Source organism: Streptomyces sp. NPDC039609, assembly GCF_055596705.1.
Genome location: NZ_JBVIUJ010000003.1, coordinates 639,639 through 697,309 on the forward strand (window position 1 = coordinate 639,639; position 57,671 = coordinate 697,309).

General features: G+C 71.0%; 35 protein-coding genes, 1 tRNA gene and 1 riboswitch (2 of these 37 cut by a window edge). Of the genes, 7 read left to right on the forward strand and 29 right to left on the reverse strand.

Annotated features, from left to right (window positions below):
* Positions 1–903: the 3' portion of a LacI family DNA-binding transcriptional regulator gene (locus ACZ561_RS11930; protein WP_470992770.1), read on the forward strand. 174 nt of this gene lie to the left of the window's left edge; 903 of the gene's 1,077 nt are visible here — the last part of the coding sequence; its start codon lies beyond the left edge, outside the window; the stop codon is at positions 901–903.
* A gap of 29 nt (positions 904–932) precedes the next feature.
* On the opposite strand, the gene ACZ561_RS11935 is transcribed toward ACZ561_RS11930, so the two are convergent.
* From ACZ561_RS11935 to ACZ561_RS11960, 6 genes are all read right to left on the reverse strand, one after another.
* Positions 933–2,567, reverse strand: coding sequence for an RICIN domain-containing protein (locus ACZ561_RS11935; protein ID WP_470992773.1), 1,635 nt, complete (start codon positions 2,565–2,567; stop codon positions 933–935).
* 52 nt (positions 2,568–2,619) lie between these two features.
* Positions 2,620–4,506 carry a DUF2264 domain-containing protein gene (locus tag ACZ561_RS11940; protein WP_470992776.1) on the reverse strand — a complete coding sequence of 629 codons (1,887 nt, stop codon included), beginning with the start codon at positions 4,504–4,506 and terminating at the stop codon, positions 2,620–2,622.
* Between the two features lie 37 nt (positions 4,507–4,543).
* A complete protein-coding gene (locus ACZ561_RS11945) occupies positions 4,544–5,872 on the reverse strand; it encodes a S28 family serine protease (RefSeq protein WP_470992779.1) in 1,329 nt (442 codons plus the stop codon).
* Between the two features lie 20 nt (positions 5,873–5,892).
* Complete coding sequence (locus ACZ561_RS11950) at positions 5,893–8,298, reverse strand: polysaccharide lyase 8 family protein (protein WP_470992782.1); 2,406 nt, start codon at positions 8,296–8,298, stop codon at positions 5,893–5,895.
* 23 nt (positions 8,299–8,321) lie between these two features.
* Entirely contained in the window at positions 8,322–9,665 is a 1,344-nt protein-coding gene (locus ACZ561_RS11955; protein WP_470992785.1) for a M60 family metallopeptidase, read from the reverse strand.
* A gap of 195 nt (positions 9,666–9,860) precedes the next feature.
* Positions 9,861–10,985 (reverse strand): LacI family DNA-binding transcriptional regulator, encoded by a 1,125-nt coding sequence (locus ACZ561_RS11960; protein ID WP_470992788.1) that lies wholly within the window; start codon positions 10,983–10,985, stop codon positions 9,861–9,863.
* A gap of 562 nt (positions 10,986–11,547) precedes the next feature.
* Positions 11,548–11,776, forward strand: a riboswitch (cobalamin riboswitch).
* Positions 11,777–11,951: 175 nt separating this feature from the next.
* Here ACZ561_RS11960 and metE point away from each other — a divergent pair.
* Entirely contained in the window at positions 11,952–14,276 is a 2,325-nt protein-coding gene (gene metE / locus ACZ561_RS11965; RefSeq protein ID WP_470992791.1) for a 5-methyltetrahydropteroyltriglutamate--homocysteine S-methyltransferase, read from the forward strand.
* A gap of 4 nt (positions 14,277–14,280) precedes the next feature.
* Positions 14,281–14,709: an acyl-CoA thioesterase gene (locus tag ACZ561_RS11970; RefSeq protein ID WP_470992794.1), complete on the forward strand. Its 429-nt coding sequence runs from the start codon at positions 14,281–14,283 to the stop codon at positions 14,707–14,709.
* 81 nt (positions 14,710–14,790) lie between these two features.
* Here ACZ561_RS11970 and ACZ561_RS11975 read toward each other — a convergent pair whose 3' ends face one another.
* The 3 genes from ACZ561_RS11975 to ACZ561_RS11985 form a co-directional block, all read right to left on the reverse strand.
* The gene (locus tag ACZ561_RS11975; protein ID WP_470992797.1) at positions 14,791–17,124 is read right to left on the reverse strand and encodes a hypothetical protein; all 2,334 of its coding nucleotides are present in this window, start codon (positions 17,122–17,124) and stop codon (positions 14,791–14,793) included.
* Positions 17,125–17,126: 2 nt separating this feature from the next.
* A tRNA-Pro gene (locus ACZ561_RS11980) sits at positions 17,127–17,198 on the reverse strand.
* Positions 17,199–17,897: 699 nt separating this feature from the next.
* Entirely contained in the window at positions 17,898–18,395 is a 498-nt protein-coding gene (locus ACZ561_RS11985) for a pyridoxamine 5'-phosphate oxidase family protein (RefSeq protein ID WP_470992800.1), read from the reverse strand.
* A 447-nt stretch (positions 18,396–18,842) separates the two neighbouring features.
* Here ACZ561_RS11985 and ACZ561_RS11990 point away from each other — a divergent pair, with 447 nt between their 5' ends.
* Entirely contained in the window at positions 18,843–20,360 is a 1,518-nt protein-coding gene (locus tag ACZ561_RS11990; protein WP_470992803.1) for an FAD-binding oxidoreductase, read from the forward strand.
* Positions 20,361–20,423: 63 nt separating this feature from the next.
* Positions 20,424–21,095, forward strand: coding sequence for a hypothetical protein (locus tag ACZ561_RS11995; protein ID WP_470992806.1), 672 nt, complete (start codon positions 20,424–20,426; stop codon positions 21,093–21,095).
* 38 nt (positions 21,096–21,133) lie between these two features.
* Here the strand turns inward: ACZ561_RS11995 and ACZ561_RS12000 are convergent, their stop codons facing one another.
* A complete protein-coding gene (locus ACZ561_RS12000) occupies positions 21,134–21,697 on the reverse strand; it encodes a DUF7010 family protein (protein ID WP_470992809.1) in 564 nt (187 codons plus the stop codon).
* Positions 21,698–21,800: 103 nt separating this feature from the next.
* Between ACZ561_RS12000 and ACZ561_RS12005 the strand changes: the two genes are divergently transcribed.
* Positions 21,801–22,349 carry a hypothetical protein gene (locus ACZ561_RS12005; RefSeq protein WP_470992812.1) on the forward strand — a complete coding sequence of 183 codons (549 nt, stop codon included), beginning with the start codon at positions 21,801–21,803 and terminating at the stop codon, positions 22,347–22,349.
* A 99-nt stretch (positions 22,350–22,448) separates the two neighbouring features.
* On the opposite strand, the gene ACZ561_RS12010 is transcribed toward ACZ561_RS12005, so the two are convergent.
* Both ACZ561_RS12010 and ACZ561_RS12015 read right to left on the reverse strand, forming a co-directional pair.
* The gene (locus ACZ561_RS12010; protein ID WP_470992815.1) at positions 22,449–24,131 is read right to left on the reverse strand and encodes an Ig-like domain-containing protein; all 1,683 of its coding nucleotides are present in this window, start codon (positions 24,129–24,131) and stop codon (positions 22,449–22,451) included.
* A 55-nt stretch (positions 24,132–24,186) separates the two neighbouring features.
* Positions 24,187–25,275 carry a hypothetical protein gene (locus ACZ561_RS12015; protein WP_470992818.1) on the reverse strand — a complete coding sequence of 363 codons (1,089 nt, stop codon included), beginning with the start codon at positions 25,273–25,275 and terminating at the stop codon, positions 24,187–24,189.
* A 259-nt stretch (positions 25,276–25,534) separates the two neighbouring features.
* Between ACZ561_RS12015 and ACZ561_RS12020 the strand changes: the two genes are divergently transcribed.
* The gene (locus ACZ561_RS12020; RefSeq protein WP_470992821.1) at positions 25,535–25,867 is read left to right on the forward strand and encodes a glyoxalase superfamily protein; all 333 of its coding nucleotides are present in this window, start codon (positions 25,535–25,537) and stop codon (positions 25,865–25,867) included.
* Positions 25,868–26,098: 231 nt separating this feature from the next.
* Here ACZ561_RS12020 and ACZ561_RS12025 read toward each other — a convergent pair whose 3' ends face one another.
* The 17 genes from ACZ561_RS12025 to ACZ561_RS12105 form a co-directional block, all read right to left on the reverse strand.
* Positions 26,099–26,737 carry a ScbR family autoregulator-binding transcription factor gene (locus tag ACZ561_RS12025; RefSeq protein ID WP_470992824.1) on the reverse strand — a complete coding sequence of 213 codons (639 nt, stop codon included), beginning with the start codon at positions 26,735–26,737 and terminating at the stop codon, positions 26,099–26,101.
* 198 nt (positions 26,738–26,935) lie between these two features.
* Positions 26,936–27,550: a class I SAM-dependent methyltransferase gene (locus ACZ561_RS12030; RefSeq protein WP_470992827.1), complete on the reverse strand. Its 615-nt coding sequence runs from the start codon at positions 27,548–27,550 to the stop codon at positions 26,936–26,938.
* Between the two features lie 30 nt (positions 27,551–27,580).
* Positions 27,581–29,752, reverse strand: a complete 2,172-nt coding sequence (locus ACZ561_RS12035; RefSeq protein ID WP_470992830.1) for an aminotransferase class III-fold pyridoxal phosphate-dependent enzyme — start codon at positions 29,750–29,752, stop codon at positions 27,581–27,583.
* A 114-nt stretch (positions 29,753–29,866) separates the two neighbouring features.
* On the reverse strand, positions 29,867–31,606 hold the full coding sequence (locus tag ACZ561_RS12040; protein WP_470992833.1) for an ABC transporter ATP-binding protein: 1,740 nt from the start codon (positions 31,604–31,606) through the stop codon (positions 29,867–29,869).
* Positions 31,603–33,420 carry an ABC transporter ATP-binding protein gene (locus ACZ561_RS12045; RefSeq protein ID WP_470992836.1) on the reverse strand — a complete coding sequence of 606 codons (1,818 nt, stop codon included), beginning with the start codon at positions 33,418–33,420 and terminating at the stop codon, positions 31,603–31,605. Before ACZ561_RS12045 ends, ACZ561_RS12040 begins: the two co-directional genes overlap by 4 nt.
* A gap of 165 nt (positions 33,421–33,585) precedes the next feature.
* Positions 33,586–34,359 (reverse strand): SDR family NAD(P)-dependent oxidoreductase, encoded by a 774-nt coding sequence (locus ACZ561_RS12050; protein ID WP_470992839.1) that lies wholly within the window; start codon positions 34,357–34,359, stop codon positions 33,586–33,588.
* The gene (locus ACZ561_RS12055; RefSeq protein ID WP_470992842.1) at positions 34,356–36,008 is read right to left on the reverse strand and encodes a (2,3-dihydroxybenzoyl)adenylate synthase; all 1,653 of its coding nucleotides are present in this window, start codon (positions 36,006–36,008) and stop codon (positions 34,356–34,358) included. Before ACZ561_RS12055 ends, ACZ561_RS12050 begins: the two co-directional genes overlap by 4 nt.
* Before the next feature lie 12 nt (positions 36,009–36,020).
* A complete protein-coding gene (locus ACZ561_RS12060; protein ID WP_470992845.1) occupies positions 36,021–36,821 on the reverse strand; it encodes a thioesterase II family protein in 801 nt (266 codons plus the stop codon).
* On the reverse strand, positions 36,818–37,948 hold the full coding sequence (locus tag ACZ561_RS12065; RefSeq protein WP_470992848.1) for a saccharopine dehydrogenase NADP-binding domain-containing protein: 1,131 nt from the start codon (positions 37,946–37,948) through the stop codon (positions 36,818–36,820). The genes ACZ561_RS12060 and ACZ561_RS12065 overlap by 4 nt, the downstream gene beginning before the upstream one ends.
* Complete coding sequence (locus ACZ561_RS12070; protein ID WP_470992851.1) at positions 37,945–42,087, reverse strand: non-ribosomal peptide synthetase; 4,143 nt, start codon at positions 42,085–42,087, stop codon at positions 37,945–37,947. The genes ACZ561_RS12065 and ACZ561_RS12070 overlap by 4 nt, the downstream gene beginning before the upstream one ends.
* The gene (locus ACZ561_RS12075; RefSeq protein ID WP_470992854.1) at positions 42,084–49,904 is read right to left on the reverse strand and encodes an amino acid adenylation domain-containing protein; all 7,821 of its coding nucleotides are present in this window, start codon (positions 49,902–49,904) and stop codon (positions 42,084–42,086) included. The genes ACZ561_RS12070 and ACZ561_RS12075 overlap by 4 nt, the downstream gene beginning before the upstream one ends.
* Complete coding sequence (locus ACZ561_RS12080) at positions 49,856–51,466, reverse strand: NAD(P)/FAD-dependent oxidoreductase (protein ID WP_470992857.1); 1,611 nt, start codon at positions 51,464–51,466, stop codon at positions 49,856–49,858. The genes ACZ561_RS12075 and ACZ561_RS12080 overlap by 49 nt, the downstream gene beginning before the upstream one ends.
* A gap of 238 nt (positions 51,467–51,704) precedes the next feature.
* Positions 51,705–52,223 (reverse strand): flavin reductase family protein, encoded by a 519-nt coding sequence (locus ACZ561_RS12085; protein WP_470992860.1) that lies wholly within the window; start codon positions 52,221–52,223, stop codon positions 51,705–51,707.
* A 488-nt stretch (positions 52,224–52,711) separates the two neighbouring features.
* Entirely contained in the window at positions 52,712–53,887 is a 1,176-nt protein-coding gene (locus tag ACZ561_RS12090) for a 3-deoxy-7-phosphoheptulonate synthase (protein ID WP_470993009.1), read from the reverse strand.
* A gap of 101 nt (positions 53,888–53,988) precedes the next feature.
* Positions 53,989–55,359 (reverse strand): salicylate synthase, encoded by a 1,371-nt coding sequence (locus ACZ561_RS12095; RefSeq protein WP_470992863.1) that lies wholly within the window; start codon positions 55,357–55,359, stop codon positions 53,989–53,991.
* Positions 55,360–55,928: 569 nt separating this feature from the next.
* Positions 55,929–56,444 (reverse strand): flavin reductase family protein, encoded by a 516-nt coding sequence (locus ACZ561_RS12100; protein ID WP_470992866.1) that lies wholly within the window; start codon positions 56,442–56,444, stop codon positions 55,929–55,931.
* 713 nt (positions 56,445–57,157) lie between these two features.
* Positions 57,158–57,671, reverse strand: the 3' portion of a protein-coding gene (locus ACZ561_RS12105) for an MFS transporter (RefSeq protein WP_376438174.1). It continues 857 nt past the right edge of the window; the window shows 514 of its 1,371 coding nt (coding positions 858–1,371); the start codon falls outside the window, past its right edge — the gene reads right to left on this strand; it ends in the stop codon at positions 57,158–57,160.

The following is a 57,671-nucleotide window of genomic DNA, read 5'->3' on the forward strand; positions in this document are numbered from 1 at the left end:
GTCAACGCCCATGCCCGCGCCCTGGCGGGCACGGACGGCCAGACGGTCGGCATCATCGTCAACGACGTCGTCGACCCCTTCTACGCCTTCATCGCGCGCGGTGTGGAACACGAGGCCTCGGCCGGCAACCGGCTGTGCCTGGTGTGCACCACCCAGGGCGACCCGAAGCGTGAGCTGGGGGCCATCGAGCTGATGCAGGAGCGCCGGGCCGCGGCGGTGATCCTCGTGGGCGGCAGCACCGACGACCGCTCGTACACCCGTGAACTGGCCCGCAAGGCAAGGGAGCTGCACGACGGGGGCATGAAGCTCGTGCTCTGCGGCCGCCCCTCGATCGGCGACGAGGTGCCCACCTCGTCGGTCGAGTACGACAACGAGGGCGGCGCCTTCGCCATCACCGACCATCTGCTGACCAACGGCCACGAGCGGATCCTGTACCTCGGCGGCCCACCGGCCCTCTCCACCACCCGCGACCGGCTGGCCGGACATCGCAGGGCGCTCGCACTGCGCGGCGTCCAGCCCGCTCCAGAGCTCGTCAGGACCGGCGCCTTCAGCCCGGCCTTCGGCTGGCGCGAGCTCTCCCGGATCCTCGCCTCGGGCCTCGAGTTCACGGCCGTCTTCGCCGCGAACGACATGGTGGCCATCGGCGCGCTGCAGGCGCTGGAGGAGGCCGGGAGGCGCGTTCCCGAGGACATCTCCCTCGTCGGGTACGACGACATCCCCGCCGCGCTGACGGTGCGGCCCCGCCTCACGACCGTCCATGTCCCGCTGGAGGAGATGGGCCGTCGGGCCGTCCGCTGCGCGCTCCCTCTCGAGGACGACGACGCCTGGCGCCCACCGACGGGCAGGAGGGTGCGCCTAGGCACCCATGTCGTCGTACGGGACTCGGTGGCCCCCCGCCGCTGAGCCGGGGGCCACCGAGTCCACTCCCCGGATCAGCAGGCAGGCGGTGTCGTGCCACCCACCGCGACCCGGAGGTTCGCGCCCTGAGCCGTGACGGAGCAGACCGTGACCGCCGCGCCGGCGACCTCGTCCACGAGCGTCCTGCCCGCGGCCAGGGCCGCGTCCGCGGTGGTCGTGGTCGCGGGCGTGGCGTCCACGAGCCTGTTGTGCATCGTCGCCCCGCTGGTGACGATGCGTACGATCACGCCGTTCACCAGCGGATCGCTGTCGGTGTAGGCGTCGTACGGCGGCGTGGGACGGCGGAACTCCAGTGACAGGTAGGTGCCGTCACCGCGGGCGATGCGGTACTCCTGGGTGCCGCTCTCCCCCAGCACGCCCAGCGAGTAGCCACCGGTGGACCCGATCCCGACCACCTGCGCGTCCGGGATCCAGCCGGCGAACTGGCGGTAGCTGACGGGGTAGAGGTGCATGCCGCCGCCACCCATGGTGTCCGTCGGGTCGTCGCCGCCGGCCTGGGTGCAGCTGCCGTTCAGCCGCGTCACCGTGCCCGCCGTCGGACAGTTCTTCAGCGTGGCGGAGTGCTGGAAGCCGAGGTTGTGGCCGAACTCATGGGTCCACATCCACGTCTTGTGGCCGACTCCGTTGGAGATGATCCAGTTGCCGGGCTGGGAGGCCAGCCCCTCGAAGGCGCACGCCGAGTGACGGGAGATGTCGACGAGGAGGTAGTCGTACGTGTCGGGGTTCACGCCCCGTGTCAGTGCGGCCGCCCTCGCCGAGCTCCGTATCGCCCCGGAGTCGCAGGCGGCCGGGCGTGCGCCCAGGTCGACGTTCTCCAGCATGTCGCCCGTGAGGTCGAGTGCTCCGCCGGACACCTCCTGGAGGTAGGACCGGAGGGATGCGTAGCCGTCGCCGAGTGTCGCCTGACGGATCGGGGCGGGGTCGGCCGGGGTGGCGTCGTTCCAGTGTGTGGCGATCACCAGGGCCCGCTTCTGGCCGGTGACGGGGCGGGTGGGCCAGCCTTCGGCGGCGAAGGCCGCGGAGTCCCAGAGGCGCATGGAGGTGTAGTCGGTGGCTCCGCCCGTCGCGGCGCAGTCGCCGACCTGCACGGTGTCGTTGCCGTTGAAGGTGCGCAGGCACGTCCCGAGTCCCGCGTCCGCCCGGTACTTGCTCTGGAGCAGGACGTAGCCGTTGCCCTGGTCCACCGTCTTCCACAGGCGCATGGAGGTGTAGTCGGTGGGGGCGCCCGTCCCGGTGCAGGCACCCGCGCGGACGTCGGCGGTGCCGCTGAAGGTGCGCAGACAGCTGCCGAGTCCGGCGTCCGTCCTGTACTTGTTCTGGAGCAGGACGTAGCCGTTGCCCTGGTCCACCGCCTGCCACTGCCGCATGGAGGTGACGTCGGTGGGGGTGCCCGTGGCGGCGCAGTCGCCGACCTGCACGGTGTCGTTGCCGTCGAAGGTGCGCAGACACGTCCCGAGGCCCGCGTCCGCCCGGTACTTGTTCTCCGTCAGGGCGTAGCCCGCCGCCAGGACGGACGCGGAACTCTCACCGTCCCGCTGCTCGGGTGCCGCTGACGCCGGGGCGAACGAGACCACGGAGAGCACGGCCAGCAGAGCGGCCGTCACAGCCGGTGGTCTCGCCGAACGAAGGTGCGCGAGGAAGCGGTTCATCTCTCTCCTCCAAGGGGCTGGGTTGGGGGAAGGACCGGCCAGACCGCCCTGGTCAGGCGCGGAGTTCGGTGCCGTCGGGGAAGCGGACGGTCACGCCGGACCCGTCGTCGACCGTCACCGAGACGGCCTCGCGGAGTTCCGCCGGATGGACGGCGTCGCCGGAGAGGACGACGAGGGTCACATGGACACTGCGTCCGCCCGGCAGCGCGGCGGACCGGACGTACGGGACGGCCGAGTGCGGGCCGAGGGCGTTCGCCTCGATGTCGCGGGCCACGGCGGCGGTCTCGTGCCAGCCGTACAGTCCGACGACCGCGCTGGTCAGTCCGTCGAGGCGACGGGCCGTGGCCCAGTGCGGTCCGGTGTGTGCGGCCGGCTGCCGCGCGTCGGCGAGCGCGTGTCCGCCTTCGCGGACGGTGACTCCGGGCGGTGCTTCGACGCGGTGCACCCGGATCTCCCACGGCCCGTGCAGCAGCGAGGTGGTCTCGATGCGGTACTCGGTGTCGTCGCCGGGGATCCGCGCCGCGTACCAGGAGGCGGCCCTGCGGTCCCCTGTCCCGAGCGGGTGGATGCGGACGCGTCGACCGGCTCTGCCGTCCGCGTCGACGAGGGCGATGTGGTTGTCGATCGTGCGCTCCCAGGCGTGCGGGGCGCTCTGCGGTGCGGTGTGCGTGGAGTAGGCGAACTTGGCGTAGTGCGGATCGTCGGATGCCGGCTCGGGCTCGGGCGGGTTGTGGTCGCTGCCGTGGTTGACCAGCCTGACGATGCCGTCGTGCCGGGTGCCGTGCAGCAGCCAGCCCGGTACCGGAAGGGCGGTGTACAGGTCCGCCTCCTCGACGGGCAGCGGCAGCTCGCGTGCTGTCCACACCTCGTGTTCCGGCGGCAGCAGCAGCCCGAGGAAGCCCTTGCTCGCCCAGTAGGGAGAGGCGGGTCCCGAGTAGGGCTGGGTGCTGGGCAGGAAGGTGTCGTACCAGCCGAGCGGGAGCAGTCCGCGTTCGTCGGGGACCCCGCGCTCGGTGAAGTGGCGTACGGCGCCGGACGCGAGACGGCGGGTCAGACCGGGGGCGTACGGTGTGGCACCGCTGAGCGCGCCCATCCAGACCGGGGCGACGGCGGCGTACCGGTAGGCGAGTGAGCGGCCCTGGTGCACGGGCGCGCCGTCGCCGCCGAAGAAGTGCGCGTATCCGCCGAGGAACGCGGTGAGGCGCTCCTTGTGGACCTTGGCACGGTCGCCGTCCTCCTCGCCGGCGATCCGCGCCCACAGCAGCGGGTACAGATGCAGGGCCCAGCCGTTGTAGTAGTCGAAGTTGCGGCCGTCGCCGTCGGTGTACCAGCCGTCGCCGAGGTACCAGTCGTCGATCCGGTCCAGACCGCTGACGATGTCGTCCTGGGCGTACGGTGCGCCGACGGAGGCGAGGAACTGTTCGGACACGACCTGGAAGAGCCGCCAGTTGTTGTCCCAGGTGCGGTGGCCGACGAAACCGGAGAGCCAGTCGACGACCCGTTCCTGGACCCGGGTGTCCAGCCGGTCCCAGATCCAGGGGCGGGTCTCGTGCAGAGCGATGGCGACGGACGCGGCCTCGACCATCTGCTGCGAGCAGTCCGTCAGCCGGGGCCAGGCCTCGCCGGACGCCGGATCGGTGCCGGCCGCCAGGCCGGTCGCGTACCGCTCGACGAGCCGTGGGTCCACGTCCCCGCCGGCTCCCGCGATCCGGAAGGCCGCGAGCAGGAAGGTCCGCGCGTACCCCTCGAGGCCGTCGCAGACCACGCCCGACCAGCTTGCCCGGCCCGGCAGCCGGTACTGGGCGAAGCCGGGGGTGGCGTACGGAGCCACTCCCGCGAGCAGGGCGTCCGCCACCGCCTCCCAGTGCGCGCGGGTCCACCCGGTGCGCGGCGAGAGTACGCGGTCGGTCGCCGGGAGCTGCACGTACGGTGCGGGCACGGGGCGCCTCACTTCCTGTGGTTCGGGGGTGGCCTGGCTACTCGGCGGCGGCCCAGCGACGGATCGTGGCCTCGGCCGCCGCGCGGTCCTCGGGCGTGAGCTTGGAGACCAGGGCCGAGTGGTTGGTGTTCGGTGCGACGAAGAGGTGGGAGTCGTGCTTGCTCGGCTTGAACCTCTCCGCGCTCCACGGGTCGTTCTGGCCGTAGACGAACATCATCCGCTCGCCGCGGGTGCGGACCCAGTGATCGACGTCCCGCGTGGCGTCGTTGTCGTATCCGCCGCGGAGCTCCGCGGGGAGGAGCGAGTTGGGCTGGTAGAGCCCCGGGTACCGGCGGACGTCGCGCAGGTGCTTGAACTTCAGATCGGCCCAGCCGAGCTGGGTGGCGGCCTGCCGGTAGTACGGGCCGACGCCCGACGGTGAGCCCGATCCGTCGTGGTAGACGCTCAGGCCGTGACCGAGCGACCAGGTCCACAGCTCCTCGTCGCCGGCGGCCCGCGCGTCCGGCACGGTGGCGCAGTTGTCGGCGGTCCCGCTCTGCCAGAAGTTCCACACCTGGTCCAGGACCGAGAACTCGTAGGCGCGGTCGGCGGAGCCGAGGTGGTGGAAGGTGTAGCCCTTCTGGGCCGCGTTGGCCTCGAAGCGGGGCAGCAGGGCGCCGCGGCGCACCAGCATCTCGCGCTGCACGGCGTTCAGGGCGGCCCGGCACTCGGGGGTGCCGACGGAGTCGAAGAACGTCTCGTAGGTCTGGTCGTCCTTGTTGACGGCGTCGTTGGGGGCCACGTACGCGACGACGGCGTCCAGGTCCTGCGGGTAGTGGCGCTCGTGGTAGACCTGCGTCATGCCGCCCTTGCTGGCGCCGGTGCCGATCCACTTGGCGGTGTACAGCGTCTTCAGGGCCTGGACGAGGGCGTGCTCGTCGGTGGCCTCCTGCCGGATGTCGAGGTCGTCCCAGTCGACCTGGTCCGGGCGGGAGGTGCCGAAGAAGCGGTGCTCGACGCTGACCTGGTTGGCGTCCAGCAGGGTGGTGATCTCACGGGTGGAGGTGGCGAGGGTGTAGCCGCCGGTGTAGAGGACCATCGGGGCCGCGGTCGATTTGTGCCAGAGCGTCAGCCGCTGCTCGAAGGTCCCCTTCGCGGGGTTCCGGTGGTCGACGGGCTGGGTGAACGTCAGGGTGTAGTAGGGGTGGCCGCTCTTCTCTCCCACGGAGACCACGGTGAGTCCGGGTATTCCGTCGAGCTGCTGCCGGATGTCGGTGACGGTGTACCCATCGGGCTCCGCGGCGGCGGCCGGGCCGGCCCCGGCCAGTAGGGCGGAGCAGCAGACCAGGGCGGCGGAGATCAGGGCGGCGGTGCGCTTCGCACGCAAGGGAATGTCCTCTCGACGGGTCAGTGGAGCTCGGCGGTGTGGGTGTGGCCCCGGGAGCCGCCGACCTGGACGGTCAGAACGGGCCTGCGGCCCGTGGTGACGGTGACCGTGTCGTCGGCGCTCTTGACGCCCTTGACCGCCCAGGGCAGTTCGAAGGTGAGGGTGGTCTCGGTGCGTCCGGGGTCGGCCACGGCCACCGAGACGCTCCCGCCCCGTCGTTGGATCAGGATCGTGCCGGGCCCGCTCGCGGTGATACCGGCGGCAGCGGACGCGGTCCAGAAGTGGGCGGCGATCAGCCCGAGCCGTGGTACGCGCACCGCCTGCGCCTCGGGGGTGTTGGCGACGATGTCGACGGGGCGGGAGGCCGCCCAGGCTGCCGTGCGCACCACTCCGTGGCCCGGCAGCAGCACATAGGCGTAGCCGGTGTCGGTCGGGGAGACGCCGTGGTCGAGCCAGAGCGTCGCGTAGCGCCGGGTCAGCACGTCGGCCGAACCCCCCGTGTCCGCACCGGTGTTGATGTCACGCCAGGCCCCGGTGCGCTCCTCGCGCAGCACGCTCAGATCGGCACCGCCGGGGAAGACATAGCCGCCGACGCCTTCCAGATGTGCCCATCGGGCTCCCGGGATCATTGCGGAGCGGCCGAGGCCATCGGACCGCGCCCGTCCGTCGACGACGAGCCTGTCGGTCCCGTCTGCGTGCAGATTGCGGTTCTCCACGATCGTCTCGACCGTGCGTCCGTCGGAGGCCGTGATCCCGGCGCCGAGGGCGACCACCGCGTCGTCGAGGCAGAACCACGCCTTGCGGGCCCGCAGGGTGCTCCCGGCCGCGATCAGCTCCATCGCGGCGGCTCCGTGGCGCCCGCGCAGCACGGCTCCGCCCGCGACGGCGTTCGTGGGCTTGTAGGTGCTGGTGCCGGGTGCGCTGCCCGCGTCGGCGCGGGGCCGGGTGTCCACGGTGGTTCCCGGGAGCCGGTACGGGTTCACGGTGGGCCAGAAGCCGTCCGAGAACTGGGCGCGGTCGTCGCCGTAGAGGTACGTCATTCCGTCGCCGGTGTACCAGCCGTGCAGGTTCTCGCCGTTGCCCGCCTCGTAGGCGGCGATCCGCCTGGACGACAGGCTCAGGGCCAGCGTCCAGTCGTCGCGGCGGTGCACGATCCGGTCCATGTCGGCGAAGACGCTGTGGCCGACGGCGGGTGGGGCCGTGGGAACCGCGGGATCGGCGAGGACGGCTGCGGCCCGCCGGAGCGCGGGGACGGTGGCGAGCGGCAGGTACGGGGTGTCGGTGTTGCGGCGGATCCAGCCCTTGGCGATCGCACGCCAACTGGCCGCGTACTCCGGGGGTGCGCCCGTCGCCAGGAGCAGCATGTTGGTGGTCGTTCCGGCGCCGGTGTGGAAGTCCCGTTCCCGGTCGCGGGAGATCGCCCGGCCGCGTACGGCGTCCATCATCAGCCCGTCGAAGGTGACGGCGGCGAAGCTCCGCTCGACGGCTTCGTGGATCACCGCGATGCCGCTGTCGGTGATCCTCCACTCCGAGCCGGCGAGCAGGGCGACGAGGTAGGCGACCCGGCTGAGCAGGACGTTGCCGTACGTGCCGGTGTAGGCGACGTTGGAGTGCTGGACGAACGAGCCGTCGGGGTAGAAGCCGTCGCCGGAGGTGACGTACCTGAACAGGCTGTTCCGGCCCGCGTCGCGTACGTCGGACAGTCCGTCGCGGGCCAGCGCGAGCTTGTCGGCGCTGTGGCCGACGATGCCGCGCAGGGCCACGATCGCCGCCTTGTCGGCCCGGTTGGCCCCGGTCTCGGCGAGGGACGGGCTGTTGGTGCGGCGGTCGGGGTTGGCGCAGAACCGGTCCACGACGGCGCAGTAGGCGGCGATCCGGTCGGCGGGGATGCGGTCGCCGAGCAGGACGCAGACGTCCATGAGGTTGCGGGGCGCGCCGATCTCCCAGAACCACCAGTTGCCGGACTCGGGCTTGGCGGGGTGGTAGGCCGTGTCGTTCAGGAAGGCCAGTGCCTCGACGACCGCGGCGGCGACCTGCTCGTCACCGTGCAGGGTCGCACCGGGAGTCGCCCAGGCTGTCGCCAGGGTGAGCAGTCGCCCGTACGAGAGGCTGAAGTTGGCCGGTGCGGTGACGGGGGCGAGGTCGGTCCACAGTGCGGCGCGGGCGGCGGTGCGGTCCAGGGTGGTCCATGCTGCCGCCGCCGAGGTGTTCAGGGTGGCCAGCGCGGTGGCGTAGACCGGGTCGGTGGGGTCGATGGCGCCGCCTGTGGCCAGCTCTGCGGCGCGGGCTCGGAGGGTGTCGAAGGGGTCGGTCGTCGCACCGCTGGTCTCGGCGTGCGCCTCTCCCGCGCCCGGGGCGAGCGGGAGGAGGAGGGCGCCGATTCCGGCGGCGAGCAGGGTGCGTCTGCGGGGAGTGAGGTCGTGCATGGCGGTCCCTCCCGGACGGGGCGTCAGTCGGTCAGCGTGCTGGGGTCGACGGGGGGCGTGGGCAGGTTCAGCGCGGCGAGTTCGGCCCGGCCCGTGGCGTCGATGGGGAAGGCCCAGCGGTCCAGGAAGAACGCGGTGAGGTCGTGGCCGGCGACGCGGCTGGAGTACGTGGCGAGCGCGCGGTAGCGCTTGGCGGTCTCGGTCCAGTCGGACTGGGGGTTCTCCTCGCGGACCAGCTTGTGCAGTCGGGGCCAGAAGTCCTCGCCGAAGGCGAGCTCCAGCTGACGCAGCGGGACGAGCTTCTCGTACGCGCCGAAGGACCTCTCGTACGCGAGTCCCGCCGTGCCGAACTTCGCCTGGGCCGAGCGGAAGTGGTTCAGGCCCGTGGCCGCGTCGACGGTGAGGAGGTTCGACGGTTGGCCCAGGCTGCGCTGCGCCGCCAGGGAGTAGATGTTCACGGTCACCTCGGTGAGACCCGAGGGCTTGTACGCCATCTGCTGATGCAGGTGTCCGAGCTCGTGGTACAGCCCCCAGCCCCGGGTGCGCAGGCCCTCGACGGTGGTCAGCCGGTCGAGGTAGGCGCGCGGGAAGCCGTTGTAGCCGTGGGTGGCGTAGGCGCCGACGCCGGTGGGGACCTTGGAGACCTCGGTGAAGTGGTACGGGCCGGCCTTGCGGCGGTGTGTCGGGGAGCTCCCGTCGAGACCGCTGACGGCGGCGTGCGAGGCGATGACGGTCTCCAGGAGCCGCAGGAGCGCGTCGTGGTCCTCGTTCCGATGAAGGAGGGCGCCCTCCCGGGTGAGGGTGAGGATCGTGTGCGGCGCCGTCAGCTCCACGTAGGGGACGTCGGTGAGCGCGTCCAACCGGGCCTGGTAGTCGGCCTCGGTGGTGCGGCCCAGTGCGTACGTGGGCATGGGCACCGCCCCGGAGCGGAACCCGACCCCCGCCCGCTCGCCGTCACCGGCCAGCGTCAGGTAGACGGGACCGCCGTGGGGATCGACGACGGTGTTGGCGCCGGGCTTGAGCGCGTGGGCGCGCGGCTCGGTGAGCGTGCCGTAGTAGTCCCAGAGGCCGATCCACAGGGTCGGCACGAGACCGTCGTACGGCAGGACGTTGAGCGTGACCTCGGCGCCGGGCGGCGCGTACAGGCCGGTCGCTTGGAACTCGCTGCCGCGCAGCGCCTGGGCGAGCCGGAGTCGCTCGCTCTCGGCGGCGGGGCGTGCGGTCACCGTGATCGTGCACGCATGGCCGGTGGCGGTGGCGGCCGCGGTGGCCGCGTGCGCCGGGGCGGCGCCCAGCAGGCCGGCGGTGCCGGCACCGGCCAGGCCCGCGAGGACGGAACGACGGTTGAGCGCAGGGAGGTGGGGCATCCGGTCTCCTCGGAGAGGGCAAGGGCCTGGCCTCTGACTGCCCGACAGGATGTAAGCGGTTGCTATGCCGAGGCAAGAGAAGACGCAATGTTTCTACGGGTTTCTATGAACCCGAAAGGAACCAGCGGAGCCAAGGACGGTAAACGTTCTCTCCCGCAACTCCGCCCCGGGCCGTCCCCTGCGCTCATCCCTGCTTCACACGGGGCGGGCCCGCCGGGTGCGCGTCGCCTTCGGCGGGGCCACCGAGTCGCGCACCACGATGTGCGTACCCAGCCGGTGCACCCCCGTCGTGGGCGCCCGCCAGGCGTCGTCACCGTCGTCGCCGTCGTCCCCGGGGGTCGCGAGCCGCACGGCCTGCCGGCCCATCTCCTCCAGCGGGATGTGCACGGTGGTCAGCCGCGGACGCATCTCCTGCGCCACGGGCACATCGTCGTAACCGACGAGGGAGACGTCCTCCGGGATCCGGGCGCCCGCCTCCTCCAGGGCCTGCGCCGCACCGGCCGCCACGATGTCGTTGGCGGCGAAGATCGCGGTGAAGTCGAGGCCCTCGGCGAGGAGTTCGGCCGTCCGGCGATAGCCGAAGCCTCTGCTGAAGGCACCGGTGTGCACCAGACCGTCATCGGGCGTGACGCCGCGCAGTTCGAGGGCTCGACGGTATCCGGCGAGGCGGTCCAGCGTGGTCGAGACGGCGGGCGGACCGCCCAGGTAGAGGATCCGCCGGTGCCCTTGCGTCAGCAGGTGGTCGGTGATGGCGAACGCACCGCCCTCGTTGTCGTACTCCACCGCCGCCGCGGGGACCCGTCCCCCCAGCGAGGGCCGGCCGCAGAGCACCAGGGAGGAGCCCCCGGCGTGGAGCTCCTCCGCGCGGCGGGTGAGTTCCGCGGTGTAGGCGCGGTCCACGACACTCCCTCCGACCAGCACGACCACGTCGGCACGCTGCTCGTGCAGGAGGTCGACGAAGGCGAGTTCGCGTTTGGCGTCGCCCTGCGTGCAGCAGACCAGGCAGAGCCGACCCGTGCGCGCCGCCTCGCGCTCCACGCCGCGCGCGATGTACGCGAAGAAGGGGTCGACGATCTCGCTGACGATGATCCCCACGGTGCGGTTCGAGGTGCCGGCCAGGGCGCGGGCGTGCGCGTTCACGACATAGCCGAGCTCCCGCATCGCGCCCTCGACCCGGTCGCGGGTCGCCTGCGCCACCGGATAGTTGCGGTTCAGCACCCGTGAGACGGTCGCCGTCGACACACCGGCGAGTGCGGCCACCTCCCGGATGGTCGCGCGCCGCGAATCCCCCGCCGCCACCTGCCGAGCACTCCCGTTCATCGGTGCCGCCTCCTCACGTGCGGCTGGAGCCTATACGAACTCCGTCGCCGCTGTTCACGGGACGTGGACGAGCCCCGGGTCGGCTCTCATGCCGTCGGGGCCGCCAGGACCCGCCGAATACGGACCACCGTCCGGAACAGGACCAAAGGTGTCACCACGGCGCCCACGACGGTCACCGGGAGTGTCACGGAAGCCGGGTGGATCCCCAGGACGCACACGGCCGAGTGCAGGGCGGCGTGACGGTGAACGACGGGGTCGACGGCGTCGTTCAGAACGGTGCAGGCGGCGATGTGCAGCCCCGTCCCTCACTTGGGACAACCCTCGGAGCACGTCGTCCGCGTGCCGGCACGCGGGCGCGCCAGGAGCCTACCGGTCACGAACCACGGTGCGTGGCCCAGGACTTCGGTGGTCCCGCCACCTCCGGCACAGGCGGGGAACCGTCGCGCGGGCGGCACCGGACACTCCGTTCCCCCAGGGGTGGCGGCGCGCCGCCACGCAGCGCGTGTGTCTCATTTCACCGTCCGGTATATGAGTCACTCGCACCGTTCCACGCCCGCACGGCTACGCTGCCCGTGCAGCTGGTTCGCCCCGTCAGCCAGGCGGGACGCGTCGTAAGAGGGAACCCGGTGGGAATCCGGGACTGCCCCGCAGCGGTGAGCGAGAACGACCGCCGTCATACGCACTGGGCCCGCGAGGGTCTGGGAAGCGACGGCCAGTAGGTGTCTTGTACGGCTTCCGTACGACGAGACGTGCTCGCGAGTCCGAAGACCTGCCCGTTGCCCGCACGCGACCGTTCGCGTGCGGTGATCCCGGTGACCTCGTGGGCGGGTCGGCGTGCACAGCAGGACGGATCGGCCGCGCGTACCTCGATGTACGCCCGTGCGGTGGTCCTTCCGGTTCGTCACCCCTTCGCTCGCGACTCTTCGGGTCTGTCTCATGACACGCAAGCTCGCGAAGGAGAGTTACGTGACAACCGAGTCCGCGGCCGCGGCAGCACGGGCCACCGTGTACGGATACCCCCGCCAGGGTCGGAACCGAGAACTGAAGAAGGCCGTCGAGGGGTACTGGAAGGGCCGGGTCGGCGCCGAAGCCCTCCGGGAGACCGCCCGGGAGCTGCGCGAGACCAACTGGCGGGAGCTCGCCGACTCCGGCATCCACGAGGTTCCGACCGGTGACTTCTCCCTTTACGACCACGTGCTCGACACCAGTGTCATGGTCGGCGCCGTCCCCGCCCGCCACCGCGCCGCCGTCGAGGCCGACCCGCTCGACGGGTACTTCGCGATGGCCCGCGGCACCGAGGACGTGGCGCCGCTGGAGATGACCAAGTGGTTCGACACCAACTACCACTACCTCGTCCCCGAACTGGGTCCCGACAGCGGCTTCGGCGCCGACAGCGCCAAGCAGGTCGCCGAGCTGAAGGAGGCCCTCGCGCTGGGCCACTCGGCCCGTCCCGTCCTGGTGGGGCCGGTCACCTACCTCCTGCTGGCCAAGCCGGCGCCGGGTGTCGCGGAGGACTTCGAGCCGCTCACCCTGCTCGACCGGCTGCTGCCGGTGTACGCCGAGGTGCTCGCCGACCTGCGCGCGGCGGGCGCCGAGTGGGTGCAGCTCGACGAGCCCGCCCTCGTCCAGGACCGCACCCCCGCCGAGCTGAACGCCGCCGCCCGCGCCTACCGTGAACTCGGCGGCCTGGCCGACCGGCCGAAGCTGCTGATCGCCTCCTACTTCGACCGGCTGGGCGAGGCGCTGCCCGTGCTGGCGAAGGCCCCCGTGGAGGGACTCGCGCTCGACTTCACCGATGCCGCCGCCGGGAACCTCGCGGATCTCGCGGCGGTGGGCGGTCTGCCGGGCAAGCGGCTGGTCGCCGGAGTCGTCAACGGCCGCAACATCTGGATCAACGACCACCAGAAGTCCCTGACCACCCTCGGCACCCTGCTCGGCCTCGCCGATCAGGTCGACGTCGCGGCGTCCTGCTCGCTGCTGCACGTCCCGCTGGACGCCGCGGCGGAGCGGGACATCGACCCGCAGATCCGCCGCTGGCTCGCCTTCGCGCGCCAGAAGACCGCGGAGATCGCCACGCTCGCGCGCGGCCTGTCCCAGGGCACCGGTGCGATCGCCGCCGAACTCTCCGCCAACCGTGCCGATCTGGCCTCGCGGGCGAGCTCGGCGATCACCAACGACCCCGCCGTACAGGCCCGCACGGCCGCCGTCACCGAGTCCGACACCCGCCGTGCCCAGCCCTACGCCGAGCGCGCGGCCGCCCAGCGGGCCCACCTGAACCTGCCGCTGCTGCCCACGACGACCATCGGCTCCTTCCCGCAGACCGCCGAGCTGCGCACCGCCCGCGCCGATCTGCGCGCCGGATGGCTCGACACGGCGGGCTACGAGGAGCGGATCAAGGCCGAGATCCGCGAGGTGATCGCCTTCCAGGAGAAGACCGGCCTCGATGTCCTCGTGCACGGCGAGCCCGAACGCAACGACATGGTCCAGTACTTCGCCGAGCAGCTGACCGGCTACCTCGCCACCCAGCACGGCTGGGTCCAGTCGTACGGCACCCGGTACGTCCGGCCGCCGGTCCTGGCCGGCGACATCTCCCGCCCCGCGCCGATGACGGTGCGCTGGACGACGTACGCACAACAGCAGACGTCCCGCCCCGTCAAGGGAATGCTGACCGGCCCGGTCACGATGCTGGCCTGGTCCTTCGTCCGTGACGACCAGCCGCTCGGCGACACCGCCCGCCAGGTCGCGCTCGCCCTGCGCGACGAGGTCGCCGATCTGGAGGCGGCGGGCACGTCGGTGATCCAGGTCGACGAGCCGGCCCTGCGCGAGACGCTGCCGCTGCGCGCCGACGCCCACGCCCCGTACCTCGCCTGGGCCACCGAGGCCTTCCGCCTCACCACGGCCGGCGTCCGTCCGGACACCCAGGTCCACACCCACATGTGCTACGCCGAGTTCGGGGACATCCTCCGGGCCATCGACGACCTCGACGCGGACGTCATCAGCCTGGAGGCCGCCCGCTCCCACATGCAGGTCGCGGACGAGCTCGCGGGGGCCGGGTACCCCCGGGAGGTCGGCCCCGGCATGTACGACATCCACTCACCGCGCGTCCCGGAGGAGGCGGAGGCCGTCTCTCTCATCGAGCGCGCACTGCTCTCCGTCCCCGCCGACCGGCTCTGGATCAATCCCGACTGCGGCCTGAAGACGCGCGGCTGGCGAGAGGTCCGGCCCGCCCTGGAACACATGGCCGCGGCGGCCCGCCAGGTCCGCGGTCGTCTGCCCCGCACCGAGGGATGAGCACATGAACACCCGTACCACCGTCGGCGATCGGGCCCACAAGGCACCGGCCGATTCCCAGGTGACCCTCGCCCACATCATGAGCGAGCACGAAACCAACCTGTACGGGACCATCCACGGCGGCGTCGTCATGAAACTCATCGACGACGCGGCCGCGGCAGCGGCGGGCCGCCACGCGGACGGCCCCGCCGTGACGGTCTCCGTCGACCGGATGACGTTCCTCTCCCCCGCTCGCGCCGGGGACCTGCTCACCGTCCACGCCGAGCTGTGTCACGCGGGCCGGACCTCGATGGCCGTCGCCGTCGGCGTCACCGCGGAACGCTGGAACGCGACCTCCGGTCCCACGACCGAAGTGGCCACCGCCCGGCTGACCTTCGTCGCGATCGATGCCGAAGGCCGTCCGCGCCCGGTCCCCGGGCTGAAGGAGGAGTAGCGGCGGACGGCCCCGGCGGGGGTGGCGGGTGGAACGACCCACCGGCCCCTCGTCGCCGGGGCCGTCTCCGAGGAGCGGCAGTCACCGGGGCAGGGTCGCCGGCGCGAGGAGCCAGTGCCCGCCGGTGGTCCAGCCGAGGAGCCGGCGCCCCCGGCCGTCGTCGAGCCGGCCGCCCGCGTCGAACTCGCGGCCGTCCGCGACGAGGCGAAGGCCGACGACGGCCGGGGCGAGCCGGTCGGCTACGTGCGTCGGGTAGCGCGAGGCCTGGTCGTGCAAGCGGGCGAGTACGCCTGCCTGCGCCGACGGTTCGCACAGCGACAGGTGGAAGAGCATCTGTCGCCAGGCGTAGGCCGCGTCCTTCACGGTGGCGAGCGGTCGCGGATGGCCGTGCAGCCGTGATGTCAGGCGACAGACCGCGTGGAAGCACCGCAGGGCGAGCACGTCCCAGCCGTCCTCGGGGCGGATGCCGGCGGCGTGGACGAGGGTGGCCAGGTTGTGGGTGGTGAGGATCTGCGCCTGCTCGATCACCTTGCCGTTCTCGGCCACCGACCATGAGCCCGGACCTCCGGCCCGTTCCACGCACAGCGCCGCGAACCCGGGCGAGGTGCGTGCCTCGTACGGCCGGAGCGTGTTCTCGCTCGCTTCCACGAGGGCCAGGTCGCGGACCGCCGTGTAGTCGATGCCGTAGTACCGCTCGTACAGCGATCCGCCGAGAAGTTCGGCCGCGACACGCGCGGCCTTGAGGAACTTGGGGCTGAACGAGCCCATGAAGATGTCCGCGGCCAGCTCCTCCACCAGCGGCGCATCGAGATCCGCCTGCCGGGCGAGGACGGACAGTTCACGCACGAGCGGGTTGGGCAGGATCGTTCCCGGGAAGCCCCGCACCGCGGTCTCCCCCAGCTCGCGGAGCGCGTCGTGCGCGGCCTGCCGGCCACCCTGGTCGTCCTGGGCGTCGGCCCGGCGGCCGGCCACGGCTCGTACCCACGGCAGCTCCTCGACGCGGACCTGCCGCTCCAGGTTGAGCAGGAGCAGGGAGCGACGGTTGCGGAAGGCCCGGTAGTTGGCCGTCATCAACGTCCGCAGCGCCCCGTCCGGGTACATCCGGGCCCTCGTCGCGGCCACCAGCTGGGGCACCAGCTCGGCCAGTACCTCGGCGGACGGCACGACCCCCCGCTCCACGAGCGTGGCGAGCGGCGCGCTGAGCGTTCCCTCGACCACCCGGCGGATCGAGGTCGGAAGCTCGGCGCCGACCGGCACCCCGGACTCCCTGGCCTCCCGCGCGGTCACGTCGGCGACCAGCGGGGCGATGTCCTCCGCGCCGGTCTCCTGCGGGAGGTCGGCGAGCCTCCGCCCCACCAGCTGTGCGACCGCGTGATGCGAGGGGAGTGCGGCGTGCTCGGCCTGCTCGCGGCGCAGGGCGGTGTGCCGCTCGGAGCCGGGCAGGCCCCGACGGCGCACCATCGCCTCGACGGCGGTGCGCAGCAGACCGAGGCGGCGTGCGTCGAGCGGGCGCCGGGCGACGCTCTCCTCGAGGGCTCCGACCAGGATGCCCATGTTGCCCTTGGGGTCGCGGTGCTTGCGGCAGCGGGTGTGCTCCGCGGCGAGGGTCCGGTAGCGGGCGAGCAGGGCGGCGCCGCGCTCGTACCAGTGCTCATCGGGTACGCGGTCGGCACCGACGGTCTCCAGCCAGTGGCCGAGCAGTTCGTCGGAGAACGGGTTCCAGACGGTGAGCGCCTCGCGCTGGGTCTCCACCGGCTCGTTGGGGAGCCTGCGCTCCAGGGTCGCGCGGGCGTCGGCGACCGTGCGCCGGTGCACGGTCCCGGTACCGATGGCGCGTACATCGGAGGGGCGCGGAAGGAAGCGCAGCGTGTCGGCGTGCGGTGCGAGCTCGCCGACCAGCTCGACCGCGGCGGTCACCTCGTCGGCGCGTGCCAGCCACGCCACGGCGAGCAGCGCGGCCTCCTCCGGCAGCGTCACCTCGTAACGGCCGTTGTCCAGCAGATCCATGAGCCGGTCGAGACCGGGTTCGGTGAGGCAGTGCGCGAACAGGGACCCACGCGTCGCCGGAACGCCGAACCGCTGAGCGGCCTCCTTCTCGTACGGCTGGAGCGGTCCCGCGGCGCTCGCGGCGCCGGTGGCGAACCCGCCGTGCACGACTTCGGGTGTCACCCACGCGGGCAGGCCGGCCACCGGCGTCCGTGATCCGATCGTCAGACGGCCTTCGGCGATGCCCGCCAGTACGGCGCGCCAGCGCCGGCCCCGCTCGGTCGCCCGGTCACGCGTGGCGTCGTCCTGGTGGGTGACGGCGGTCGTGAGGGCCTTCGCCAACCGACCGGCCGCGTAGGCGGAACCCCCGGCCACCATGGAGGCCCGGTCCGGGATCTTCGTATGCTGCTGCTCAGCGTCGTCGTCCATAGCCGACATGGCGGGTTCCGCCCCCGCGCCCTCCAGGTCCCGAGCCTGGCGCTCTGCTGCTGAGCTACATGTCGATGACCGGACCCTACGACCACCGCGGTCGCTCACTCAATCGGAATTCGCACAAGGTCAGACACCTCACGTTGCTGTGCCGTCAAGTTCTCGGGCCGCGCTCTCGAACAGCGACGGGCTCGCGGATAGCCTTGCCGCATGATCGAATCGTCTTCTGTCCAGCGCTCTTTGCCGACGTGGGACCAGGTGGTCGCGTTGCGGGACTTCATCAGCGGACGGACATACGACGCCGCGGTCCCCACGATCCGACTCAACGGAGAGCCGCCCCACGCCCCTGGGTCCTCTCTTGCGCGGGTGGCAGAGGTGAACGGGGCTCTCTACCAAGTCACCTCCCACCTGTGCAGTCGGCTGTATACCGAACTGGCGTCGGATCGTCCTGGACCCATCGCTGAGGCGTCGTGGGATGCCCTCATGTCGATGGCCGAGGCGTGGCGAGAGGACCCGGAGCTGCCGGAAGGCGTGAGGGAGCTGCTGCCCGTCAGGCCGCAGTGACTGCGAGCCAGGTGCGCCAGGTATGTGGTGTGCTCGGTGTTTCGGGGTGATCGTGGGTTCGCACTTCTGGAGGCAGTGGTAGAGCCGCCCCACGACCGCGCGCCGAACTACGTTGAGGCCTCGACGGCCCGGCTGCACCTGGATGTCACGGTCTGGTACTCGAACGCTCCGAGGAGCCCATGCTCCTGCGGAACGCTCATGACTACGGATTAGGCGCCCTCGCGTTCCTCTCGCCGCCGGACCAGTTCCTCGACCGCGCTGGGGAGGGTCGTCTCGAAGTCGATCAGCTTCGCCCAGGTCGGGGTGACGACGATCCGGACCATGCCGTCGTAGAGCGAACGGACCTCGGCCTCCCAATCGACCCGCTGCTCGGGCGTCATCGTGTAGATGCCGTTGGACTGGAGGAACTCGTCCGGGATGCCTTCGACCACGTCCAGCTCGGCCCGACCGCGGATCAGCAGGATCTTCGGCGGGTGCACCTCGGTGTCGATCGTCAGCGCGACCGCCGGATTGTCGCGGAGGGCCGTGAGCTTAGGAGCGTTCGTCGGAGTGCACATGACGATCTCGGAGCCGTTCCAGGTGAAGCCGATCGGGACGGCCCGCGGCGTGCCGTCCTTGGCGACGTATGCGAGGCGAACCAGATCGCGGGCCAGGAGCTGCTGGCTCATCGGACGGTTCAGGACCTCGGTGATCTCGCTCTGCTGCACGGTCGGACCCACCTGCTCGTCGTCGTGACTCTCACGGAAAGGTGTCTGCCCGGTCGACGTGCGAAGGCTCCCGGGCAGACACCATGGTCCCAAGCTGCCCTGCCGACGGCCGGTACACCGTGAGCGTGGCCGCGGCCTGGTCCGAACGGGACCGATCCCGGCGTTGTCCCGCTCGCGCTGGGGTCAGGTCGGACTGGTTCTCGTCCTGCGTCGAAGCCGGCGCCACGGGTGGGGCGGAGCTCCGTGTGTCGTCCGCTCGCCACCTTTGCACCCATACGCGCGAGCCCTGGTGTGATCCGGCCACGACCCGGTGCGCCGAGTCACCGTTCTTCGGTGGGCTCCGCCACCATGGCCCACGCCGGAGGCCGTGCTCGCCACGAGAGCCGCTGCCTCGGGCCTACGACCATGCCCTGCCGAAGGTAGCGGGGCTGCCGAGGAGGAAGCACCGTGAGCGTCAGCCGTCGGACCGTACTGCGAAGGGGAGCTCAGGCGACAGCGATCGGCCTGACCACGGCGTGGGCGGGAGGGCATGCCGTCGCCGCGGCCGAAGGAATCGGACCGCCGCTCGGCGACGCTCCCGGTGCCGCGGCCTGGCGCGCCCTCGCGCGCAGCCTGAGCCCGGGCGCGACGCTGTACCGCCCGACGAGCGAGGACTACCGCCGGCAGGCTCTGCCGGACAATCTCCGGTACGCGGGCGTGCTGCCCGCCGGCATCGTCGCCTGTGCGACGGAGAGCGATGTGCGGGTCTCCGTGCGCTGGTCGGCGGCGCACGGCCTGCCCTTCGCCGCGCGCTCCGGCGGTCACAACTACGCCGGCTACTCCACCACCCGCGGGCTGCTCATCAGCCTGCGCCGGATGAACGGTGTGGCGGTCGACGGCACCCGGCTCCGGCTCGGCGGCGGAGCCACCAACTCGGATGTGTACGCCGCCAGGGCCGCGAACCTCTACTTCCCCGGCGGACGCTGCCCCGGAGTGGGGGTCGCCGGGCTCACCCTCGGCGGCGGTCTGGGCTTCAACGACCGTAAGTGGGGCCTGACGTGCGACCGGCTCGCCGAGACACGGGTGGTCCTCGCGGACGGCTCACTCGTCCGGGCGTCGGACACGGAGAACCGCGATCTGTTCTGGGCCTGCCGGGGCGGCGCGGGTGGCAACTTCGGCATCAACACCGGCTTCGTCTTCGATGCCACGTCCGTCGCCGACCAGGTGGCAACGGTCTTCGAGCTGTCCTTCGACCCGCGAACCGCGGTCCGGCTGATGGACCTGCTCCAGGAGATTCTGCGTGCCGACCGCGGCAACGACTTCGACATCCGGATCGGGTTCAGGAACGCCGGCGACGGAACGCCCGCCACCATCGGCCTGCTGGGCCAGCGGCTGGGTCCGGAGGACGAGCTGCGGCGGCTGCTGGCCCCGGTGCTCGAACTCGGACCGACCAGGCAGTTCATCGAGCAGCGCCACTTCTGGGCAGCCCAGGACCATCTTCTGGAACAGCCCGGCCCGGGAAGCGCCACCGCCTCCAAGTCCCTGGTGCCGCATCGGTGGTTGGACCCGGGGACCGTCGAGTCGGTCGTCGAATGGGTCCGTGCCTGGCGCCCCGGCGCGCCCGGGAACGCCGGCTACGTCACGCTCTTCGCGATGGGCGGCAGCAGCGGCGAGCCGACCGTCACGGACACGGCCTACCCGCACCGCGACGCCACGTTCGTCATCGACATCGGAACCCACTGGGCCCCCACCACGCCGCCCGATATCGTCCAGGACCTGCTGGCCCAGACCCGCGCGATGCACCGTGTCCTGCGCCGCGACCTGAGGACCTCGGCGGCGTACGTCAACTTTCCGGACCCCGACCTGCGCCAGTGGCAGACCGCGTACTACGGCCCCAACTACGCCCGTCTGCTGGAGGTCAAGCACCGGTACGACCCCACCGGCCTGTTCCGCTACGACCAGGCGATCGGTGTCGGGCGCTCCTGACCCCATGACCTGTTGAGTACGTGTACTCATGTGCGGCGGGACGATTGATCGGAAGCTGTGCGCATGAGATCAACTCCCGCCATCGCCGACATGGTTGCCCGCTCCACGCGTCGCCCGGGGATCACCCTCGCGGTAACAGCCGTCGTGGTCCTGACACTTGCGTCCTGCGGCACCCAGAAGTCGGGCACCACGGATTCGCCGAGCGGGCCCGCCGACACCGTCGGCGCCCAGCGCACCGAGGCGACGGCCGGGTCCCGGCAACAGGCTGCCTTCGCCGCGATGTTGGACGAGATGGCGGAGTCGTGCCCCACGGGAGCCCGGTCGGGACCGCCGGTGCCCTCGGAGGGCCCGGGGGGTGAGCCGCTGCCTTCCGACGATCCCGCCACCGACGTTCTGGAGGGACCCATCGTCCCCACGGCGGGCCCGGAGGTGGAGTTGAGCGCACGTGACTGGTGCGCGAGCAACCGCCATGAAGAGCGCATCGCCCAGGGGCTGTGGGAGCTTGAGGACCCCACGCCCACCAAGGTCAGGAAGATCCTGAACGACCTCGGCTACCTCGACGAGCGCATCCACGACCTCAAGCAGTCCGGTGCGATCACCCGGTTCTTCATCGATCTGCGCTCCAAGGACGGCCGGCTCTGCGTGGAGGGCTCAGCGGCCGGCGAGGAGACCGTCGTCGACAAGTGCGTGGCCCCCGAGACAGGACCGTTCGCTCCGCCCGAGCGGACCCACTGACGACCCGGCGCCGATCTGCCACGCGATCCCGGCGCCGGTCAACCACGCAGGGCGACGTGGAAGGACGAGGCCCACAACACGAGCGCCGCACCCAGGCCCACCACGGTACGAATGGTCTCCGCCGTGGTGCCGGCCGCCAGGACGGCGAGCCCCACGAGCGACACCGCCGTCAGGAAGATCGCGGTCCACTTGTACTGACCCTGGTCGAAGAGGCGGGCCAGCGGGAAGAAGTGCAGTCCTACGACGAGGCAGATCCCGACCGGGATGAACTCCGGGTGGCCCGACGCGTTCGACGCGGCGATCACGACGAAGATCGCCACCAACTCGGCGACGTTGACCAGGCCCACCCCCCGGTTCCACTTCTCCGGCAGCCGCACCGTACGAGTCACCGGACCCGCGGTGCCTCGGAAGGCGAGCACCACCGCGCCGATCGTCACGGCGGCCGCGATGACGCCGACCGCGACCGACACCGGCACCGCCGCGATCCCGGAGCCGCCGGCGAAGGCCCAGACGAGAGCGAAGACGGCGAGGACGATCGCGCCTCGGCGGCGCAGATTGCGCGTGAGGGCGAGGCACTCCGCGTCGGTGGTTTCCGTAGTCATGGCGCGGACACTACAACGGTGATCCAACCGGGTGGGTCGCTTTGATGTCAGGAAGTCGCGTACCACGAGAGCGATTTGAGTATGTGTCGGGTACGTTCGGAACATGATCTACCTGATCGGTGGGCCCCCGAGAGCGGGCAAGAGCACCCTCGCTCACATGCTCCTCGAGCGCGCCGGTATCCCTGGCTGCCCGACCGACACGCTGGTGTCGATGCTGCAGAACGCGGCGCCGCACCATGGTGTGCGGCACGGTACTCATCCGGACAAGGCCGTGCCGGCACAGCCGTTCCTCGTCGAGTTCCTCCGCGCCGTGGCGGACGGCCTCGACGCGTCCGACCCGCTGGACGGCTATGTCGTCGAGGGCGACATCGTGACACCGGCCGCGGCCACGGCCGCCGCCGCTCACGGGTTGCCGCTGGCCACGGTCTTCCTCGGGAACACCGTGCTTACCGCGGACGACCTGCGGTTCGCACCGGACTGGCTCGATGGGGCCGATGAGGCCACCTACGAGCAGGTCGCGGCGTGGGTCACGGAGCAGAGCCGCACCCTACGGGACGCGTGCACAGCCGGAGGCCACGTCTACATCGAGATGGGTGCGGGCTACGAGCAAGGCCTTGAGCAGGCCTACTCGGTGCTCATGGAGCACGCCTGACCGTCGGCCGGCACGGACACGGTGTCGTCGGCCCTGGCGCGGGCCGGGGCCGTACGCCCCCGGCCCGCGCCGGCGTTCACCTCGGCCGGTCGGCCGATGTCAGCGGCATTGTCCGAAGCGCGGACCGCGCACGGTGATGCTCGTCAGTGCGGGGGCAGGGGTGTTGCCCTCGCATCTCAAGGGGCCCGTGACGGTGGTACCGGACAACCTGGTGCCGCCCGCGTTGGACTCGAAGGTGACCGGACCGGTGATCGATCCGCCGTCGCACAGGGAGACCGGGCCGGTGGTCCCGCGCACGGTCAGCGGGCCGATGACGCGCACGCCGCACAGCGACAGGGCGCGAGCGCCGTCGGCGGAGAACGATCCGGTGACGGCGGCGTTCGAGGCCGCCAGTGCGCCGCCGGACTCGATCCGCACCGGGCCGGACTGCCGGGCTCCCGCAGCGAGGCAGAGCGACTCCCCCGCGAGAACCGTCAGCGGGCCGGTGTGGTGACCCGTCAGGCAGGGGCGGCTGAACCCGACGGTGACGGCGGCCGGTTGTGGACTGCTGCTCGGGGAGTGCAGCGGGTCGCCCTCGTACCGCGCGGTGATCGCATGGCTGCCCGGCCGCAGGACCTGCGAGCGCAGCACGGCCCGTCCGTCCGTGAGCGGCGCGGTGCCGAGCGGTGCGTCGCCGTCGAGGAAGACGACGCTGCCGGTCGGGGTGCCGCCGGCTGAGGCGGTGACCTCGGCGGTGACGATGGTGGCGTGCCCGTACAGCGGGGTGGTGGTGTCCGCGGTGAGGGCGAGGGCGGTGTCGTGGCGCCAGGTGACGACGGCCCGGCCGTCGCCCTGGTTGACGCCGGGGGTCAGGCCGGCTCCGGTGGTGATCGGGTCGGCGTAGCCGCTGCCGCCGCCGCCTCCGGCGCCCGGCAGGTTGTCGGGGTTGCCGCCGCCGGAGCCTCCGCCGCCGCCGAACCAGCCGCCGCCTCCGCCCCCGCCGCCGTTGCCGCCACGCCCGCCGTTGCCTCCCGCGCCGCCGCTGCCCGGGTTGGGCAGGCCGGTGTTGGGGTCGGTGGCGCCGCCGGGGGAACCGGGGCCGCCCAGCCGTGAGTTGGGGCTTCCCGTGCCGTGGGCGGCTTGGGTGGCTCCCCCGCCGGCGATCCCGGAGCCCTCGGGTCCGGCGGCCTGGCCGCCGGGCTCGCCCGCCGGGCCACCGCCGTCGCCGCCGTGCAGCTCGGGCCCGCCGTTTCCGGCGCCGCCGCCCCCTCCGGCGACCAGGATCCGCTCGGCCGGGCCGAAGGCTCCGACCCGGAGGTCGGAGGCCCCGCCGCCGGAGCCCCCTCCCCCGTGGGCGCCGCCTCCGCCCGCGCCGTGGCCGTACCCTCCGGGTCGGGCGTACTCCCCTCGCCTGGAGCTGCCGGGGATGCCGGCGGCGCCCACGGTGAGCTGGAGGACCTGGCCGGGGGTGACGGCCACCGTGGCACGGGTGTGGCCCCCGCGGCCGCCGGGAGCACCGGTGTTGGGCGGGTTGGGGGTGACGTATCCGGCGGCGCTACCGCCCTCTGCACCGAACAGGTCCACGGTCACGGAGCTGACCCCGGCCGGGACGGTGAAGGTGTCGGTGCCGGGCGCGGTCCAGGCGCATCCGGCTCCGGGGTCCGTGGTGACGACACCCGTCGCCCCACAGACGGGTTCGGCCGCGGCGGCCGTCGCGGCGGGTGGGTGAACGGCGGCTGCAATGAGCACGGCGGCGCCGGCCAGGACGAGGGCAGGGGTCCGCACGGGGCGGGTTGTTTTCATGTGTCAGTTCTTCTGCCGAGTCGGGGAAGGGGAAGCGGGAGGGCGACGTACGGGTTCAGATGCCGTCGTCCGCGCACAGCGCCCAGGAGTCGGTGTACGTGTTCGGGGAGCTGCCGCCGCCGGTGTGGGCGTCGGCGGTCCAGTACGCGGCCGTGGTCGTTCCGTCGCCGACGGGGACGCCGCCGGAGGTGCTGGGGAAGCTGCCGTTGAGGTGGTCGCCGACGGAGCCCGGTCCCGTGAAGTTGGTGGTGGTGAGGCTGCCGCCGCTGATCGCGGCACCACCGCTGACCAGCGTGCCGTCCCCCTCGCCGCAGCCGACGACGGCCGTCTGCCCGCTCGTGGCGGCGGTGGGACCGCTGACGGAGGTGTGCCGGACGGTGACCGTGGCGCCGCCGACGTCGATGCCGTTGCCGCTGCAGATGGCGTACGCGTAGGTGGTGTTGTTGCTGTTGCCTCCGCCGCCGTTCCAGCCGACCGCGGTCCAGGAGTCGGGGTCGGTCTCGCCGTTGGCGGCGGCCTTCTGGCCGAAGCCGTGGGCGGAGTCGTTGAAGGTCGGGAAGGACGCGATCGGCTTGAGGCTGCCGACGCTCGCGGGGGTGATGCGGGCGCCGCCGCCGAGCAGGCGGGTGTTGGCGGGGCAGATGGCGGTGACGAGGCCGACGGTTCCGCTGCTGGTGGGTCCGGCGAGCTTGTTCATCACCACCTGGGTGTGGTTGACCAGGCTGCTGGTGAAGCACAGGGCGTACGGGGTGCTGGAGAAGGAGGCGTTGACCGCTCCCCCGCTGCCGCCGATGCCGAGCCAGTGGGTGACGTCGGTGCCGACGACTCCGGTGGAGCCGAGGTACTCGGTGCTTCCGTCGGGGCTGGGCACGGTGCCGTTGATCTTGTTGCCGTTGGAGGAGGTGCCGGTGCCGATGGTCTGGCTGATACCGCCGCCGGAGATCAGGCCGCTCGAGCAGGCGGCGTCGGTCGTGATCTCGGCGAACGTGGACGCCGGGCCGGCGGTGGCCCCGGGCGTACGGACGGTGACGCCGACGGAGTTGGCGTACGCGACGAACGGGACGGTCACGGCGAGGGCCGCTCCCGCCACGAGGGCGAGAGCGCGGCCCATCGGGCGAGGACGGCGGTCGAAGACAGGGTGCATGGGATCCATCTCCTCGGATCTCCGCAGGGGGTGCTGCCCAGTGCGGTGGGCGGCAGCTGCGTACCGTAGCAGCGGAATCCATTCGTATCTATGAGGTGTTTACGGACTGAGACCTGTCATATGCGAGCTACAGTGCTCGTCTGGGGCATCGGGCGCGAGGTGCCGCCGGTCGCCCAGCGGTACGGACTGGTGGAGCCGGCTCTCGGGATGCCCGGCTGATGTCCGGCCGATGTCGGTGGCGTCTGCGACGATGCATCGCATGGACGAGGCAGTGATCCCGGTCCTCCGGGTCAGCGACGCTGGGGCAGCCGCCGCGTGGTACGAGCGGCTCGACTTCGCCCAGCAGTGGGTGCACCGGTTCGAGCCGGGGTTTCCCGCCTTCGTGGAAGTGGCCCGGGGCGACGTCCGCTTGTTCCTGTCGGAGCACGAGGGCGACGCCCGCCCCGACACCCTGGTCTACCTGCGCGTGCGTGATGTCGACGCCGTGGCCGCCGAGTTCGGGGTGCGGGTGGAGGAGGCTCCCTGGGCGCGCGAGATCGAGCTGCGGGACCCGGACGGGAACCGGCTCCGGATCGGAACGCCCAAGGCATGACCCGCGGCTCCCGAGGAGCCGCCGAGCGGGCCGTCGCCGGGCTCGACCAGGGCACGGCCGGCCCGAGCGGTCGAGCCGCTGTCGACGGCCGAATCCCGGCAGATCGTGCCCAGCCGGTCGGTCAGGGAGGCCCGAGCCGGACGGCGTCCACCCACCGGGACGACACCGGCGTCCTGAAGCAGGCCGTGGGGCCGCCCGGCCCGCGCGCGGGCACCGGGCGGCTTCGCGAGGTCACGTCCTCGGAACGGAGCTCAGCAGGCCGGCCACCTTCCACCGGCGGTCGGCCGGAACAAGACCGAGGAGCAGCACTTCCCACATCTCGTCGACACGCTGGTCCAGGTCACTGCGGCCGGACAGCACCGAAGAGACCATCTGGATTCCGGCCAGGCTGGAGATCACGAGATATGCCACGGTCTCCGGTGAGATCGTCGGCACGATGTCACCGTCCTCGATGGCCTTGCGGACCATGTTCTCGCACGCGTCGATCCACATCCGGTACGCGACGGGCAGATCGCCGGTGTAGGTGAGCTCCATCAGCAGCCGTGTCCCGGCCCGCACGAGGACGTCCTTGTCGATCATCCGCGCCGTGGTCTTGGAGATCACGACGATCTTCTCCAGCGCGCTCCCGTCGCTTCGGATGACCTCCTCCACGACGGCGCTCATCCGGCTGTTGTGCTCGTTGAGCACCGCGGTGGCGAGAGCTTCCTTGGCCGGGAAGTGGAAGTGGAGCGCACCCCTGGTGGTCCCGGCCTGCTCGATGATCCGGCCGAGGCTCGCGCCGGCGAAGCCTGCGGCGTCGAACACCGCCGCGGCGCTCTCGATGATGTGCTGCCGGGTCGCGAACGCCCGTTCCTGCTGAACTTCTCTCATCCGTTGGACCCTCCCAACGGGGCAACTGTTGCTGACATCGCTCAAACCTATCCGGACCGTTGTCATCGGCCCATGCCATGGGTGCGCCACACGTCCTGCCGGCCCGTGCCGACGGCACCCGTGCCCGCACCGTACGTCGCCCCGTCCCGTCCGTTCGCACTCCGTGTCCGCCACCTGCGGCGTGCTCGCCGCCCACCACTACTTGATGGCGACCAGACGCTCCACGTGCCCGCCCTTGAGGCGGTCCGACTCCTTGATGTCGAAGCCCGTCGAGCGGACGTTCTCGATCGGACGGCGGCGCAGATGTTCACCCGCCGAAGGGACGCTGAACCGCTCAATGATTCCCTGGATGCCTCGGAGCAGCCAGTTGGGACTCACCACGTGGTCGATGCAGACGAATCGGCCGCCGGGGCGCAACACCCGGTGGATCTCGCGCATCGCCCGGTCCACGTCGGGAATGGCGCACATGCTCAGCGTGCAGACTACCGTGTCGAAAGTGGCGTCCTCGAAGGGCAGTTGATGTGCGTCGCCCTTGCGCAGCTCGACCTCGCGCCCCAGTTCGTCGGCGCGTGCTCGCGCGGCCTCCAGCATCTTGTCGCTGATGTCGATGCCGGTCAGCGTGATACCGGACGGGTAGTAGGGAAGGTTGAGACCGGTCCCGATGGCGACCTCCAGGACCTCTCCGTCCGCCCGGCTGCACACCCATTCCCGCTGCCCCTCGTACAGCAGCCGATCCCAGAACTTCATGTCCTTGTCATAGCCCGCTGCCATCTTGTCCCAGTACGCGCGCCACTTCTCCTGCTTGCTGACCATCGGCTCCGCCCTCTCTCGGTGTCTGCGTTCTCACTTGCCGGTGATGTAGCGGGGCCGGGCGAGCCGTCCGGCCACCACGCCGGAGAGCTTCTGCGCCGACATCGCGAAGAGCATCCTGCTCGCCATGAAGCGGTACAGGTGCCGGGGCCGGACTCCACGCATTCCCGCTTCCAGTCGGCGCACCACCTCGCGGGCGTCCTCCTCGGTCGTCATGGTCCGGTGCAGGAAGCGCAGCATGAACACGAAGATCCCGCTCCGTTCGAAGACCATCTGCGCCGCCGCCATTTCGAGCAGTACGCCGAACTTGGACCTGCCGAAGGGGAAGTACGTGTCGTTGAGCCTGAGCCGCAGCATCGCTCCCCGGCCCTCGACCTTCCCGAAGAGCGGTGATTCCTCGGCGAGGCGCCGGATCCCGGCCTCGAGGATGCGCTGGGCCGCCACCGCCCGCTCGTGCGAGGCCGGGTCGGTCATCTGCCGCAGTGCGTGGTGCGCGATGTGTGCGCCCAGCCCGTTGCGAAAGTACCTTCTGCGCATGGCGACCTGGCCAGGGTCTGTCGCCATGGCCCGGTCGAAGACCTCCTGGGTGCACAGCACCGACGAGATCGGGAAGAGCATGTCCGTCATGGCCTTGCCGATCGCCACCAGGTCGACGTGGGTCAGCATCTGTCGATGGGCGAGGTAGTCGTTCCCCGTGCGCCATCCGCCGGACAGCACCTCGTCGACACCGATCAGGTAGCCGCCCGTCTCGCGCAGGCGCTCGACCGTACTCAGGACGCGCTCCGGCAGACGCTGGCACATGCCGCCGCGGATGGCCTCGAACCACACCAGTGCGACGTCTCCGGAGGAGAGCACCTGCTGGAGCCGGTGGACCGCGTCGTCGGCGAACGGGTCGATGTAGACGAGGTCGTGGTAGTAGGGGCGGAAGGCGTCCTGGTCGGATTCGGTGACCTGCGGGCCCTCCTTGCTCAGGTTGATGGCGAACAAGGACTTGCCGGCGAAGTTGCCGGTGAAGGTGACCACCTTGGTACGCGTCGGATCGGCCAGCATCGCGAGGGCGGCGGCCTGGTCGACCGCGGTCGCCCCGCTCACCGCGGGGAAGGCCTTGTCGAAGCCGGTCAGCCCGGTCAGGAACTCTTCGAGGTCCGCGTAGTAGTCGTGCTCCGGCTCGTGGACCGCCAGCACCTCGGCGGGGACGTCCGGCGGGTTGTGCCCGCGGAAATTGCTGCCGAAGCCGCCGCAGCAGTCCAGGATCTCGCGTCCGTCGTCGAGGCGCAGCCGGGCGCCGCTCGCGCGCTCGACCTCCAGGTGCATACCGACGATCATTTCCATCTTGGCCATGGAGGGGTTGACGTACCGCGCCCAGTGCTCGCGCATCGTGTCCCGGTCGGCGTCGATCTCCGCCAGTGTCCTGCGCTGCTCGGGGCTGATCAGCCCGTACTCGTCGAGCGCCGCCAACACGACCTCGGCACAGAAGGTGTTGCCACCGAAGGTGGAGGTCTGCGCATAGCAGTCGATGTCGTTGTTCCAGATCTCGTACGCCTGCTCGGTCATGGTGAAGCAGCCGAACGGCACCTGGTTTCCGCCGATGTTCTCCCCGTAGACGAGCACGTCGGCGCTCAGCGGTCCGGTGAAGAGGCTGGTGTCACCGAGTTCCAGTTCGCTGTCGCAGAGCACCACCATCCCGCCCTGCGACCGGACGGCCCTGAGCAGCGGCTCCAGTTCGGCCGTCGACCCGTCGGCCGATCCGTCGCGTACGACCACGACGGCCGACCAGGAGTGCTCGGGTAACGCCTCCATCGCCTCCAAGGCGCTGGGCACCACCACGACGTGCGGTGTCATCGCTCTCTCGACCCCCTGGGAGGTCGGATCGACGAAGGGTGCGAAGACGCCCTTCGCGTCGATCAGCAGGATCCATCCGCCGTCGTGCCGCTTGTTGCGTACCGAGGTCTGCCGGGCCAGCTTCATCGCGCCGGAGAGCGCCTCGACCGTCGAATTGATGAGGAAGCTTCGGTAAAGGGGCGCACCACCGCGCGCTGTGAGCGACGAGCTGAGGAGGTAGGCCAGCTTGGTGCTCGCCTCGTTCATGTAGTTGCTGGACGTCAGAAAGGTGCATTTCTGATCGGTGATGCGGCGCTCTATTCGGTCCAGCAGACCGGTGGTCGCCGGTCTGAACACTGAGCCCTCGGTCGACTGTCGCTCCACGGAAACTCCTCGGATTCAGCTGATCACAACAGGAAAGTGGGATGGGGAACGTGCGAGGGGGACACGGGCGGCGCCGGCGTGGGCGCCGCCCGTGTCGGGGCGGGGAGCCGCCGTTCAGCGAACCCCCGCGGACTTGGCCAGGTGCCAGCCCTGCGCACGGCGGCGTTCCCGCCAGAAGTGCGCGTACCGGCCGTCGCGTGCGACGAGGTCGTCGTGGACGCCCTCCTCCACGACCCTGCCCTCGCCGAGCACGACGATGTGGTCCGCCTCGCGCAAGGTGTGCAGCCGGTGCGCGATCACCAGGACGGTGCGGTCCCGCGCCAGTGCCGACATCGCCTCTTGCAGGGCGTGCTCGTTCTCGGCGTCCAGCGCCGCGGTCGCCTCGTCGAACAGCACGATCGGGGTGTCCTTGAGCAGTGCGCGCGCCATCGAGATGCGCTGCCGCTCACCGCCGGAGAGCCGGCTGCCGCCCTCTCCGACAGGTGCTTCCCAGCCGCCCGGCAGCCGGTCGGCGATCTGGTCGACGCGCGCCGTGCGGGCCGCCGCGTAGACCTCCTCGTCGGTCGCGTCGGGCCTGCCGAGTCGTACGTTCTCCAGGATCGTTCCGTCGAAGAGGTAGACGTCCTGGAACACGGCCGAGATGACGGACGTGAGGTCCTCGGACCGCATCTCGCGCACGTCCACGCCGCCGACCCGCACCGCACCGGCGTCCGGGTCGAAGAACCGCGCGATCAGCCTGATCACGGTCGTCTTGCCGGCGCCGGACGGACCCACCAGCGCGGTCATCCGGCCCTGCGGCACCCGCATCGACAGTCCGTCCAGGACCGTGGAGCCGTTGTAGCCGAAGCGCACGTCGTCGAGTTCGATGTCGGCGCCGTCTGCCCGCCGCGACGTGCGCGGTTCGGGCAGCGTCTCCGTGTCGATGAGTTCGTTGATCTCGGTCAGCGCGTTCTCGGCCACCCGGATCGCGCCGCCCAGTTCGGAGGTGAGCATGATGGGCTCGACGAACCGGGCCGACAGCACCAGCAGCGCGATGAACTCGGCCGCCTCCAGCGATCCGCCCAGCGCCAGGCGGGTTCCGAGGGCCAGCAGCACGATGAACGACGCCTGCGCGATGAAGGCGAGCCAGACCAGACCGGGCATGCCGGCGCGCAGCATGCGCCGGCCTGCCGCGTGCTGCGCGACCAGCGAGTCGTCGAGCGCGGCGTGTCCCTGCGTCGTACGGCCGAAGGCCCGAAGGACCGGCTGGGCGCGGGCGAACTCCACGATCCGTACGGCGGCGTCGGCGTGGATGCGGTCCGCCTCCTGGTCGGCCGCCGCCATGCCGCGGCCCGCCACCCGGTACACCAGCGCCACGGCGATCCCGGCGACGGTCATCGACAGGGCCAGCCGCCAGTCGAACAGGAACATCGCCAGCACGACGACGGCAGGCGTGACGAAGGTGTCGACCAACTGGTGCAGCAGATGGGCGGGCACGCCCATGATGTCGACCACGCGCTGTGAGGCCAGGCGCCCGAGTCCGCCGACGCGGTCGGGGGTGAACCACGCCAGCGGGAGCTGGGCGACCTTGTCTCCGATCCGGTGGTGCAGGTCGCGGCTCATGGCCGCGCCCGTGCCGTAGCCGGCGAGTGTCGCCGGGTAACTCACCGCCGCGTAGCCGAGCCACAGCACCGCGAGGGTGATCACCCACGGCCAGGCCCGTCCCGGTTCGTCGCCGAGCAGTTCACGCAGGGCGGGGACGAGCATGACGAACGCGACGCCCTGGAGTACGGCGGCGACGGTGAACCAGGCCAGCAGCCGGCGCAGCGCGCGGTCGTGCTTCGGGCCCAGTGCGGTGAACAGTCGACGAATCATCGCCCCTCCTCCTTCACGATGCCGGCGCCGGCGTAGGCGTCGTCGCCGTCGTCGTCCTCGACGCCGGCCTGCTCCTGCAGGCTCCACAGCCGCGCGTACCGGCCACCGGCGGCGAGCAGTTCCTCGTGTGTGCCCTGCTCGACCATCCGGCCCTGCTCGAGCACCACGATGCGGTCGACGCCGACCACCGAGGCCAGCCGGTGCGCGACGACGAGCACGGTGCGCCCGACGGCCAGCTCCGACAGCGCGTCCTGGATCTGCGCCTCCGATTCGGGGTCGGCGTGGGCGGTCGCCTCGTCGAGCACCACGATCGGGGTGTCCGCGAGAATCGCCCGGGCGATGGAGATCCGCTGTGCCTCGCCGCCGGAGAAGCGGACGTCCGTGCCCACCATCGAGTCGTAGCCACCCGGCAGTTCCTCGATGCGCCGGTCGATGGCCGCCGCGCGAGCGGCGCGGCGCACCGTCTCCTCGTCCGCGTCGGGACGCGCGAGCCGGATGTTGTCCCGCACACTGGCGTCCAGCAGCTGGACGTCCTGCAGGACGAACGACACCAGCCGGTACAGCTGGTCCGGGTCGATGTCGCGCAGATCCACGCCGCCGACCCTCACCGTGCCCGCGGTCGGGTCGAAGAACCGGGGCAGGAGCTTCGCGAGTGTCGTCTTGCCCGAACCCGAGCTCCCCACGAGGGCGGTCACGCTGCCGGGTTCGAGGGCCAGGTCGATGCCGCTGAGGACCGGTCGGTCGGTGTCGTAGGCGAACTCGACACCGGACAGCTCCACTCGGACACCGCCGTCGGTCTCCGGCCGCTGCGGCGAGTCGGGGATCGCGAGTTCCGGCGCGGCGAGCAGGGCGCCCACGCGCTTGGCGGCCGACCCGGCCATCTCCATGTCGTGGCCGTGGAAGTCAAGCGCCTGCAGGGGTGCGGCCACGCTCAGGCCCAGGATGGCGAACGGCAGCAGGTCGAGCGGGTCCAGGGAACCGGACGAGACGAGCGCCGTGCCGCCGACCAGCACGGTGAGCAGAATGGTGACCGGTCCGAGGATCAGTGCCGAGGCCGCGGTTGCCCGGTAGCCCTTGGAGATCCAGGCGATGAAGAACGTCGTGAAGTCGTCGGCGGCCTGCGCGTACTGACGGTGCGCCCGCCGGGCCTGGCCGAACATCTTGACCACGGCGATGCCCTCGACGAACTCGATGACCCTGGAGACGATGCGCTCCTGGGCCTGCTCGTAGGCGGCGGTCTGCGCGTCCAGGCTCACCATCATCTTGATGAACAGCCCGATTCCGATCACCAGCGGGATCATGAGGATCAACGCCATCCGCCAGTCCACCACGAAGAGATAGACCAGGGTCGCCAGCGGGGTGACCACGCTCGCGGTGAGGTTCAGCAAGGAGTGGGCCACCAGATGGTGCATCGTGTCCACGTCGTGCTGGACCGCTTTCCCGATTCCGCCGGCTCCGCGATCGGTGAACCAGCCCAGTGGCACCCGGCCGAGCCGGTCGACCAGTCGGCGTCGCACCGAGAGCTGGAAGTCCAGGTCGGCGGCGTGGGCGATCGCTCCGGCCGCGGTGTTCAGCGCCAGCCACAGCATCAGCGCGCCGCCCGCAAGGGCGGCGACGGTCCATGCCGCGCCTTTGTCGACCGGGCCCTCCGCCAGGAGCACCCTCGCCAGTTCCGCCACCGCGGCGAACGGCACCACGGCGACCACCGCCGCGACGGCCTGCAGCCCGATCGCCGCGCCCAGCCTCGACTTGACGGGGCGCAATAACTCTCCGAGACCCACTGCTTCCAACGGTTGCGCCTGCTCCGATTTCATCGCGTCCCTGTCACCTTCCGTCGACTTCGGCCCCCCGCTCCGGCCAGCCGCCAGAACAGTTGGAGCTCGTGGACATGGGCCTGCCGGTCCCATGTCCACGTCACCAACCTACCAAGAAACAGGCTGATTAACCCGTTTCGTTTTTCCGTGCCGTTCTCCCTCCGCCTACCGGGTGATCGACAGGCCGCCGTCGAAGGGGATCACCGTGCCGGTCAGGTACGCCGAGCCCCGGGAACCCAGGAACTGGATGATGCCCGCGAGGTCGTCAAGACCGCCGGGCCGGCGCATGGGTGAGCTCAGGCCGATCTCGGCAGCCAGCGATTCCTGCAGCATGTCCGACTCGAAGGGGCCGAGCGCGATGGCGTTGACCGCGATGCGCGGAGCGAGCCGGCCGGCCAGGTGCCCGGTCAGGTGGTGCATGGCGGCCTTGCTCGCCGCGTAGGAGTAGATCTCGGCCGACGGTACGTGCAGCCCGTCCACGGAGCCGATGTTGACGACGCGGGCCGGGTCGCCCGCGACCGCGGCCGACTCCAGCAGTGGCCGGAGGAACCTGACCAGATGGAAGACGGCCTTCAGGTTCACCTGGAGCGCCGAGTCCCAGGCCGCGTCGTCGAAATCGTCCAGCGGCGCCGTGTGCAGGACGGCTGCGTTGTTCACCAACAGGTGCAGCCGGTCGACGTGTTCGCCGAGCTGGTCCGCGAGCGCGCGACAGTCGTCCTCCGACGCCAGACCGCCGGCGAGCGGAACGCAGTCGCCCAGCAGCGAGAGCCGGGCGGCCGTCTTCTCGGCCGCCGCCATGTCGCGAGAGGTCAGGTACACCGTCGCGCCCGCCTCGACCAGGGCCTGAGCGATCAGCGCACCGACGCCCTTCGCCGCCCCGGTGACCAGCGCGGACTTGCCTCGGACCGAGAACAGCCCGGAGGGATCCTCGTACGTCATGATGTGCGTCCTTCCTTGACCGCCAGCTCCGCGGCACGCTTCCGCAGCTCCTTCTTGTCGATCTTTCCGACGGAGGTGAGAGGCATGGCGTCGATGAATGCGAACCGGTCCGGGATCTTGTAGGCCGCCAGACCGCGGTCGCGGAGGTGCAGTTTGAGTACGCGGCTCTTCAGCCCGTCCTCGTACGCGACGACGAAGGCGCAGATCCGTTCGCCCAGCCCGTCGTCGGGTTCCGCGACGACGGCCACGTCATGCACGGCCGGGTGGGTCGCCAGCTGCTCCTCGATCTCGTCGGCCGCGACCTTGTCGCCGCCGCGGTTGACGAGGTCCTTGGCCCGGTCGACCACGACGAGGTGGCCGGACGGCAGACGGCGCACGATGTCGCCCGTGCGGTAGAAGCCGTCGGCGGTGAAGGCACGCGCGTTGTGCTCGTCCGCGCAGAAGTAGCCGCGGATCGTGTACGGCCCCCGGGTGAGCAGGTGTCCCGGCTCGCCGTCCGGTACGGGGCGGTCCTCGTCGTCCACGACCGCGATCTCGTCGGCCGCCGACATCGGGACGCCCTGCGTCGTCTCCACGAGCTCGTCCGGGTCGTCCAGCCGCGTGTAGCAGATCAGGCCTTCCGCCATGCCGAACACCTGCTGGAGCCGGCAGCCCAGGACCGGCCGGACCCTGGCCGCGGCGGACGGTCCGAGGCGGGCGCCGCCGACCTGGAGGACCCGCAGGCTCGACAGGTCGTGCCGGGTGTCCTTGGCTGCGTCGAGCCACAGCAGCGCGATGGGCGGGACCACCGCGGTGACGGTCACCCCGTACCGCTCGATCAGGGGAAAGACATCGCCGTCGCTCGGGCCCGGCGCCAGGACCACGGTCGCCCCGCTGTCCAGCGCCCCCAGGACACCCGGTGCGCAGAGCGGGAAGTTGTGCGCGGCGGGCAGCGCGCACAGATAGACGTCGTCCACGTCGAGCGGGCAGGCCATGACGCTCGCTCGCGCGTTGTACAGGTAGTCGTCGTGGGTACGCGGGATCAGCTTCGGGACCGCGGTTGTTCCACCCGACAGCTGCAGTACCGCGGGAGACCCGGGATCGGGTTCCGGCAGGGGCACCGGATCGGCGAAGAGCCCGGACAGCGCGCGGTGGCCCCCGGGATCGCCGTCCACGACGATCGTGCGCAGCGTCGGACACTCCGCCCGGACCCGCTCGGCCATCACCCGGTAGTCGAACCCCGACCGCTGGTCCGGAATGACCATCGCCACGGCCCCACTCTGCCGGCACAACTGCGTGATCTCGTGCTCTCGGTGCGCAGGCTGGGCCAGGACCGGCACCGCGCCGACCCTGAACAGGGCGAAGCAGACGAGCACGAACGCGGCGGTGTTGGGTAGTTGGACGAGCACGCGCTCGCCCGCGGCTGCCGTCCCCTCCTTGTGCAGCCCTGCCGCGAGGCGGTCGACCTCGGCGTCCAGCTCGGCGTAGGTCCAGCTGTTCGGGCCGTCGACCAGCGCCGTACGGGCGCCGTGCCGGGCTGCGGAGTCACGCAGCATGCGGCCGAGCGAGATGCCGCTCCACAGCCCGTCGGCGCGGTACTTCGCGGCCAGGTCCTCGGGCCACGGCGTGAACTCGCGCTGCCGCGACACTTCACTCACCAGTGCATTCATCGTCGATCCTCTTCAGGGGGTGGAGGGCCAGCTGGGCGGGTCGACGCGCAGCGCCGTCACCAGCCACCGCACGAACTCACGGTCCTGGTCGACCAGGTGGAAGTGACCGCCGGGCATCTCCCGCAGCTCGAAATCCCCCGTGGTGCAGTCGCTCCAGCCGCGGGCCTCGTCCGCGTCCACCTCTCGGTCGTCGAGGTTGATCACCGCTGCGATCGGGGTGTGGACCAGGCCGGGCGAGGCCGGGCGGTACGTCTCGATGAGCCGGTAGTCCGCCCGGATGGTGGGCAGCACCAGCTGGCGGATCGCCGGGTCCTCGAACCGGGCGGCCGAGGCGGCGTTCAAGCCGACCACGTCGGCGATCAGCCCCTCGTCGTCCATCCGGTGCACCGTGTTGGGCCGTTGCCGGTGGGGGGCCGGATGAGCGGAGAGGATCAGCCGCGTGAGGTTCTTGCCTCGCCGCTCAAGCCGCCGCGTGACCTCGTAGGCGACCGCGGCGCCCATGCTGTGCCCGAAGACGGCCGTGGGCCGGTCGACGGCCGGTGTCAGCGCCGCGGCGAACTCGTCCGCCAGCTGTTCGAGGGTGTCCGGCAGGGACTCGCCGAGGCGGTCCTCCCGGTCCGGGTAGCGGGCGATGACGAGTTCGACCCAGTCCGGGAAGTGCTGCACCCAGCGCTGGTAGAAGCTGGCGCCGCCTCCGGCGTGCGGGAAGCACACCAGTCGCAGCCGCGCCGTCGGACGCGGACGGTACACGCGGTAGCAGTCGTCGTAGCGGACTGCCCTGCCCTGCCGTGTCGTCAGATCCGTGCCGTTCATATCGCTCCTTCGTCCTGCGGAACCAGTTGTTCGAGCGGGACGTCGTGGACGCTCAGTTGCGCGACGCCCGGGTCTCCGGCCAGGGCCGCGCCGGCGCGCGACGCGTCCAGTACGTCGGCGGCGAAGTGCACGCCCGCCGGGACGTGGTCGCGTACCACTTCGTCCACGGCCACCGCCGCGGCAGCGGCGACGAGTTCCGCGGCGCCGGTGGCCCTCAGCACCAGCGAGCGGGTCATCGACCCGCCGTCTCCGCGCCCGTCGAGCTGGCAGAGCAGGACGACCTGCGGGGTCCGGCCCAGCAGGTCGAACTCCGCCGCGCGGCAGAGCCGTTCCGCCGCCGCTGCCAGGCCGTCCTCCGTGAGTCCGGGCAGCCCGCCGAGCACGGCCGAGGTCTGCCCCTCGAACAGCACGCTGTACCAGTCGCCGTCGCGAAGGCCGAGCCGCAGCGCGGTCCGGCGCGCCTCCGGCGACAGGTAGGGGTGAACCGTCATCGCGTCGGTGAATCCGGGCAGGGCGCGGTCGGCCGCGCGCCGCGCCGCGCCCGAACGCGGTTCCCCGGAACGCCAGGCCGCGAACGACTCGTCGCCGCCCTCGGCGATGCCCGCGACGAAGTCGTAGGCGCCGGCCCGGCCGATCCGGTCCCGGACGGCGTGGTACACGGTGAGGCGGTCCACGTCCGTGAACCCGAGACCCGCGAGATAGCGCGGGAGCAGCCCGGTCAGACCGGGAATCATCCCTGCGGAGAGCAGCACGCTGCCCGTGTCCACCGCCGACGAGCGAGTCATCCGCTCGTACACGGGGTCGTCGCCACCGACGTCGACGTACCGCGCACCGCCCCTGACCGCCGCCATCGCGACGCGGTCCATGAGCAGCCGGGACGGGCCGGCGCAGTTGACCACCACATCGGAAGCGGCGCAGAAGTCACGCAGCGACGCCGGGTCGTCGGCGTCGGCCGCGACGGCGTGTCCTTCGCCCTGGAGCACTCCGGCGACCACGGCCTCCGCCGCCGCCACGTCGCGGCCTCCGATCAGCACCTCACCGACGCCGCGTGCCCGGAGTCTCGCCGCCACCTCCCGGCCGACGGCGCCGGCTCCGCCGAGCAGCCCGATCCTCGGCGCCCGGCTCACCGGTCCCGCCCTTCCAGCAGGGCGGCCAGGGCCGCCATCGCCGACTGCCGCTGCTGCGGGACCGTCCGGAGATCGACGCAGCCGGCGTCGGTCAACTCCGCGGCCAGTGCCTTGCCCAGCGGATGCGGCACCGCGCCGGTGTCGATCACACGCACCAGCCCCGGATACGGCTGCGGATCGTGCCCGCGCAGGGCCCGCACCGTCTTGCGGAACAGGACGAACCGGGTACCGATCGGCGTCCGCGAACGGAAACCGGCGGCGCGGCCCAGCGCGTCGAGCCGCTCGGAAGGCCGCCGCGCCCGCAGCGGGTGGTCGTCCGGCACCGGTTCGCCCGGCGTGTGCCCGAACTCCTCCGCGCCGAGCCCGATTTCGACCGCGAGCAGGCTTTCGAGCCACAGCTCGTCGGTCACGTGCTCGTCGACCCGGTAGCCGTCGACCAGCACCACCTCGTCGACCTCGGTCCCCAGATCGCGCAGTGTCCGCGCGACCTCGAGTGCGAGAACCGCCGCGGCACCGGCTCCGACCACCGTGACGGCGGTGGGGTTCTCCGCGCGCACCAAGCGCGCGTATCCGGTGGCCCTGCGCTGGATCAGCGCCTCGTCCGGAGTCCGCGTATAGCTGTCGGAGTGACCCGCCGACAGCCCGTAGACCTTGCGCCCGGGATCGAGCAGGCCGGACAGCTCGCTGTACCGGTCGAGTTCGCCGGTGCCGTCGTGCACCAGCAGCACGGCGGGCTCGGTCTCACCGGTGCCCATGCGCCGCAGCGGGGAGACCGTCCTGTCGGCACCCGTCTCCGGCGGTTCCTCGACCTGGGACTGAAGGAACTCGGCCATCGCGGCCACGGTCGGCGTGGGCAGCAGCTGGCGCACCAGGGTGTCGAAGAACATGCCCGCCGCCTGCGGCACGCGTGCCCGCAGCTGTGCGACGAGCTGCGTCGACAGAAGCGAGTTGCCGCCGAGCACGAAGAAGTCGTCGTCGCGCCCCACACGCTCGACCTGGAGGATCTCGGCCCACAGGTCCGCGAGTACGGTCTCCAGCCCTTCGCGGGGCGCTTCGCCGCCGGCCGCCGGGGCGCTGCCCGGGATCTCGGCCAGCTCGGCGGTCAGCGCACGCCGGTCGATCTTGCCGTTCTCCGTGACCGGCAGGCTGGGCATCGTCCGGATCACCGCCGGGCACATGTACTCAGGCAGCAGGTCGCGGAGATGGTCCTCGATCTGCGGTTCACCGGCGTCCTGGCCCGTGGTGTCGTACTCGACGAACGCGACGAGCCGGCGCCGCAGCGCCTCGACGCCGTCCACGAGGACCACCGCGGCACGCACCGTCGGATGGCCGAGCAGGGCCGCTTCCACCTCCGCGAGTTCCACGCGGTGTCCTCGGATTTTGACCTGATGGTCCTCGCGACCGAGGAACTCGATCGCGCCGGTGGGCAGATAGCGGCCGAGGTCACCGGTCCGGTACAGCCTGCGGCCGGTCACCGGGTGGGTGAGGAAGCGTTCGGCGGTGCGCTGCGGGTCGTTGAGGTAACCCTGGGCCAGCCCGTCCCCGCCGATGTAGAGCTCCCCCGCCACCCAGTCGGGGCAGTCCCGGAGCCCCTGGTCGAGGACATGGAACGTCTGATTGCGCAGCGGGTAGCCGTACGGGATGCTCGGCGCGCCGGGGTCGACGTCGCCGATCGGGTAGTGGATCGACCAGATCGACGCCTCGGTGGCGCCGCCCAGCGAGATGAGGCGCAGGCCCGGGATCCGGGCCCGGATCTCGTCGGGGAGATTCACCGGGATCCAGTCGCCGGACAGCAGGGCCAGGCGAAGCGAGCCGTTGCCGAGGCCGGGGTGCGAGGCCAGATAGTGCCCGAGCATCTGCAGTTGCGCGGGTACCGAGTTCCACACGGTCACTTCGTGGCGTTCGATCAGCTCGGCCCAGTGCCCGGGGTCGCCGCGGCGGTCCGGTGCGGGCAGCACCAGCACGCCGCCGATGCCGAGTGGTCCGAAGATGTCGTACACCGACAGGTCGAAGCTGAGGTTCGCCAGCCCGAGCACGCGGTCGGCGGGTTCGATCCCGAAGCGTTCGTTCATGTCCGCGACCGTGTTCGCCGCGGCCTGGTGGGTGATCACCACGCCCTTGGGCGTGCCCGTCGAACCCGAGGTGTAGATGACGTAGGCGACGTCGCCGGGGCCGACCCGGCGCTCGGTGCTGTCCGGGAGGCCGGCGTCGGCGGGCAACGTGTCGAGCGCGATGCCCCGCACCCGTTCCGGCAAGGTGTCGTCGGCGCGGGCACAGACGAGGAACCGTGCTCCGGAGTCCCGGAGGATGACGTCGCGCCGCGCGGTCGGCTGCCCCATGTCGATCGGCAGGTACACACCGCCGGCCGCGAGGATGCCGAGCACCGCCGCGATCTGGTCGAGCCCCTTGTCCAGGGCGACGGCCACGATGTCGCCCGGTGTGGCGCCCGCCGCGCGCAACGCCGCCTCGACGGCGGTCGCGCGTCCGCAGAGCGCGCGGTAGGTGTGCGCGCCCTCGGCGTCGATGACGGCCGTCCGGTCCGGGTGCCGCCGCGCGGTGGCGAACACCGGCTCGTGCAGAAGGACCGCGGGCAGTTCGCCGGTCGTCGCGTTCACCTCGGCACGCCGTGCGGCCTGTGCCGCGGGCAGCGGGACGGGCTCGGTGTCGGCCCAGGCCGCCGACCCGGTGGCGAGCCGCTCGAGCAGCCCCGCGAAGGCTTCGAACATCGCCTCCACCAGGCCGGGCGGGAAGACGTCGTCGCGGACGTTCCAGTTCAGCAGCAGCGCGCCGTTGCGCTCCATGACCTGGCAGTCGATCCATACCTGGGGCGTCTGGGTGATGCTGAAGCCGACGTCGCCGGCGGCCTGCTCTTCGTGCTCGGATCCGCCGATCGCACTGGTGAACACGACCGGCATGACGGCCTCGTCCCGGCTGCGTCGGCGCATCAGCTCACGGATGACCTCGATGCCCGAGTAGAGCCGGTGGTCCATGTCGTCGAACAGCTGCTGTCCGAGGCGCCGTGCGCGTGCCTCGAACGACTCGCCCTCGCCGGGCCGGACGGCCAGCAGGGTGACGGCGGTGAAGTCGCCGAAGAGCGCCTCCACCTGGGGGTGCAGCGGCAGACGGTTGTGCAGGGTCAGGTTCAGGGTGCACTCGGGACGTCTGCTGAACCGCCCGACGACGTCCGCGAACGCGGCCATGACGGCACCCGACGCCGTCAGTCCGGCGCCACCGGCGCACTCCCTGAACGCAGCCCACTCCGCGGCGTCCAGGCTGCCGACGTGCCGGTGGAAGGTCGGCGCGGCGTCGAGCAGCGTCGTGGTGGGCAGTTCGGGGGCGGGCGGGAGGTCGTCGATGCGGTCCAGCCAGTAGTCGCGGTCCCGCTGGTAGCGCGGGGATTCGAGCAGCGCCCGCTCGGCGAGCACGTAGTCCCGGTAGGTGATGTCGCACGGCGGCAACGCGTACTGCGGGTCCGCCTGCAGCCGGTCCAGCTGGCCCAGGAGGCGCTGGATGCTCGTCCAGTCCGCCATCAGGAAGTCCAGCGACAGGTGCAGGATCGCCCGGTCGGGGGTCTGGGTGACGCGCACCTCGAACAGCGGCCACTCACCCGTCGGGTGGACCTTGTGGCCGAGTTCGTCGCGCTCCTCGCGCAGCCGCGCCTCGACCGCCTCGTCGCTCTCGCCCCGGAGGTCGGAGACCGGGATCCGGTAGTACGGCACCGTGGGAAGCACCTGCTGGTAGCCCTCCTGGTGGACCACCAGCCGCAGCATGTCGTGGTGCTCGATCAGGCGGTTCCAGCCCTGCTCCACCCGTACGGGGTCGAGGGCGGCGTGCTCGACCTCCATGTAGAGGTGGCAGGCGACACCGCCGTACGCGTATCCCTGCTGGCGACCGACCAGGTACGCGGCCTGCACGTCGGTCAGCGGGAACGGCTCGTAGCGGTTCTCGGGATCCGGGACGATGGTGGGCAGTCGGTCGCCGCGCAACTGCTCGAGCAGTTCCTCCTTCGCGGCGCGCATCCGCTCGATGCGGTCGGGCGTCAGGGCACCCTTCGGCGCCCGGTAGCGCAACTGGCCGGCGTCCTCCCACAGTTGCACCCCGGCGGCGGACAATTCGGCGATCAGACCTTCAGCACTCACAGGACACCGTCCTCCATCGAACCGTCTACCGCTCCGGCCGTCTCCAGGCTCGCGTCGATCGACGCGGCGACCGCTGCCACCGTCGGCTCCTGGAACATCTGCCGGAGCACCAGTTCCACACCGAACCGGGCACGAATGGCCTCGGCGAAGCCCGTGGCGGTGAGGCTGTCGCCGCCGAGGGCGAAGAAGTTGTGCGCCCTGCCGACCTGGGGCGCGTGCAGCAACTCCGACCACATCCGCGCCACCGTCTCCTCCATCGGGGTCCTCGGCGCCTCACCTCCGTCGCCCGGGTCGGGCTGTTCGGCGAACAGCTCCCCGATGCGGTTGCGGTCGATCTTGCCGTTGGCGCTGAGCGGCAGCACCGGGAGCATCAGCACCCGTTCGGGCACCATGTGCGCGGGCAGCTGCTCCCTGGCCAGTGCCAGGACCTCGGTCTCCCGGACCACCGGCAGGTCCGCGGCGGTGCGCGCCACCAGCAGCATGAGCGAGGTGTCGTCCCGCTCGGTGATGGCGACGTCGCGGAGCCCGCCCTCCTGGAGGACCTCCGCCCACTCCGCCTTGTCGAGCAGGGGCCCGCCGACCCGCGCCCGCTGTCCGGCGCGGGGCGCGAAACCGTGCTCGATGAGACCGGCGGTCAGCAGACCGATGGGGGCCAGCTCCGAGTGCTCCAGGCCGATCAGGATGCCTCCGGGCACGAGCAGCTGGCGTACCTCGGCCGCGCCCGCGACCGCGTCGGCGTACCGGTGCAGCGAGTTGTTCGCCAGGACGACATCGAACACGTGCCGCGACTCGGACGGCAGGACACCGTCGCGCACCGCACGGAAGTCCGTGCTGTGCGGAAGGTCGGCGAGACGCTCCTCGGCCGACTCCAGCAGCCGCGGCGCGGCATCGAACAGGGTGAACTCGATGCTTCCCGGCGCGACCGTCTCCAGCAGCCGCCGGGCGGCGATGCCCGAGCGGGCGCCCAGCTCGGCGACCCGTACCGGGCGGCCGAGTGCGGCCGCGAGGGCGTTGACGGTGTCCGCCGCACCGCGCAGCGCGCTCTCGGTGTCCGGCCGGTCGGTGACCGCCGCTTCCGGCGACAGCACCGGGTCCTCGAGCAGGACCAGCGGATCGCGTTCACCGCGCAGGATGCCGGCGATCGTCCCGGTCATCTCGGCGAGGCGGTCGGCGGTGGCGCGCACGACGCCGGTGGCCTGCTCCAGGTTGTCCTGCCACGTCCGCGGATCGAGGGCGGTCTGCCAGCGCTGCCCGACGGCGTACGCGTGGTCCTCGCAGGTCAGCACCTCGCGTACGACCAACCAGTCCAGCCAGAGTCGCAGCGCGCCCCGCATCCCTTCGGCGGTGCCGAGGGCGCCGGCCACCTCGTCGAGGGGCGCGGGGGATTCGGTGATCCCCGCCCTGATCACGCCCGCCATGCAGGACTCGATCAGGGCCGCCTCCACCTCCGCGGAATCGGCGGCGCTCTCGGCGGTGATCTCCACCGTGGGTGTCGGGGCGGTCAGGACGTCGGGCGTGGCGGTTGCCCCGGTGGGGTCGGTGACGACGGCGGCGACGAGCTTCTGCTGGTTTCCTGTGCCGATGGTGGCGACCACGGCACGGCCGATGTGCGGGTGGGCCTCCAGTACGGACTCGATCTCACCGAGCTCGATCCGGAAACCCCGGACCTTGACCTGGTGGTCGGCGCGGCCGAGGAACTCCAGGGTGCCGTCGGCCCAGAACCGGCCGAGGTCGCCGGTGCGGTACCAGCGTTCTCCGTCCCGCTGGACGAACTTCTCGGCGGTCTTGGCCGGATCACCGCGGTATCCCTCGGCGACGCCCGTACCACCGATCCACAGCTCGCCGGGGACCCAGTCGGGGCAGTCGCGGCCGGCCTGGTCCACGACGCGGTAGCGCTGGTTCCGCAGGGCGAATCCGTAGGGGATCGATCGCCAGTCCTCGGGGACACGTTCGACCTCGATCGCGTTGGACCAGATCGCTGCTTCCGTGGCACCGCCCATGGCGATGAACCGGCCGTCGGGACAGCGCTCCTTGAAGCGGCCGGGCAGGTCGAGCCCGACCCAGTCACCGGATACCAGGACCAGCCGCAGCCGGTCGTCCAGTGCGCGTGCCTCGGCGACGGATACGTACATGTCGAACAGTGCCGGGACGCTGTTCCAGACCGTCACCTCGTGGCGACGGCACAGCTCGACCCAGCGCTGGGCCTCGCGCCGGTCGCCCTCCTCGATGAGTACCAGCGCGCCGCCGACGGCCAGCAGTCCGAACATGTCGTAGACCGACAGGTCGAAGTCGGCCGCGGACACGGCCAGTACCCGGTCGTCGGCTCCGATGTCGAAGCGCTCGTTGATGTCCTCGACGGTGTTGACCGCCGCTCGGTGGGAGACCTCCACGCCCTTGGGCAGGCCCGTCGACCCCGATGTGAAGATCACATACGCCGTGTCCGACACCTCGCGAGCCACCGGTGCCGACAGGCCGACCGACGTGGAGCCCAGCTCTCCCGGTTCCAGGACCTGTACACCGGACGGCCAGGAGCCGTCGGCCGCGTCGACGAGCGCGTACCGTGCACCGGCGGCCTCGAGTATCAGCGACCGGCGGGCCGCAGGCTGGTCCACGCCGACCGGCACGTACACGCCGCCCGCGGCCAGCACTCCCAGGATCGCGGCGATCTGGCCCGGTCCCTTCGGGACCGTCACCGCGACCGCGTCGCCGGGCTCGACACCGTGGGCCGTCAGCCCGCCGGCGATCCGCAGCGCCCGTTCGGCAAGCTCGCCGTACGACAGTTCGCCGTCCTCACCCCACACCAGAGCAGCCCGGCCGGGCTCCGCGGACACCCGCTCGAAGAACCCCTGATGCAGCAGACGGCCACTCTCCGGGGCGCCGGTCTCGCTCACCCGCGCACGCACAGCGAGCTGCCCGGCCGGCAGCCTCACCGGAGCGGCCTGCGACCAGTCACCCTCGACCAGCCACTCCAGCACCCCGCAGTACGCCTCGAACATCCCCTCGACAACACCCTCGGGGAACAGGCCCTCCACGAAGTCCCAGTTCAGGTACACGCCGTCGGGGTGCTCGCGGACCTGGTGGTCGAGCCAGACCTGTGGCGTCTGGGAGATGCCCCAGCAGATCTCGGCGTGCTTGTCGGCCCCCAGGCCGGGCAGGCCCTCGACGATGCCCAGGGCGCTGGTGAAGACCAGCGGCATGCTGACCTCCGCCGCGCCGGCCCGGCGCGCCATCTCCCGCAGCACCCAGGTGGCGGGTACGGCCTGGTGGTCGAGGTCCTGCCACATCTGCTCCTGCAGCGCGCGGGCCCTGTCCAGCAGTCCGGAGCCGGGCTCGGGCCGGTAGGAGACCAGCAGCAGCGAGGTGAAGTCGCCGAGGATGTTGTTGATGTCGGGGTGCACGTCGCGGCGCTGGAACGTGGTCAGCACCAGCGTCATGTCCGGGCGGGTGCTCCAGGCGCCGAGGACCTCCGCGTAGCAGGCCAGCAGCAGCGCCGACGGCGTCAGCTCGTACTGACGCGCCCGCTCGGTGATCCGGGCCCACCGGTCGGCATCCAGCCAGATGTCGTCACGTGCGAACCGGGGCTGCTCGATGCGCGCGGGGTCGGTGGCCAGCGGCAGCTGCGGGGCGGGCGGCAGGTCGTCCAGACGGGACAGCCAGTACTCGCGGGCCGCCTCGACCTCCGCCTGCGGGGGCTGCGCGTTGAGCTGGTAGTCGCGGAACGACACGCCGACCGGGCGCAGCGTCGCCTCCGGGTCCCGGTACAGCTGCTCCAGCTCCGTCGTGAGGATCAGCACGCTGAGCGCGTCGAGGATCAGGTTGTCCAGGCCCACACCGATGCGCGTCCGGTCGCCGTACCGCACCGCGCGCACGTCGAACAGGGGCCAGACGGTGGGGTCGAAGACGCGATGCGACATCGTGTCGCGCAGCGCCTCCAGTTCCTCGTCGCCGCTCGTCGCCGCGTTCTCGACGGGGATGGTGAAGCGGGGTACGGACGGCTGTATCCGCTGCATGCCCTGGTCGTCGAAGACCGCACGGAGGATCTCGTGTCGGTCGATGAGGACGTTCCAGGCCCGCTCCAGCCTGTCGAGGTCGACGTCGGTGCCGTCGAACTCGGTGTAGAAGTGGCAGCCGACACCGCCCAGGGTGAACTCGGGACGGCGGCCGAACCAGTACGCGCGCTGGACGTCGGTGGCCGGGAAGGGCTCGTACCTGGCCGCCTCGTCGGCGTCGAACGGTGTGGCAGCCGTGCTGGAGTCGTCGAACCGGAGGAGTGCGGCGAAGTCGGCCAGCACCGGGTGGGCGAACAGCAGCCGCAGTTCCGCGCCGGCGATCCCCTCGGATATCAGGCCGGCGATCAGCCGGGTTCCGATGAGGCTGTCACCGCCGCAGTGGAAGAAGTTGTCCGTACGATGCAGCTGCTCCAGGGACAGCAGCTTGGTCCAGAGCCGGGCGACCGCCTCCTCCATCGGTCCGCTCGGAGGTTCGGCGACGACGGCCGCGGCGACCTCGTGCTCGGCGAGTTCGGCGAGTTCCGCGACGACCCTCGAGCGATCCACCTTGCCGTTCGCCGTCAACGGAAGGTCCGCGGTGACGACCAGCCGCTCCGGCACCATGTGACCGGGCAGCCTGTCGCCGGTCCAGTCGCGCACCGCGTCCACGTCCACCGCTTCGCCGTCGGGGTGGGTGACGGCGGCGACGATCTTCTGCTGGGTACCGGTGCCGACGGCGGCGACCACGGCACGGCCGATGTGCGGATGAGCCTCCAGTACGGACTCGATCTCACCGAGCTCGATCCGGAATCCCCGGACCTTCACCTGGTGATCGGCACGCCCGAGGAACTCCAGCGTCCCGTCCGACCAGAACCGCCCCAGGTCACCCGTGCGATACCACCGCACACCGTCCCGCACGAGGAACTTCTCCGCCGTCTTCGCCGGATCACCGCGATATCCCTCGGCGACTCCCACCCCACCGATCCACAGCTCACCCGGCACCCAGTCCGGGCAGTCCCGGCCGGCCTCGTCCACCACCCGATACCGCTGATTGCGTAACGCGAACCCGTACGGAATCGAACGCCACACCTCCGGCACCCGGTCGACCTCCAGCGCGTTCGACCAGATCGCGGCCTCCGTCGCACCACCCATCGCGACGAAACGACCCTCCGGACATCGCGCCTTGAAACGACCCGGCAGATCCAGACCCACCCAGTCACCCGAGACCAGCACCAGCCGCAACCGGTCGTCCAGCGCCTGCGCCTCGGCCACCGACACATACATGTCGAACAACGCCGGCACGCTGTTCCACACCGTCACACCGTGACGACGGCACAACTCCACCCACCGCTGCGCCTCACGCCGATCACCCTCCTCGATCAGTACCAACGCGCCACCGACGGCCAGCAGGCCGAACATGTCGTACACCGACAGATCGAAATCGGCCGCCGACACCGCCAGAACCCGGTCCTCAGCACCCACACCGAACCGGTCATTGATGTCCTCGACCGTATTCACCGCCGCCCGGTGCGACACCTCCACACCCTTCGGCCGGCCCGTCGACCCGGACGTGAAGATCACATACGCCGAATCCGACACCCCACGACCCACCGGCGCCGGCAACCCGGCCGACGCCACCAACTCCCCGTACTCCCACACCCGTACATCCGACGGCCACTCCCCGACCGCCCCGTCCACCACCGCATGACGGACACCCGCGGCCTCGAGCATCAACGCCCGACGCACCGCGGGCTGATCCACACCGACCGGCACATACACAGCACCCGCCGCCAGCACACCCAAGATCGCAGCAACCTGCTCCGGCCCCTTCCCGGCCGTCACCGCCACCGCATCGCCCGGCGACACCCCACCGGCCACCAACCCGCCGGCCACCCGCAACGCACGCCCGGCAAGCTCCCCGTACGACAACTCACCGTCCTCACCCCACGCCAGGGCAACCCGGCCAGGCTCCACACCGGCCCGCTCGAAAAAGCCCTCATGGAGCAACCGGCCGCTCTCCGGCGCACCCGTGTCCCCCACTCGAGCACGCACCGCTTGCTGCCCCGCCGGCAGACCCACCGGAGCGGCAGCCGACCAGTCACCCTCGACCAACCACTCCAACACCCCGCAGTACGCCTCGAACATCCCCTCCACGACACCCTCGGGGAACAACCCCTCCACGAAATCCCAGTTCAGATAGACGCCGTTGTCCATGTCCATGAGCTGGTGGTCGAGCCATACCTGCGGAGTCTGCGTGATCGAGTACCCGAGTTCACCGAAGGATTGACGGAAGCGCCCGCTCAGCAGCTCTCCGCCACCTGCGTTGCTGGCGAAGACGACCGGGGCGGTCTGCGCCTCCAGGTCCGTGTGGCGTGAAATGTCGCGGAGGACTTCGACAGCGGAGTACGCGCTGTGGGAGATGTCGCTCTGGAACCGCTGCTGCACCGCGCGCACGCGGTCGAGGAACGAGTCACCGGACAGCTCGACGTCGAGCAGCACCAGATTGGTGAAGTCGGCAATCATGCCGGCGACATCGTCGTGCAGCGCGACCCGGTCGAACAGCGGCAGATTCAACAGCAGCCGCGACTGACCGCTCCAGCGTCCGAGGATCTCGGCGAACGCCGTGGCCAGCACCATGGCAGGGGTGACCTGGTTGCGCCGCGACAGCTGCACGAGGCGCTCGAAGCTCTCGGGCTCGAGCCGGTGCTCCAGGCGCCGGAAGACCGGCCGCTCGATCAGAGCCGGGTCCTGGGCGAGCGGCAGCCGCGGCGCGGAGGGCAGATCGGCCAGGCGTGACAGCCAGTACTCGCGGTCGCGGACGTATGCCGCGCTGCGGGAGCGCCCCAGATCCGCGCGGTACTGGGGGAAGCTGTAGGTCAGGGGCCGCAGGGCCGCGGCGCCGCCGGTGTAGCACACGGCGAGGTCGTCGAGGAAGACGTTGAAGCTGAGGACATCGGCCACGAGCAGGTCCAGCTCGATGTGCAGGCGCGTCCGGCCGCCCGGCAGCAGCGACAGCCGTACGTCGAACACCTCACCCCGCTCCACGGCGAGCCTGCGGTGCGACAGTCGGCCGCGGATCCGCGTCAGCTCGCGATCCGTCGCGGCCTCGTCGAGGTCACGCAGGTCGTTCCGGGTCAGCCCGGTCCATGCCGCCTTCGGCATGATCTGCTGGGTCCCGTCCTCCAGGAAGCGCGCCCTCAGCATCGGATGCCGTTCCGTCAGCGCGGACACCGCCCGCTCCAGGCGGTCCGCGTCCACGCCGGCCCCGTCGACCTCGAGATAGATGTGGCAGCCCACGCCGCCGAGCACCTGGCCGTCGGTGCGCCCCACCCAGTAGGCGTGCTGGACCGGGCTCAGCTCGAACGGTGCGCCCGGGTCGACATCCACCGCCGTGTCCTCGGCGGGAACGATCGCCGTGCACTCGCTCAGGAGGTCCCACCACTCCGCGATCGTCGCATGGGCGAACAGTTCGCCGACGGTAATGTCGAGCCCTTCGCGGTTCCACAGACTGACAACACGCATGACGCCGATCGAATCAATTCCGTACTCGATCAGATTCTCATGCTCGTCGAGGTCTTCGGGATTCTCCCCCAACAGGGCGGCAACCAGGGAAAGCAACTCGCTCTTGCTTGCCGGAATTCCCTGCTCAGCGCCACCCGAACCGGAAGGACTCGCGTCAGACATGTTGTTCTCCAGTATGTGAGATTCCCAAAAACCTGCCACGGAACAATGCAAGCCGCCGACCGGACCCGGAGCAGGGCCTGTCCGGCGGACAGGCGCTAGCGGAAGAGGCGCCTGATGTGCTCGGGGGCCTCCTCCTTGCCCCATGCCACGACCTGCTCCATGACGTCGGGTGTGGCGTCGAAGAAGCGATTGTCGGGGTTGCTCAGATCGAGGGGCGCCGGGATGACTTCCGTGTCCCGTACCCGGGCGAGGATCTGCTCGGCGGCGTCCGCGGGCGTCACCTCACCGTCCTCGACCCGCCGGCAGAGTTCCCTCGTGAAGGTGAGGAGACGGACGAGGCCCTGGCCGACAGGCGCGGGCAGCCCCGGCGGATCGGACTTCTCCAGATCCCTCAGGGGCCCGTCGTGCTTGGTCTCCAGGAACAGGCGGTGGGCCCGCTCCAGGGCCATCGACGGCAGGAAGCTGATCGACTTCCAGACCTGGCAGACCGCGTTCCACAGGGCATAGTCGCGGAACCCGACGAAGGAGCTGTAGACCAGGTCGTCGTGGACGTCGAACAGGCCCTGCTGGAGCGCGTCGATGTAGGAGAACCGCTCGGTCGACCAGTCGCCGTCGCGGGACGCCTCGATCAGCCGCCACGCCAGGGCGTTGACGACCTCGAAGGTGTTGTTCAGGCCTCGCGAGTAGAGCGCGTCGATGAACCCCGCCGCGTGCGCGGTCAGGCAGTACCGCTCACCGACCGTCCGCGTCGCGGAGTACTGCAGCCGTCCGGTGCTGACCCAGGGGCGCACCGCCCTGGCGCCGTGGAACTGTTCCGCGATCTGCGGGTACCGCGCCAGGAACGCGTCGAACTCCTCCTGGGCGGAGCGGCCGTCCTTGGGGAAGACCCTCTCGTCCACCGTCAGCCCGACGCTGCACAGCGTGCTGACAGCGCCCTCGTGGTTGTCGAACGGGATCACCCACAGCCAGCCGCCGTCGAAGACGTGGTGCAGGGTGCCGGCGTGCCAGGGGCTGGGCTGGTTGTGCCCCTTCGCTCCCTCGCAGTCGTCGTACGGCTTCACGCCCACCATGTGGGTGAACAGACTGCGTGAGTGGTGCCGCGCCCGGGTGGGCTCCTCGCGCAGGCCGAACTTGTCGGCCACCGGCGAACGGAATCCGCTGCCGTCCACCAGGTACTCGGCGTGGAACTCCTCCCCCCGGTCCGACCGCAGCACGACCCCGTCGGGTCCGGTCTCGATGTCCTGGATGCGGGTGCCCAGGCTCGCGTCGGCACCGTAGGCCACGGCCACGTTGAACAGGTAGGCGTCCGTGTCCTGACGGAACAGGTGACTCTCGGTGCTGTGCCAGCTGGGGATCTTCAACTGGTTGACCTGCTCCGGGTCCTGGAGCTTGCCCTCCTGGTGGTACACGAACCCGAAGTTCTGCTTGCGGCCGCTCAGGGGGGAGATCTTCGTCTGGATGCCGCGGAAGCTGGCGAGCGATCCGATCTCGGGCACCTCGTAGCGGTCCGCGATGACCTTGATCATGGTCGAGGTGTACGGGATGGTCGACTCGCCCACCGCGAAGCGCGGGTGCGTGCCCGCGTCGATGACGAGCACTTTCACACCGTGTCTGGCCAGCACCGCGGCGAGCGTCCCACCCGCCATACCCGCACCGAGGATGGCGACGTCGTAACGCTTCGCGTCCCGCTGTCCGTTGTCCGTCATGTTCACAGTTCGCCTTTCGGAGCAGTACCTGGCCGGTGTTCTGGTAGGGGGCTGCGGAGTTCTCGCCCGATCGCGTCCTGCGGCACCGGGAGCCGGACACGTCTGTGCGGCAGGCGGACGCGGCGGAGCCTGCGGGGGGACCGACTGCGAACGCCGGTCGAACAAGGAGGGGTTGGGGAGCTCCCGTGAGTGACCTGTCATCCGTGTGCGGCCCGGCGATGGGCGGACACGGCAGCCGTCAGGTCGCTTCCTGGAGAGCGCGCAACGCCCCACGGAAGAAGACAAGCGGTTGCTCGAAACGCGTCGGCAGTCCCATGTCCAGCACCTCGCTGACGAAGATGGTGTGGTCACCGACCTCGGACGCGCTGACCACGCGACAGGAGAGGAATCCCAGCGCGTCGTCGAGGACGGGCGTCCCCGTCGCGGAGGGGCTGTGCGCCACGTCCCGCAGCGACGCCGTCGCCTTCGCGGCGAACTTCCGCGCGAGCACTTCCTGTTGCGCGGAGAGGAAGTTGACCACGTACGCGCCCGTCCCCTCGATGATCGGGCGCAGTCGGGAGTCGTTGTGCAGGCAGATCAGCACCAGCGGCGGATCGAGGGAGACCGAAGTGAAGGAGTTGACCGTGGTCCCGGCCGCCTGCGCACCGGTTCCGCTGGTGATCACCGTCACCCCGGTCACGAAGTGACCGCAGACACGACGGAGCATCGCCGTATCGACGGGTCCGGCCTGGTTCGGCTTCTGAGTGTCCGGCTGCATCAGTCACATGGCCTCTCGGGGCAGGGAGGGCGTTTGACGCCTTCCTCGGCTGGATATGCACACCATCTGTTCCTGCGAGGTGGAATTCCCCGGCTGAAGCCGCTCCCCCTTTCCTTCGGTCTTCGCGCAGGTCGACCAGCCGCCCGATGCTTCTCGGCCGGCTTCTCTCGCCATTTCTGCGATCAGAAAGGAGAATTCGACGACATGCGCTCGATGAGGTTGGCCCTGATCCTGTGACCGTCCCGCCACAGGATGGCACGCACCGAAGATAGCCACGCCACCTCAGAGCTGTCATCAATTCGATCACCAGTGGGGTCAACTGGTGAGAGAGACAGAAAGGGCCGTGAGGAACGCATGGGCCCATGAGGAATTCACATGCCGCCCGACAAGTCGGAAATCACCACCTGGCGGACCGGCCGGGGGAAGAGCCGAGGCCCTCGCGATGAAGGCCTCGGACGGTGTAGCCCCTCCTCATGCGCCACGACGCGTCAGCGGCGCCGGCCGTGCCACGCGGAGGCCACGTCGAGCGCCTGCCGACGATTGAGTCGCGGGTCGCACAGCGTCGTGTACGTCCCGTCCGGCCGCCCCGGCCTCTCCGGCCCGGACGCCTCCGCCACGCACTCGGTCACCGCATGCGGCGTCGCCTCCAGATGCAGTCCTCCCGCGACCCCCTTCGCCGCGACGACGGCGTCCTGGAAGCGGACGACCTCTCGTACGATCTCGTCGACGCCGCGGGTCTTCAGCCCCCCCGGTCCGGTCACGGTGTTTCCGTGCATCGGGTCCGACAACCAGCTGACCGGATGCCCCGCGGCCCGTACGGCGGACACCAGTCCCGGCAATCGCTCGGCCACGGTCCCGGCGCCCATCCGGGCGATCAGGGTCAGTCTGCCGGGCACCCGGTCCGGGTCCAGCAAGGCGCACAGGCGCACCAGTTCGTCCGAGGAGCAGGACGGGCCGACCTTGCAGGAGACGGGGTTGTCCACGGACGCCAGCAGACGCACGTGCGCCCCGTCGGGCTGTCGGGTGCGCTCGCCGATCCACGGCCAGTGCGTCGAGGTGAGCAGCAGCCTGCCGTCGATGCCGCGGCGCACCAGGGGGAGCTCGTAGTCGAGGACGAGTGCCTCGTGGCTGGTCCAGGTTCGCGCTTCCGGCGCCCCGGCTCCCCCGCCGCCGCGAAGCCGCAGGGCGGCCACGGCCATGGCGGCGGCGTCGTAGCACGCCACCATCCGCGAAGGCTCCGGGCGCCGGGCCAGGGCATCGGGCTCGGGAGCGTTGACCAGGTGGCCGCGGTAGACGGGCAGTCGCCCGTCGGTACGTTCCATGGGCCGGGACCGGGGCTTGGCGAACTGGCCGGCGATGCGGCCGACCCGCAGAACGGGCATGCAGGAGCGGGCTCGCATCGCCTCGGCGAGCTCGTCGAGCAGGTCCGCCTTGCGCAGCACCGGTCCGGCGGCGCATTCCGCCGGGTCCTCTGCGCAGTCGCCTGCCTGCATCACGAGGTACCGGCCGTGCGCGACCTCGGCCAACAGGGCGCGCAGCGTGTCCACTTCATCTCTGCTGACCAGCGCCGGGCTGTTCGCGAGGGCGTCACGCGCCGAGGCGAGCCGCGGATGGCCGGTCCAGTCGGGCTGCTGCTCGGCGGGCAGCGCGCGCCGGCGTCTCATCTCGTCCGAGGAGAGCGCGACGCCCTCGTCCTCGGCGAGGAGCAGGGCAGCGCTGCTGTCCGGTACGGCGTGCCCATTCCGCGCACGGGAGGACGTCGCCGTCATGCGTGCGCCTCTTCGGCCATCGCCCCGGAGGCGACGCCTACGGGCTCGACGGCCGGCACCAGGAAGCGCCCGATGCTGCCCATCTTCTCGCAGGTCTCCTCCAGTTCCCGCTCGGGGCGGGAGTCCCCCACGATGCCCGCGCCCGCGCGCAGCCACGTGCGTCCGTTCTGCCGGTAGACGCTGCGCAGCACCAGGGCGGCGTCCATGGCCCCGTTCTGGTCCAACGTCAGGACGGCTCCGCTGTAGAGCCCCCGCACCTCGGACTCGTTGTGGCGGATGCTGTCGTACGCGGCCTCCTTGGGCACACCCGATGCGGTGACGGCGGGAAAGACCGCGCTGAAGGCGTCCCAGGCGTCCCGACCGGTTTCGAGCTGCCCGCTCACCCGGGAGGCCAGGTGCTGCACGGTGCCGCGCTCCCTCACGGCCATGAACTCCTCGACTCCGACGGTGCCGGGGGCGCACACGTCGAGCAGCTCGTCGTACGCGACCTTCACGGAGATCGCGTGCTCGAATATCTCCTTGGGATCGGCGAGGAGATCTCCGCGGAGTCGCTCGTCCTCGGCCCGGTCCCCCGTCAACGCCCTGGTTCCGGCGAGGGGTTGGCTGACCACGCGTCCGTCGGCGTCGATGTGGGCGACAATCTCCGGGCTGAAGCCGGTCGCCTCGATGCCGCCGAGGCGGAGCAGGAAGGAACGTGCGGGGCTGTTGCCGCGCCGGCCCGCCAGGTACGTCCCCACGAAGTCGACCTCGAAGTCGACGGGCACCACCCGGGAGAAGATCACCTTCTGGAGGTGCTGGTCCTGGATCGCCTCGACCGCAGCACCGACCGACCGGCGGTAGGCGTCCGCTCCGGCCTGCCGCACGTCCACGGGGTTCGGTTCGGTCCGGAACTCGTCGTTGTCCTTCATCAGGGCGTCCAGGGCGGCCGTGAGGGTGGCCTGGTCCGCGGAGCGCAGATGGGCCTCGCCCTCCTCGATCCTGATTTCGGTGTGGGGTACGACGAGGTGGAGCAGGCGCTGGTCACCGATGTGCCGCACGTCCCCGTCCTTGGCGTACGACAGCTCGAACGTCGCCCAGCCGTAGGCGCGCCAGTCCTTGATCCGTACGGCGTCGAGAAGGTCCTGCACCTGTTTCAGTGGACAGCCGTCCCACGGCAGCATCACTTCTTCCTGCTGGCGCAGCCGTGCGCCGGTGCGGTCCAGGGTGACCTCGGCGAAGGAGCCGCCCGCATAGGACCACGTACCGCTGTTCTCGTACACCACGTAGTCCGCGTGCAGGCCGGACGAGGCCAGGCGGGCGACGGCGGTCATGGGGTCCGAGACCAACCTCAGCCGCGTCTCGAAGTAGTGCCTGGGGAACTGGTTCATCGCGAACGTCCTTTTCTCGAAAGTCAAAAGGGAAATGCGAAGCGGAAAGTTCACCGCAGGCCGACTGGCGGCACCGCGTGCGCGACGGCACCGGGTTCCGGGCAGGCGCCGAGTGCGGCCGGTCCCGGGACCCGGCAGTTCTCGGGGCGCCCGTGGACGGCGACCGCTTCCGGCCCGAGCCACAGCCGTGGACGGCGAGCGGTGCGAGCGGGACGCCCGGCCGGAGACGATGAGTGCGAAGGCGGCCCGGAGGTCGGGTGAATGCCGCTCGGTGGAGAGTGCGTGGACCGGTATCCCGGGGAGGGGCACCGGCAGCACGGGTCACGAGGTCATCCGCACCTGCTCGGCGCGGGCCGCGGTGAGGGACGGGTCACCGCGTACATCAACGCGCAGAACAGCGCGGTGAGGCCGAGGATACACACGATCCCGTCAACTGGGGTCGGTTCCCCGGTGATTGTGTTCGCATCCGGCCCCGCAGACTTCGTCTCCCGGTCCCGCGGACACGGAGGTGTCCCCCGAACACGGGCGTGCCCGGGTGCGGTTCAGCACCCGGGTCACAGGTCAACCGGTCAGGCCGTGCCCAGGGCGGCAGCCAGCAGGCCGCAGCGCAGTACGGGCCTCAGGAGGACGTGGCGCACATCGGCGAAGAGGGTGACCTGATCGCCGTGGGAGGAGTGCCCCATGATCACGCAATTGGCGACCGCATGAGCGTCGGCGCGCAGGTGGGGTCCGGTGGCACCGCGCGGTACGGTCCAGTCGATACGGTCGAAGGCGTCGGACGCCTCGGAGGCGAACCGCTCAGCGGCCGTCCGGGCTCCTCGGCGAAGGACGTTGAGGGCGAACTCACCGACGGTGAGCGCCGCGTGGGCCGTTGGGCTTCCGCTGTGCAGGCTCACCAGGATGGTGCCCGGATCGCGGGCGACCGTCGCGAGGAACGTGCACTTCGTACCCCAGGGGCGGGCCTCGGTGTCGAAGGCGGTGGCGACGCCCACGCCCGTGCGCATGCGTGCCGTCAGGTACTTCATGCCGTCGGCGCCGGCCGGGCGCATCCTGTTGACCGCGCGCGTACGCGCTGCTCGGATCATACGAATCTCCACGCTCTGCTCGTCGGACGGGTACGGGGCGTGGGACACGGTGCCGCAATCCGGTCGGCAGTTCCCCTGCGACGAGTGACTCGACCCCGGAAACTCGCGTCGTTCATGGCACTCTCCTGAGCTGCGGCGGCGGATATCTTCTCGGATGTTCGCTCGGGCTGCCATCGTGCCGGGAGTTTCTATCGGGGCGGAATGGAGCCTTATCCCGACTGTATCTCACATATGTCCCGCAGGCCGTTACTACGACTATTTCGTACGACTCCTCATTTTCGGGAGAACTTCGCAGGTCCCGCGCAGGACCCGCGGCAGGACGAACGGTGGCGGACCACGCCGAGGCCCGGACCCGTCCACCGCCGGGGCGACGGCCGGTCGAACTCGGCGTGATCGAGGGCGGCATCCGTCGTCACCGGCCGGTGGCACGGCCGGTGACGACGGATCACCGCACTGCGGCCGACGGTTCACGGAGCCGCGATAGGTGAAGTACGGAATTCCGACCGGAAGGCACGAGCCGAATTCCACCGTCAGCCTCAGCCGAACAGGGGGAATGCCCTCGACATTGCCAAGGAATTCACGCGGTGACAAACAGCCACCGCATATGTGCGCGTGCGATTCCCCGGTACGGACTTCCCATGCCGAGGATTCCGGCAGGGAGCCTCATGAGGGGATCGGCCCGTGCCTGCGGGAGGTCTTCTCCCACCCGGGCGTCAGTGCTGCCCGGCTCCGTCCGCGTCGGGGACGGTGCGGGGCAGCACCGCGAGAGCGACGAGGACGCCGGCCACCACGATCACGGCGCCGATGGTCATACCGAGCGCGTAGCCGTCCGCGAGGGCCTCGAGCGTGCCGGAGTCTCCGGTGCGCGCGTTGGCGGCGGTGCCCAGGGCCGCCAGCCCGAGTGCGGCGCCGATCTGGCGTGAACTGTTGAGCAGACCTGAGGCGGCGCCCGCCTCGTGGGCCGGGACGCCGCCGGTGGCGAGGGAGGCGATGGGGCCGAGACAGAGCCCGATGCCGATGCTGGCGACGAGCGAGGGACCCAGAACGTCGGCGGCGAACGAACCGTCGGCGGTGAAGAGGCTGAACCAGGCGAATCCGATCCCCGTCAGCACGCCGCCGATGGCCAGCACCATCCGGGGGGCGAGACGGCCGCCCAGCTTGATGGCGAGAACCGACCCGACGACGACACCGAGCGCGAAGGGCAGGAATTCGAGACCGCTGCGGGCG

What these genes read in the sequence shown, in the direction of transcription:
- ACZ561_RS12055 (WP_470992842.1), bottom strand. Translation starts at nt 36,008, where the DNA reads ATGAATGCACTGGTGAGTGAAGTGTCGCGGCAGCGCGAGTTCACGCCG.
- ACZ561_RS12090 (WP_470993009.1), bottom strand. Translation starts at nt 53,887, where the DNA reads ATGAGACGCCGGCGCGCGCTGCCCGCCGAGCAGCAGCCCGACTGGACC.
- ACZ561_RS12095 (WP_470992863.1), bottom strand. Translation starts at nt 55,359, where the DNA reads ATGAACCAGTTCCCCAGGCACTACTTCGAGACGCGGCTGAGGTTGGTC.
- ACZ561_RS11975 (WP_470992797.1), bottom strand. Translation starts at nt 17,124, where the DNA reads ATGGACGACGACGCTGAGCAGCAGCATACGAAGATCCCGGACCGGGCC.
- ACZ561_RS12045 (WP_470992836.1), bottom strand. Translation starts at nt 33,420, where the DNA reads ATGAAATCGGAGCAGGCGCAACCGTTGGAAGCAGTGGGTCTCGGAGAG.
- ACZ561_RS12050 (WP_470992839.1), bottom strand. Translation starts at nt 34,359, where the DNA reads ATGACGTACGAGGATCCCTCCGGGCTGTTCTCGGTCCGAGGCAAGTCC.
- ACZ561_RS12080 (WP_470992857.1), bottom strand. Translation starts at nt 51,466, where the DNA reads ATGACGGACAACGGACAGCGGGACGCGAAGCGTTACGACGTCGCCATC.
- ACZ561_RS12015 (WP_470992818.1), bottom strand. Translation starts at nt 25,275, where the DNA reads ATGCACCCTGTCTTCGACCGCCGTCCTCGCCCGATGGGCCGCGCTCTC.
- ACZ561_RS11935 (WP_470992773.1), bottom strand. Translation starts at nt 2,567, where the DNA reads ATGAACCGCTTCCTCGCGCACCTTCGTTCGGCGAGACCACCGGCTGTG.
- ACZ561_RS12020 (WP_470992821.1), top strand. Translation starts at nt 25,535, where the DNA reads ATGGACGAGGCAGTGATCCCGGTCCTCCGGGTCAGCGACGCTGGGGCA.
- ACZ561_RS12005 (WP_470992812.1), top strand. Translation starts at nt 21,801, where the DNA reads ATGATCTACCTGATCGGTGGGCCCCCGAGAGCGGGCAAGAGCACCCTC.
- ACZ561_RS11950 (WP_470992782.1), bottom strand. Translation starts at nt 8,298, where the DNA reads ATGCACGACCTCACTCCCCGCAGACGCACCCTGCTCGCCGCCGGAATC.
- ACZ561_RS12060 (WP_470992845.1), bottom strand. Translation starts at nt 36,821, where the DNA reads ATGAACGGCACGGATCTGACGACACGGCAGGGCAGGGCAGTCCGCTAC.
- ACZ561_RS12040 (WP_470992833.1), bottom strand. Translation starts at nt 31,606, where the DNA reads ATGATTCGTCGACTGTTCACCGCACTGGGCCCGAAGCACGACCGCGCG.
- ACZ561_RS12010 (WP_470992815.1), bottom strand. Translation starts at nt 24,131, where the DNA reads ATGAAAACAACCCGCCCCGTGCGGACCCCTGCCCTCGTCCTGGCCGGC.
- ACZ561_RS12000 (WP_470992809.1), bottom strand. Translation starts at nt 21,697, where the DNA reads ATGACTACGGAAACCACCGACGCGGAGTGCCTCGCCCTCACGCGCAAT.
- ACZ561_RS11970 (WP_470992794.1), top strand. Translation starts at nt 14,281, where the DNA reads ATGAACACCCGTACCACCGTCGGCGATCGGGCCCACAAGGCACCGGCC.
- ACZ561_RS12085 (WP_470992860.1), bottom strand. Translation starts at nt 52,223, where the DNA reads ATGCAGCCGGACACTCAGAAGCCGAACCAGGCCGGACCCGTCGATACG.
- ACZ561_RS11955 (WP_470992785.1), bottom strand. Translation starts at nt 9,665, where the DNA reads ATGCCCCACCTCCCTGCGCTCAACCGTCGTTCCGTCCTCGCGGGCCTG.
- ACZ561_RS11960 (WP_470992788.1), bottom strand. Translation starts at nt 10,985, where the DNA reads ATGAACGGGAGTGCTCGGCAGGTGGCGGCGGGGGATTCGCGGCGCGCG.
- ACZ561_RS12025 (WP_470992824.1), bottom strand. Translation starts at nt 26,737, where the DNA reads ATGAGAGAAGTTCAGCAGGAACGGGCGTTCGCGACCCGGCAGCACATC.
- ACZ561_RS12100 (WP_470992866.1), bottom strand. Translation starts at nt 56,444, where the DNA reads ATGATCCGAGCAGCGCGTACGCGCGCGGTCAACAGGATGCGCCCGGCC.
- ACZ561_RS12030 (WP_470992827.1), bottom strand. Translation starts at nt 27,550, where the DNA reads ATGGTCAGCAAGCAGGAGAAGTGGCGCGCGTACTGGGACAAGATGGCA.
- ACZ561_RS12075 (WP_470992854.1), bottom strand. Translation starts at nt 49,904, where the DNA reads ATGGGGCAAGGAGGAGGCCCCCGAGCACATCAGGCGCCTCTTCCGCTA.
- ACZ561_RS11995 (WP_470992806.1), top strand. Translation starts at nt 20,424, where the DNA reads ATGAGATCAACTCCCGCCATCGCCGACATGGTTGCCCGCTCCACGCGT.